This window comes from Chromohalobacter sarecensis (assembly GCF_023061135.1).
GTDB lineage: Bacteria > Pseudomonadota > Gammaproteobacteria > Pseudomonadales > Halomonadaceae > Chromohalobacter > Chromohalobacter sarecensis.
The window spans coordinates 113780-171450 of sequence record NZ_JAKGAN010000004.1 but is presented as its reverse complement, the minus strand read 5'-3'; the positions used below and the strand labels follow the sequence as shown (position 1 = coordinate 171450).

Below are 57671 nucleotides of genomic sequence, written 5' to 3'. Positions count from 1 at the left end.
TTGCCGTGAATACAGTAAAATCATTAGCTCCTTCCAGCAACGCTCATTGGGCTAGGACAAACCGAGCTTCTAACTCACGTAAAAACCGGAAGGTCTTAAGGCAGGGCACTTCGAATTGCTGGCAGATATTGGGCACTTTAACCTTACGGGTATTAACGGCAGCAACTGTTTCATGAGTCACCACGCTGGCGCCGATGGCTTTAGCTTTGGTAATAATCCACGGATCGGCTTTTGCCAGAAAGTTGTCGCGATTGCCGGGGTTGTAGTCGCCTGCCATAACGAACTGCACGATTTCAGCGAACAGTAATTGAGTTCGCTCGTCGTCGTTGTTGATGAAGTGGCCTGGCCGTTCGCGGGCCCAAGCGGCGAGCTCATCTTTGCCTTCTTTTAGTTCGCGGCCAATCATATCGACACTGGCAATGGTACCTAGTGCAAACTGCCTATCCAGCCAGTCCCAGTAAGCGGGGCAAATATCCATGCCGTAATACTGGTTTTTCGCTTCGATATAGGTATTTGCGTCCAGTAAATATCTCAAATGCCCAGCTCCTTAGCGAAGCGCTCCATCTTATTCGGTTTGACACCACCCAGCAGGGCACTTGCTTCACGTAACATCAACTGACCGCTCAGTGCTTCACTGACGACCGCTTTGGAGAAGCGTTGGCTGATTTGAGCCTTTTTGGTTTGGAAATAAGTGGGTGTACCACTACGCTCACGCATTTTATATAGCGCTTGCTGTTCAGCAATATAGCGACCGTACTGCGCTTGAGAGATAAAATTGAGCGTCAGCGCACGCCGCGCCAATGCCCAGGTACTGACGTGGAAGTGGGCTTCCAACATGGGTAGATTATCTTGCCAGTGGGCCAAATCGTGCTGCCAGAAGGAGCTGAACTCTCGTTTTGGTACTAAAAACTCTGCCGCGACAGCATTGCAAAGTACTTCTTGTTGGCGGTGAGTATTAGCGTTTCCGTCAGAAATGCCAGACTGACCAATCCAGATATGACAAAGCTCATGGATTAGGGTGAACAAGCGCGCACCTAGTGCATCGCCATGATTGACGAAAACGATCGGCGCGTAGTCATCCACAATGGCAAACCCGCGAAACTCCTCAACGCGCAAAGGGCGTGTGTGGTGTCCAAGATTGTTTTGACGCATCACCAGGACGCCCAGCGCTTCGATTCGCTGGGTCAAATCACGGTAATAGTCATCCCACTTACCGCGTTCAGGGTGATCCCCAACCCCTAACTGGGTGCGCATGTCGGCGACGATGTCAGCGGCAGAGAGGCGTCCAACATATGGGTTGGGCTCAGCAAAGTGCTGCTTTAAGTAGTCCCGGTACCATTCCTGACGCTGAAGCATCAGTTTGATCAGATCTAGAAGCTCTGCACTTGGCCGAGTGACACCTTGGCCTTCCACCGTTCTCAAGTCGGGGATGGGAAGCGTTTCTTCAGGTGGTTCCGTAAGAAACAGATAACCAAAGGGAACGTGAGCCTTTGCGGCAAACTGCATCGCCTGGCGAAAGGTGATGGGCAGCTCTCCAACCTCCCATGCCTGCAGCCTTTCTATAGTTACCCCACATTTGCGGGCAAATTCAGGCATCGGGATGCCAGAGCGCTCGCGCGCCCAGGTCAGCATCTGGATGTTGATATTTGCCTTGGTCATGTAACGCTGCCTATGAATTACTTTCAAAAATAGAAAATCTTGAACCGAGTCTAGCAGCGCCAAGCATGGCGCCCAATAGAGGCGCGCCTTGAATTGCTACTCAGTTCCTGACGCCAAAGCCTCCTTCGCCTCCAAGAAATACTTTTTGCTTCCCCAAATGCCGGTGCTACCCACGATATAGACCCGCTTTTTGGCCCTGTCAGCGCGACGTTGAGCAGGTTCGGCTTGCTAGAGGCCCACTCAGAAGCGCCCGGCGCATCTGTCGAAAGTCCCAGCACGAGGATGACACCTCCCTTAACAAGCCAAACACCGAATCAATCCAATCTCAATATTTCTTTTACTTCCTGAAGATCTCTGTGCGCACGCAAGTAAACAATCGCTGCACGGGAGAGCTTTTCAGTATCTCGCACCATGCGTCGAAGTTTCGATTTAGCCTCTTGAACATCAACATCATTTCTTATCTTACTTACTTGATTTTCCACCTCTATTCTAATTTTATTACGAGCTCTTGTGATGCGCCGCTCATCCAAGTGAAATATTTTTGTAGAGTTTACAACTTTTTCTTCCTGATCTGGTAGTGCCGCAGGGCTAGCTATGGGGAAACCATCGTTATCAAACCAGAGAAGCTTCTCATCATCCATATCGAATGGATCAAGAAAATTAGGGCGCTCGCCAAGCAGCCTGTCATTATCTTCAGGGGTAAAGGCTCGCTGATCAGGGTTTTTTAGTGGAAAACGACATGCTTTCCCTCCTTGACTTTCACTGAAAAGTCTACGGCTATTACAAAAGGTACATGCACACCGATAATTTTTCCAATCAAATGCTAGCCACCAATAACCATCATGGCGTTTGTCATCTTCAACCTTGTTTTTAGGCCTAAAGTGGTCAACCGGCATGTCTGACCGAATTTCTTCTGCTTCGCAATACCAGCATTTCCGCTTCAATGCTTCTGGCAACAGATCATAGAAATTGCGCCAAACATTTGAAGATGCAGATCTCCTTAATATAGCTTTTCTTTCTTCTTTATTTCGCGCTGCCATTAGATCCGCTTGGGCTTGAGAAGCCGCATCTCGCCATGCTTGTGTCAAGCACTCCTCAATTTCTTCTTTGCAGATCCAACGCATTATTAACTCCTCTCGTGTATGGGATAGTATTTATTATAAAGAAATTCGAGATAATCAGGATCATCCGTCGCCAAGTTAAACCCCAACTGATCAAGCTCAGAATTAAGCCTAGCAAGGTATTGCTCATCATCCTCCGCCAAAAGTCCTTCCTCACGAACAACTTTTTCTTTAGATAGCGTTTCTTTTGCTGCTAACGCATTTCTGGCGACTAGCTTCTGATTCGTATCATCATCAAGCGTTGTTTTAAGCCCAAACATATCACTACGTAAAATTAAATTAATACCCATACCTCTAGGGCTTTCTTCGGGCATGCTTGACTTAATATATCTTCTATCATCATGCTTCATAACTTGCACTTGCTGTTTTTTCAACTCTGCGATAGCCAGGGGATGATGAGTGACCATGAGCAAGTGACTTGTTTCGTGATTAGGCACAAAATCACGCAGAAATTTTAGATATTTAACTGCCCAAGATGGATTCAAATGGGTGTCAGGTTCGTCAAGCAAAAACAGCGAATCTTTTCCGCCAGTAAACTTAAGCAGGCCGAGCACCGTGAGCAATTGCTGTTCACCTTCGCTAAGTTCACGGAAGGTGAGAGGCTCTTCGCTACTAGAAACATCTACCCTGATACTTACTTCGGAAATGATTTCAGAAAGCAGCGTACTTTCTAGCATTTTGAACAACTCGTCCGCGGTAAGATCTTTCGCGAAATCTCGAAGTGCATCCACATTGGGTAAAAATAGATGAAAGAACTCGTTACGAATATTGTTTCCGGTTAACGATGTATCTTCAGGCCTAGTTACTTTTATCGGTGACAATGTGTATTTAATAAGTTCTTCTAGAAAACGACGCACAACTCCCCGAGCGCCCCAAAAAAGTTCTCCTTTTTTGGTGGCCCAACCAGGTTGACGCATCACGAAATGGATGCTATCCAGCCCCTTTATTCCTAAGTGTTCAAGTAGAAATGCTTTTTCTGCGTTATCTTGTTCTGACAAAAAAAAGGCCAACAGTACAAATTGGCTATGGTGAGGCTTGGCGTAGAACAGAGAGCGAATATCCCCTTTTAAATCCAACTCATCTTTTAACAAACGACGATAAAAATCCGTACGGTGTTTTTTGAAGTGGTTTTCTAGTCGGTCACTAGGTCCTGAATAGTAGGCAAATACATAATTAGGCAGGTAAAGTGCCTTACCAGTCTTATCACGTTTTATCTTTGAAAGGGGCACCGCTTTGCCTGTTGGCTTTTCTTTAATAAAATCAGTAGATTGTTCGTCTAACAAATCCCTTACTGTGACCTTATATTGCTTTGCCAATGTACTCCGTGAAGGGTCTGCATCAACTGTCACCTCCAGCCACCTGCCACTAGGCTTTTTTTGGGGCTCGCCAAGTCTATAAACTAATTCATAAGAAAACGGCGGCGCTTCTCCTAAATCGAGGTTGCGGAATATGACCACTAGGGCTTCCAGCACATTAGACTTACCCGAACCATTGCGGCCAACGACCACAGTCATCAGATGATCTTCATCAAAATCTACCATGACGTCTTCAAGGTTTTTAAAGCGTGAGCGAACATGAAGTTTATCGACTTTCAAAGGTTGCCCCCTATTAGCGTTTCGCTTTATTCATTGGTAGCATCTTCAGCCAAGGAAAACCAGTCTTGCCCATCCTCACTGCGCTCAAGTTTCACGATGGATTTATCGTGACTTAGGGCTTGCCGGATATCCAGAAAGAATTGTTCCAACTCTTCCGTTTTGCTGTTACTGGGGTAACCCGCCGCAGCTAAAAGCTGTTGTCCGCTCAGCGGGGTGCCTGCTTGCTTTAAGGCTTCAACCACTTTGATAACTTGTTTGCTCATGCTGCTACCTGTATTTTTTTTCCCCGCAGTGCGCTTGGGTTGTTTGGGCTGTCTTTTTATGGCTTCGCGCTCTGCCTTGATGCGCTCGAGCAGCGCCTCGGCGCTGTTCTCACCGCTGATCAGCTCAGGGTTGTCCTCGCGCCACTGGGCGGTCAGTTCGCCGCGAAACGCCTTGGCGAGGATGGACTGGGAGAGTTGATTGACGCGCTCAAGGGCGCTATTGACCTGCTGCTCGATGGTATCGGCGTAGGCGAAGAGCTGATCGACGCGGCGGACTATTTCGGTTTGTTCTTCTAGGCACGGAATATTTACATTTATAGTAGCCAAGTCTTTTTTATTAAACCCATTTTGGGCTGATCTTTGAAAATTGTTAACAGAAGAAAAAAAAGACGGCGAGGAGACCAAAATTTTTAAAAAAACCGAAGAAATATTTTCTAAAGAAATAATTTTTGCTAAAGCCACATTGTAAGCACCGGCTTTTCCTGAGCAAACTCTTCCTATGGAAGCTCCATATCTTCCCAGTAATACGTCGTCATCATCGCATTTCTTTAAACTGTTAGCATCAGGGACGTATGTAGGCACTTCTTTGTCACCAAAATCTCTTATTTGGAGAAGCCTAACATAGCCCTCTCTAGGCTCACTGATGAAAGAGGATTTGGGGGGCTGGGTCCCACCTTGGATATCAAAAAAATCCATGAATGAGCCAGCGACAGCTTCAGGAAGATAAGAGCTCCGTCGAAATTCCTCCGTCAACCGCCCACTCACCGCCGCCGCGAGCACGGATTGACGAAAGCGTTTGAGTATCTCGGGAATGCGCTCGAGCCGGGCTTTGGTGTTGCCCACCTGCGCCAGCAGGGTGTCTAACTTGTCGACGATGACCTTTTGTTCGGCGAGAGGAGCGAGGACCATTGGCGCTACAACACCGTCTTTAGTCCCCAGGCGAGGCATGTTAACGCCGTAGCTAACTCCAGTGACGTAACTCAGAAAGTCATGGGTCTTTAGCCAATAAAAGAGATAGCGATTCAGAACAAATGGCTCGGCATTCAGAGGGACAATTTCTGTCGTGCAGACGCCGGGAGCATCTGCAAGCACAACCTTGTTCAAATAGGGCCGCAACTTCCCATAAAGGACATCACCTTTCTCAAAAAGATTCTTTGTACTTTTGAACGGCCGCTCAGCAGCCGTTTTCCGAGCGAGAACCTTAGAGCTTTCTTTCTCTACGTCTTCCAGTTCCAGCACCCAAGTCTTGTCAGAGACATCGCTTAAAACGCATTTTTGCGTTTTGCCATAAGCAACGACATCGCCAAGCTGCGCGTAGGACCATTCAAGGGGCAATTCACGCTGAAACATCATTCGCTCCCACCCATCATCTCCTGCAATAACACTCGCTGCCCGTCGGCCTCTTCCTCGGCGCCCAGCTCTCGCATCAGCCCGTCCAGCTCGCCCAGCGCTTGTACCAGTTCGCTCATGGCTTCCCCGGCCAGCACTTCGGGCGCGGGCAGGTCGGCCGCATCCACGCTGTCCTTGTCCTTGAGCCAGCTGATATCCAGCGAGTCGCCCTTGGTGTCGCGAATCCACCCACGGCTGAAGCAGCGCCAGCGGGATTTGGCGAGGCGGTCGTCGTCGACGTTCTGGTTTTCCTCAGACGCCTCAGCATCGACGGCGATTTCTTCGGCGTTGAAGGACCACTCGCCTTCCTGTCGCGGGCTCTGGCCGTTGGGGTCGTCGCCATACACCGCCTCGAACGGTTTCAGGTGCTGCTCCCCGAACGGGGTGCGCTTGCCGAAGCTCGGCATATTGGTGCGCAGGTCGTAGACCCAGACGTTCTCGGTGCAGCCGGTATCCTGGTATTTGTCCTTGGCCGATCCTTTGGTAAAGAACAGCACATTGGTTTTGACGCCCTGGGCGTAGAAGATGCCGGTGGGCAGGCGCAGGAGGGTGTGCAGGTTGCACTTGTCCATAAGGTCGCGACGCACGTCGGTCCCCACGCCAGCCTCGAACAGCACGTTGTCCGGTAGCACCACGGCGGCGCGCGCACCGGGTTTGAGGTTGCGGTAGATATGCTGCAGAAAAGCGAGCTGCTTGTTGCTGGTTTTGAACGTCAGGTCGTCTCGGGTAATGCTCGCCTCGCCGCCCTTGGCAGTGCCGAAGGGCGGGTTAGCCAGAATCACGTCGGCCTTGGCCAAAGATTTACCGGCATCGCCCAAGGCGTTACCCAAGTGCACCACACCCTCGTTATCGCCTTCCATGCCGTGAAGCAGGCAGTTCATCAGCGCCAGCCGGCGCGTGCCGGGCACCAGCTCGATCCCAGTAAAGGCCTCGTGCTTCTGGAACGCCTGCTGTCGGGCCTCGAGATCGAACAGGTCGTCGGTCTGATCCTTGATGTAGCGATCCGCCGCGATCAGAAAGCCCGCCGTTCCGGCGGCAGGGTCCTGCACGGTTTCCCCAGCCTGCGGCTTCAAACAGCGCACCATGGAGTCGATCAGCCGACGCGGGGTGAAGTACTGCCCGGCACCGGACTTGGTCTCGTTGGCGTTCTTTTCCAGCAGGCCCTCGTAGAGATCACCCAGGCCATCCTGCTGGACGCTGAACCAGTCAATACCATCGAGCGCCTTGATCATCTGTTCCAGATGGCGCGGCTCGCGCAGGCGTGTTTGGGCGTCGGTGTAAATGGCGCTGATCAGCGGGTCGGTGTGTACCAAATGGCCGCTGCTGTTCCGGCCACTTGAGAGGCTCAGTAGGATGCGCTTGTAGTCATCCAGAAGGTTGATCCCGGACTTGCCGTTGAGATCGGTCCAGCGGCAGCCTTCCGGCAGCGGATGGCGCTCCAGTGTTCCGGCTTCGGTGTTTTCGTGAACCTCATGAACCATTTTGATGAAAAGCAGCAACACCAGCTCGGTGACGTAATCGGAGTAGTTGATGCCGTCGTCTCGCAGCACGTCACAGAGGTTCCAGAGCTTTTGAACAATGTCGTTGTTGGACATGGGGTCTCGCTAATTCGTGAATAAAGCCGCCGCTGTGGCGACGCACTAACTTTCAGGCAATATGGCTAGCCGTCGTCGCGCATCAGAGCCATGAGCGGGGCGTTGATGAAGAGTTTCTCTTTACCGGCTTGGCGCGCTTCCAATACACCGATACCTGACAACTGCTTGAGATAGACCGAGGCGGTCTGGCGTTTGGCGATATCGCGCTCGACGAGGTTGCCGATCCGGCAGTAGGGCTGCTCGAAGATCAAGTGCAGCAACTCGTGACTATAGAGTTTGGGTAGCGCCTGCTGAATGCGCTCGCGCGTCTCGCCCATCAGGCGCCGGATTGCGGTGATCTTGTCCGTGGTCCAACGCGCCGTCTGTTCGACCGCCGCCAGCATGAACAGAATCCATGGCTCCCAATCGTCGCGAGCGGATACGGCCAGTAGTAAGCGGTAGTAGTCGGCCTTGTGGCGGACGATATAGCGGCTCAGGTAGAGACTCGGCAGCGTCAGCAGGTTCCGCTCGATGAGGAACAAAATGTTGAGAATGCGCCCGGTGCGGCCATTGCCATCCAGAAACGGGTGGATCGCTTCGAACTGGTAGTGCGCGACGGCCATTCTCACCAAAGGATCCAGGTCATCCTCGGCGTGCAGGAATTGCTCCCAATTTCCGAGCAAGTCACGCAGCAGGGGTTCCCCCACCGGGGGCGTGTAGATCACCTCGCCGGTGAGCTGATTGCTGAGCGTCGTGCCTGGCACCTTGCGTATGCTCATCTCGACGCCTTTCAGCGTGCTGCAGATGGTCTCCGCCGTGCCAACGGTCAGCGGACGCGATTGAATCCCGCGAAAGCCCTCATAAAGCGCCGTGCGATAGCGCAGCGCTTCCTTGGTGGCAGGATCTGCAAGCGTGCCTTCCTCTGCAAACTGAAACAGCCTGTCGGTGGTGGTGACGATGTTCTCGATTTCAGAGCTGTCTCGCGCTTCGAGCATCGGCAGCAGGTTGATCAATAGCCCCTGATCCGGCAACAGTTCCCCTGCCTGCTTCAGTTCTGCCAGCGCCGCGCGAGCTTCGATACACGCTTTGAGAATGGCCGTCGTCTCGATATGCCCGTGCTCGGGTGGCAAGGGAGGTATAGCGTTGAAAGGCGTTGCAGGCTGCCAGGGCATGGGAAACTCGCGCAAGAAGCGTCAAAACAGATCCAGTCGATCCAATCGATATATAAACGATGTCATGTACGCCAATATCCAACAAATCGACATGAGAGAAATATCATGTCGATGGTATCGACATGTCGAGGCTTCGTATATAGAAAAACCCGAAATCTCGACACGAACGCCGCGACCTGCAAAAAAACCGCTTTAGTTATGCATGTCGTTCGGCCCATAAGGCGTCATTCATACTTTCCAGCACTGTATCGAGCTGGTCGTCCAACACCTTATCCAATCGGCGGGCACCGCCGGAGAATGCGGGCATGCGGTTAATGGCGTCACGGTCGAGAACGACTTCATGTGTCAGCTGTTTTGCCAGTCGCTCTAACCACCTGCGCTGAACGGGTGTCCAGGCATGCTGGCTATAAATACGCTCCATGGCCGTATTCACTCGCTGCTCAAACGGCACCAGTGCCTCCCCTAGTGCGGCACGACGGATATGGCCGATGATGCTGGCGGCGATATCCTGGTTGGTCTGGTTGCGCACGGCAGTCTGCAGACGCGCTTCCGAGTAGCCGTTCTGATCCAGCAGCAGCTTCACCTCTCTGAGTTGCTCACGGGTGAGGTCGACCGGTCGATTCACGACAACCGCCAGCGCCGATGACTCATTGACCTGTTCACGAATGAACTGGTTAAAGCTATCCAGATAGTCTTCTGGCCGATTGTGTACGCCGTAGCTTTGGGTGCGTTCACGAATTTCGTCTTCGTGTTCGGAGATCAGCGGCATGCGCTCGCTGCCCATTAACGCTTTCACATCCGCCAGTTGATGGAGCAATCCCGAATGCTGCTGGACGAACTCGGCGGCCTTGACCGGTCCCAGTTCGAGCAGATGCTTGTGCAGTGACTTGGGCGGCACTTCCCACAGTCCTTCCAGTTCATCGAGCTTCTGACGCACCGCCGGTTTGTGCTCGGCAGTGTTTTCCGCCTTGCGCAGCACGCGCATCAGCTTCTGGCTGAGCTGGCTGAGCACCACGTGGGCCTGACTTTCGTCCGGCTGCTCACCAGGTGTATTCAACGCCTGCTCGAGTCGATCGGGGTCCGTTAGCTCATCGGTCAGCTGCTCGAGTGTCACATTGGGATCTTTGACCAGCGGCTTCATGGTGCTGACCTCGGCCAGCGCGGCGTAGATATCCACCGGATCGTAAATGCGGAATACGGTCTTGCCGATCTCATCGCAGCGCCGCGTAGCGCGGCCGATCATCTGTTCATACAGAATGCGCGACTTCACCCGACGCATGAACACCAGATGGCAAATTGCGGGCACGTCGATACCTGTCGTCAGCAGATCGACGGTGATCGCGATATTGGGATAGCGCTCATTTTTATACCGACGAATCAGCTGATTGGCCTTGTCACTCTTGCCAGTGATTTTTTCCACCGCGGCCTGGGAGTAGTCAGTGTCGTAAACCGCCTTGAACGCCGTATCCAACTGGCGCTTGACCTCGTCGGCATGACGGTCGGAGGCGCAGAATATTAGTGCTTTCTCGTCGCCAAAGGGATCCAGCTCCTTGGCCAGTTCTTCGCAGATGACGCGATTGAAGTTCGGGTTGAGCACGCTGCGGTTGAAGGCATCGACCTCGAAGCTGAGCTCATCCTCCAGCTCGGCGGTTTCCAATTCGCCGGTCTGCGTGTTGATGGCGTGAACGGTTTCGCCCTTCTCGAAGGTGATCCCTTTCTGCGTCAGCAGCGTTTCATAACGCACGGGCGGCTCGTGGTCGATCAGCCAGTCATCGGCGACCGCTTCACGGTAGGAGTAGGTGTAGACCGGCTTGCCGAATATTTCGCTGGTATGCCGAGCGGGCGTTGCGGTCAGGGCGATCTTCACCGCATCGAAGTATTCGAGCACCCGCCGATAGCTGGAGAGATACTGACGCGCCTCACGTGTCGCCAGCTCGCCCTCGGTCATCTCCTGATCTAGCGTGTAGCCGCGGTGGGCTTCGTCGATGATGATGCAATCGAATTGATCCACCGGGGGTGGCGCGTCACTGGCAAAGATGCGTTTAACCATCGCCTGTACCGTGGCGACCTGAACGCGGGTTTCGGCTTCCGCCGCCATATCGCCTAGTTCAGCGACGTTGTAGATGGTCGAGAGTGTGTGGTTCTGCTCGAGTTTAGCCTCTTCGAAGGCACCCAGGGCCTGTTCACCCAGCGCAGTGCGATCCACCAGAAACAGAATCCGCTTGAAGCGCTCCGCCTTGAGGAACCGGTACATCAAGCCGATGACCGTGCGTGTCTTGCCAGTGCCAGTCGCCATGGCCAGCAGCGCCTGACGCACGCCCTGCGCCAGGCGGTTTTCCGTCGCGACGATGGCCTTTTCCTGATAGTTACGCAGCCCGAGGTAGCCAAAGGGCTCCTGCGCCAGCTGTTGCTCGGCCTCGGCTTTACTGCGCTTGAGTTGGTCTAGTAGGCCCTCGGGCGAATGAAAGGCCTGCAAGGCACGCTTGAGATTGCTGGGCTCGCGTACGTCGCGGAACCAGGTGCCGGACTGTTCCAACTGTTGGGGTACGTAAGGTCGGCCGTTGCAGGAGTAGACGAACGGTACCTTGTAATGCCCTTCGGCTTCATCTGCCCAGGCAATCGTCCGGCCCGCCAGTTCCCAGGCGCCGGTCAAAGGCGGGGTGATCGTTAGGCCTCGGCTGTAGCGTTCCGCCTGACCGATCTTGCCGGCGACGTTGATATTTTCTTTCTTGGCTTCCACGACTGCCAGAGGCGTCAAGCCATGGAACAGCACATAATCGGCTTTTTCATGGCCTTTAGTAGGCCATTCGGCAATGGCGCGATTGACGCCTTTTTCCGGTCTGATGCCCTTTTTATAGGTCAGCGTCTGCGTGTCGGCTTCCCAACCCGCTTCTACCAACTGTTGATCGATCAGAATTCGGGTCAGCTCCTCATTCAGCACGATCTGCTGGCTAGCGGCCTGCGTCTGCTGCGTGACCTGTTGACGCTGCGAAGACACCTTCGATGCATCCTGCTGCAACAACTGCTGCTGCAGCTTATGGATCTTCTGTTCGTAGGCTTTCTGCTGCGCTGCCAGGGCCTGCTCGTGGCCCTTTGCTTCCTGCGCCTTCTCGCGAGATTCTTCATCCATTGCCAACGCCAGCTCTTCGTACTCGGCTCTTTCCTTGGCTATTAATTCATTGAGCTGTTGGCTCGAATCGAGTTGCACGTTTGCCTGCTGCAGCTCGTGCTTGAGCATTTCGATATCGACCTGTAGCTGCCGTAGCTGGCCACTGGGATCTGCTGGTGGCACAAAGGGTCCGGCCTTGAATTGCGTGCCGGCTTTACCAAAAGATTGATGGAACCAGATCGCTAGGGAGCGAGCGATCTTCAGTCCATCCATCGCTTCCTTGTGCAAGGTCCTGAACTGATGGTTCGCCCTATTACCCTCAATGCGCAGGGTGTGAAACAGTTCACGTACAGCGGGTTCCAGCCGCAGTTCGCGGTTAAGCCGATAGAGCAAGTCTACCTGGGTGACCTGCTCGTCAAACTCGACCCCCGTGAGCGCCGCGATATGCTGCGCAATGGCCTCACCGAGCTGGCGCAACTTGATTAAGGTGGTATTTGGGTCGCTTGAGAATGCTCGCTCGGCCGCCGAGGCAAGCTGTAAGAACAGTGCATCATGCTCGGCCAGAAAATCGAAATTCGCCGAGTCTGGTAGCTCAGAGCCTCTCATCACCCCTCCGTTGCCTACTGCAGTCTCTGCTGTTTGTTACTTACTCATAATTACTTATGCTTTCAGCATATCTGAATCGTTAATCCGCTAACACGCCGAATCGCACTCCTAGAGTCAACCTTTTCGTTTTTGGCCCTCGCCGTCCGCAGCCGACGTACAGCGAGCAAAACACCACCACGGCCAACCGCCACCCATAGAGTCAAAATCACTATCCACCCTCGACTATGGGCGTAGAAGCGTCCCTGTTTGGGCCGTAATCGGCTACCCTTGCGTCCTCGGCTTTGCCGCCGTGACGCAATACCTTTCGATTTCCAAGGATGGTCCTCTTGTCGACTTCCGCGATGCCCCGCCGGGGCGTTCTGACTCTCGTCGCGCTGCTGCTGGTAGCGCTCAACCTACGCCCGGCACTGACCAGTGTTGCGCCGGTACTCGGCAGCATCGGTGAGGCGCTGGCGCTCTCATCCAGTTGGCAGGGCATTCTGACCACGCTGCCGGTGCTGTTTCTGGGGATCGCTGCGCCGCTGGCGCCACGCATGGTGCGACGCATCGGCCCGGAGCGCAGCGTGTTCGCCGCGCTGCTGGTATTGGCGGTGGCGTTGCTCGTGCGGCCCTATATCGGCACGGCGGGGCTGTTCCTGGGCACGGCGGTCGCCGGTGGTTGTATCGGGGTCGTCGGGGTGTTGCTGCCGGGCATCGTCAAACGGGATTTCCCCCGTCGCGTCAGCATCATGACCGGCCTCTATACCGTGGCGCTCAACCTCGGTGCTTCCGCTGCCGCGGGCACCACCGAGCCGCTGCGTCAGGCGTTGGGTGGGCTTTGGCAAGACGCTGCACAGAGTCCTTGGCAGGGTGCGCTGGCATTCTGGTTGCTGCCGGCGGTGATCGCCGCGTTGTTCTGGCTGCCACAGCTCAAGGGCACCAAACCCACTCGCGTTCCTGCGCGTCGCGGCGCGCGGCTGCGCCATGATTCGCTGGCGTGGCAGGTGTCGCTGTTCATGGGGCTGCAGTCGTCGCTGGCCTATATCGTGTTCGGCTGGCTGCCGACGATCCTGCAGGACCGCGGGTTGGCGGCAGTCACTGCGGGGCTGGCACTGTCGGTATCGATTCTGCTGCAGGTGACCACGGCGATCCTGGCGCCATGGATCGGCAGCCGCATGCGCGACCAGCGGGCGGTGCTGATCGGCGTAATGACACTTACTCTGACCGGGCTGCTGGGTTGCCTCTACGCCCCGATCGAAATCATCTGGCTGTGGATCGTGGTGCTGGGCTTGGGCCAAGGCGGTACGTTCAGCATGGCGCTGACGCTACTGGCGCTACGCGCGCCGGATGCCACCACCGCCGCCAGCCTCTCGGCGATGGCCCAGGGCATCGGCTACACCCTGGCGGCGATGGGGCCGCTGCTGGTCGGCGTGCTGCATGACTGGAGCGGGGGCTGGAACGTGGTGGGGTTTCTGGTGAGCGCGATTGCGCTGGGCGCGCTGGCCATGGCGCTGGGCGCCGGGCGTGATCGGCAGGTGGCGTCGACACAGGGCACGGAGTGATGGGGCGGCGAGACGGCCCCCGGCGCCGGAATCGGATACTCTAGGAGAGAGACCAACGACCCAGGAGACTCGCATGCCAGCCAGCATGCCATCAGCCTCGAGCAACAGCAGCGCCTGATCGAGCTCGCGCGCCCACTAGGAGCAGTTGCGCGAGAAGTTCGCGTTTCTGAACTGAACGCGAGACGCCTTGCGTCTCGGGCTTGACGCCAAACCCCCTTGCGACCAGCCTCCAGAATGCGATCATTGGCCCTTTATCGTCATTCCTTTCCATTTCCCCGATCTGGATCCGAACCCCATGAGCAAAGCCTTGATTATTGGCGCCGGTGGCGTCGGTGGTGTGGTGACTCACAAGTGCGCGCAGCACCCCGAGGTGTTCCACGAAATCTGTCTGGCCAGTCGCAACGAAGCGAAGTGCAAGGCGATCGCGGACCAACTGGATCGCCCCATCCAGACCGCCCAGGTCGACGCCGATGACGTCGAGGCGCTTATCGCGCTGATTGAGTCCTTCCAACCCGACGTGCTGATCCATGTGGCCCTGCCCTATCAGGACCTGACCATCATGGAAGCCTGCCTGCGCACCGGCGTGCCCTATCTGGACACCGCCAACTACGAGCATCCGGACGAGGCCAAGTTCGAGTACAAGGAGCAGTGGGCGTTCCAGGAGCGCTTCGCCAAGGCCGGCAACATGGCCACGCTGGGCTGCGGCTTCGACCCCGGCATGACCAACATCTACTGTGCCTACGGCCAGAAGAACCTGTTCGACGAAATCCATCGAATCGACATCCTGGATGCCAACGGCGGCGATCACGGCTACCCGTTCGCCACCAACTTCAACCCCGAGATCAACATTCGCGAGATCAGCGCGAATGGCCGCTACTGGGAGAAAGGCGAGTGGAAGGAGACCGCGCCGCTGGCCGAGAAGCGCACCTTCGACTTCGACGGCATCGGCGAGAAGGACATCTACCTGCTCTACCACGAGGAGCTGGAATCGCTGGCACAGAACATCAAGGGCATCGAGCGTATCCGCTTCTGGATGACCTTCTCCGAGAAATATCTGACGTATCTCAAGGTGCTGGAAAACGTCGGCATGACCAGCATCGAGCCGATTAACGTCAACGGCTGCGATATCTCGCCGCTGCAGTTCCTCAAGTCGGTGCTGCCCGATCCCGCGTCACTCGGCCCGCGCACCAAGGGCAAGACCAACATCGGCGTGATCCTCGACGGCATCAAGGACGGCAAGCGTCGCAAGGTCTACATCTACAACATCAGCGACCACGAGAAAAGCTACCAGGAGGTCAAGTCCCAGGCGATCTCCTACACCACCGGCGTACCCGCGGTGACCGGCGCAATGCTGATGCTCCAGGGGATCTGGAAGGGCGACGGCGTTTACAATGTCGAGCAGCTCGACCCCGATCCGTTCATGGAGCGCATCGGCGACATGGGCCTGCCGTGGCAGATGGTCGAGCTCGATCCCGACGACGATCCGCTGGCGGATTCGTGATGGCGGAAGCGACATACCCGTTCGACGCTTATCCGTTCGACATTGGGGCCTGCCCGTCGCCGGCCTACGTGGTCGACGACGCCCTGCTGCGGCGCAACCTGGAACTTCTCGAGGAGGTCCAGGCACGCAGTGGGGCGAAGATCCTGCTGGCGCTGAAGGGCTTCGCCATGTGGGACGCCTTTCCGCTGATAAGCCAGTACTTGGTGGGCACCACCTCCAGCGGGCAGGACGAAGCTCGCCTCGGCTTTGATCACTTCGGCGGCGAGGTCCACGTCTATTCGCCGGCGTTCACCGCGCCGGAGATGGACGTGGTGCTGCGCTACGCGGATCACCTGAGTTTCAACTCGCCGGGCCAGTGGCGGCGCTTTCGCGACATGGTCGCCTCAGCGCCGCGCAACATCTCGTGCGGGCTGCGGGTCAATCCCGAGCACTCGACCGGCGAGGTTGCCCTCTACGACCCCTGCGCGCCGGGATCGCGGCTCGGCACGCGCGCGGCCAACCTCGCGCCGGACGACCTCGATGGGCTGGAAGGCCTGCACTTCCATGCGCTGTGCGAGCAGAACAGCGATGCGCTGGAAGCCACGCTCGACGCCTTCGAGGCCCGATTCGGCCAATACCTTCCGCAACTGCGCTGGGTCAACTTCGGTGGCGGCCATCACATCACCCGCGGCGACTACGATGTGGAGCGGCTGGTGCGGCTGATTCGCGACTTCAAGGCACGCTACCCGCATCTCGAGGTCTACCTGGAACCGGGCGAAGCGATCGCACTGAACACGGGTTATCTCGTCTGCAGCGTGCTGGATATCGTCGACAACGATGGCCCGATCGCGATTCTGGACACGTCCGCCACGGCGCACATGCCGGACGTACTGGAGATGCCCTACCGACCCGAGGTCATCGGTGGTGCCAAGCCCGGTGAGAAGGCCTATACCTACCGTTTGGGCGGTACCACCTGCCTGGCCGGCGACGTGATCGGCGACTACGCGTTCGACCAGCCGCTCGCCATCGGCGACCGGCTGGTGTTCACCGACATGGCCCACTACACCATGGTCAAGAACACCACCTTCAACGGCATCCGCCTGCCGTCGATCTGCCGGGTCGACGAAACCAGCCGCGAAGTGCGCACGGTCAAGACCTTCGGTTACGTCGACTACATGCAGCGGCTGAGTTGAGGCGCTAACGAACGGAAGTACTCGGGCGAGAAGGCGTTACGGTTTCAGCGGGATCATGACGACGAAAACCGGCGCCGAGAAGACGCCGGTTTTCTGGCTTTCATCGACACAGACCTGCCGTCGATTAAGACCTGCAGCCGATCAAAAAATGATCGACGAGACCGGATCAGGGAATGATCTTCTCGGCACGCAGGCGCGCGAATAGATCCAAGAACGCTGCGCGCGTTTCCCGGAAGTGATCGAAACCGAAGTCGCGAGACTTGGTAGTGTCGTTGACGCACTCCTGATCGCGGCCCAGATCGGCATCGGTATGCCACCAGGACGCAAGCTTGCTGATATCCGGCTCGACCAGGTCGTGCTTCGCGGCGATCTCGCGCCAGGTCGATTCGATGCCTGCCATCTGCACTTCCAGCGGCTGCATCGTATCCGGGTCGTCCGAGGCTTCGGGACCCTGAACTTCAAGACCAAAGTACTCGCCGATCTCGCGCCACATCCGGCGCCAGCGGAAGACGTCGCCATTGACCGTATTGAACGCCTGGTTGGCGGCGCCCGGCGTGGTCGCGGCCCATTCCATCTGGCGCGCCAGCACCAGCGCATCGGTCATGTCGGTGAGCGCGTTCCACTGGGTCTGCGAGCCGGGGAACACGAACGGCTGGCCGGTTGCCTTGCAGATCGAGGCGTAGACAGCAATCGTCGTGCCCATGTTCATGGCGTTGCCGCGGGCATAGCCGATCACGGTGTGCGGACGATGCACGTTCCAGGCGAAGCCGTGGCGCTCGGCAGCTTCGAACAGCACGTCTTCCAGCGCATAGTAGAAGTTGTCGCCCGGCACGCGCGGCTCGGATTCACGGAATGGCGTCTCGGTGCGCCCGCTGCCATAGGCCTCGAACGAGCCCAGATACTGCTTGGTGCCAGTCACCAGCGAGGCGTGATCCAGCTTGTCGCTGTCGAGCGCGGCGAACAGGTTGCGCATCATCTGGCTGTTGGCTTCGACGTTGGCCTTCTCGTTGTCGCGACGAATCCAGGTGCAGTAGAAGACGTGAGTGATCGGCAGACCAGCCAGCGCCTGCTCGGTGCCCGGCTTGTCCAGCAGATCGGCGGTGACGGGAATCACGCCGCTCTGCTCGGTGGCGCGACGTGACAGACCGTAGACGGTCCAGCCGCTGGCCACTAGATAAGATGCCAGATTGCCGCCGGTGATCCCGGTGGCGCCTACAACCAATGCAGTGCCTTTACGCATGATCGATATCCTCCTCGAAAACGGACAGGGACTCGGCGCCGATGCCGAGTCGATGGGGAGAGTCTGGTAGGCTTCGATCATTGCTACAATCTAAAGCGTCGCAAATCTTTATTGCACGAGACGCAACTCGATGAATTTCAATTCAATGGATCGCAACACGATAGATCTCAATGCCCTGCGCGTGTTCGAGCGGGTCGCCGCCACCGGCAGCTTCACCGCCACTGCGCGACACTTTCACCGTGCGGTGTCATCGATATCCCGCCAGATCCGTGGGCTGGAAGAGTCGCTAGGGCAACCGCTGCTGTATCGACATACCCGCGCGGTCACGCTGACTGAGGCGGGTTGGCGCTACTACGAGGAAGTCCGCGAGATTCTGGAACGGCTCGATCTCGCCACCGAAGCGCTGGCGTATCCCGACACCGAGCCCAGCGGCGTGCTGCGGATCAACGCGCCGGTCGCCTTCGGTCAGCGCCAGATCGTGCCGCTACTGCATCGCTTCCAGCGCCGCCATGCCGGTATCACCGTCGAGCTGCAGCTGAGCGATCACGTCGTCGACCCGGTGCGCGAGGGCCACGACATCACCTTTCGCGTCGGCGATCTGGCCGACTCCTCGCTGGTGGCGCGGCGCCTGGCGCCGATGAACTACGTGGTCGCCGCAGCGCAGAGCTATCTCGACGCGCACGGCGCGCCGGAGACCCCCGAAGCGCTGGCTGATCACAACTGCCTGCTCTATCAGGGCGAGATGGGGCGCCAGCGCTGGTATTTCCAGGCGCCGGAGCAGAGCGGTTCGACCCCGTTCGAGGTCACCGGCAACCTCTACAGCAACGACGCCGAGAGCCTGCTGCGCGCCGCGCTGATGGGACAGGGGCTGGTGCTGTTTCCCACCTGGCTGATCAATGATGCGCTCTCGCGGGGCGAGCTGGTTCCCGTTCTGGAAGCGTGGCGCGGCGAGGTCATGCCCGGGCGCCGCGATATCCACGTGCTGACCACCGAACGCCGCCTGCGAACCCGCAAGGTGCGCGCGTTTCTCGATTATTTGCTTGAATCGCTGGAACCCCGGCCGGCCTGGGATCGGTGGCGTGAACGAATAGACGCTACCCGGGCAATATCGACGTGACGCTGAGCGTCGAGGTCTAACTATTGACCAGGCACTGGCTGCGACCGACGTTACCTTTGCGTCCCTTCCCAAGGCGTGATCTCGATGGCCCGAGGCATCGCAAGATGACTCGGGCCATTGCGTCTTGGGCCGAACCGACAATCGAATCGACACTCGGCCGGAGTCAGAGGCTCTTGAACCGCGAGTACTACTCCACCCCGTAGGCATCTACCCAATCGCCCGCCGCCACTTCCATGCATAGCGGCTGTCGATCGAGCCACTCGGCCAGCGCGAGGCGGTCGCTATCAGTAGCGTCAGCGTCTTTGCGCGGCAGGACGAAGACATCCAGCCGATCCGCGTCGACCCCACCGCCCATGATCATGCCGCGCGATTCGAGTTGTGCCTCCAGCGCATCGAGAAACCGCGACGCATCCTCATGTGACACTTCCTGCAGACGGCATGACAACGCAAACCCAAGCACCGCGAATTTACCCTTTTCTCGTACTACACCCCCATCTTCCATCCCCGACATAGCGCTTTCTCCACGACGTCCATTCTGGTGGTTTCACTGACTCAGCTCCGCGCAATATCACGAGCATGTTTACCTTACGATGCGGCTGAGTAACACATGCCCTAAAGGACCATCGGCAATCATAAGGAAAAACTTAAACTTTTCCATGCGATGGAACTCCGTGGAATCACCCCGCGCCGAGAATATCTTGGCGTTCAGTCATTTTTGTACATACAATAAAAACATGGACATAACCTTCGACGCCCACAAGCGTGCCAAGACTCTCCAGGCTAGAGGGATCGACTTCGCCGATGCCGCCGACGTGTTTGCCGGCCACCACTTCACCTTGCCAGACGACCGCAAGGATTACGGCGAAGACCGTTACATCACAGTGGGCACGTTAATGGGACGTATGGTGGTTATCGTATGGACACCACGCGACGAGGCTCATCGCATCATTTCCATGAGGAAAGCCAATGAACGCGAACAGGAAAGATACCGGCACCGACTGGATTGATCCGGATGACGCGCCGGAACTCGACGACACTTTCTTCGAAACCGCAGACGAGTACCGGGGTGATACCTTGGTCAAGCGCGGACGACCCAAGGCCAACAAGGTCAAGCAGCGTGTGACGATGCGCCTTGACCCCGAGGTCGTTGAATCCTTCAAAGCCGATGGCCCTGGCTGGCAAAGCCGCATCAATCAGGCACTCAAGGAATACATCCGTGAGCACAGTTGAGCACTACTCGCTCGCCATGGCGCACCGAAGGGCGATATAGCCGCTGGGGATGTATCGAAACACCCCAGCGCTTGTTGCCTTATGACGAGACGGCGGGCTGCTGCAATGCCTCGCGCTTTTCCAGCCAGCGGCCGGTGGCGAAGATCGCGATGCCCAGCAGGGCCAACGAGGTGCCGACCAGGCCGGTGGATGACCACGCCAGCCCCGCCTTGATGGTCACGCCGGCCAGCCAGGCGCCGAGCGCGTTGGCCATATTGAAGGCGGCGTGATTGAGCGAAGCGGCCATGGTCTGGGCGTCTTCGGCGACGTCCATCAACCGAGTCTGCATGGCGGGGGCGACGGCCATGCTGGTCCCGACCAGTGCCACGAACAAGAAGCCTGTCCACACCGAGTTGGCGGCGAAGTAGAAGCCGCCCTGCACACAGGCCACCCACAGCAGGATGATCGGAATGCCGCGCAGGAGGTTCCAGTCGGCGATACGCGCGCCGGCGAAATTACCCAGGATGGTGCCCACCCCGAAAATCGCCAGCACCAGCGGCCCCAGCGACTCAGCCATGCCGGCCTGCTCGGTGAGCGTGGGCATGACATAACTGAACACCGCGAACATCCCGCCGCATCCGAAACAGGCCACGCCCAGCGTGAACAGTACACGTGGTTTGATCATCGCGCCCAACTCGCGCTTGGGACTGGCCTGACGGTCGGCGGGCTGATACGGCACCCACAGACGCACCATCAGCGCCGTCAGCAGCGCGATGCCGCCCACGCCGGCGAAGGCCGCCTGCCAGCCGATCAAATTGCCCACCCAGGTGGCCAGCGGCGCGCCGATCAGAATCGCCACGGTCAGCCCGGTCATGACGCGCGCCACCGCCCGGGCGCGTTGATCGACGGGCACCGCCGCCGCGGCCACTAGCGCCGCAACACCGAAGTAGGCGCCGTGCGGCAAGCCGGCGATGAAACGTAGCCCGACGAAGGTGCCGAAATGCGGCGCCATGATGCTGGCGAAGTTGCCGAGGGCGAACAGCAGCATAAGCCCGATCAAAAGCGCCCGCTTGGGCAGTCGTGCCGCCAGGGCCGAAATGATCGGCGCGCCGACGACGACGCCGAGCGCGTAACTGCTGATGGCATAGCCAACATCGGGTACCGCCACCTGAAGATCGTCGGCGACACGGCCCATCAACCCCATGATGACGAATTCACCGGTACCGATACCGAAGCCGCCCAGCGCCAGGGCCAACTCCGCCAGGCGTGGGTGCGCGGCGCCACCGGAAGGCGTCGACGCGTCTGTGGATGCGCTCATGGGCATTTTCCTGTCTTGAGGTCCTGATCTTGAGGAACGTAGCGAGAAGGACGTGTCCGAAGACAACGTGTCGCGATCTATTCGCGACCTGTAGCCGAGATGATCTATTCTCTCAGTTTTAGACTTAAGTCTAAAACATAAGCACTCCATCATGCCGTTGATTAACGGCAATGACACGGCATACGCGCTCCGCCGCGTTTAGCCTGTTAGGATCGCAGCAGGATTTCTGTGGAGCCATCGCCATGCCCGAGCTGATTCGTCGTCCCTTCGTCTTTCTGCGCCATGGCCAGAGCACCAGCAACCTGAACCGTCGGATCGCCGGCCAGCGCGATGTTCCTCTCACCGCGCAAGGCGAACGAGAGGCCCGCCAGGCATCGGCGCTGCTCGGCGATGTCGCCTGGCCGTTGATCGTTGCCAGCCCGCTGGAGCGCGCCCGACGCACGGCCGAACTCGCCACTGGGCGTGCCCCGCACTGCCTGGTCGGTGGACTCAAGGAACGCCATTGGGGCGAGCACGAAGAACAGCTCATCCCCGAGACGATGCCTTACCTGCTCTCGCCCAAGGGCGGAGAAAGCTGGGCGGATTTCGTCACCCGCATCGTCGCCACACTCAATGCCCTGCTCGTCGAGCACGAGACGCCGCTGATTGTCGGTCATTCCGGTCTGATCCGGGTGATCCGCTATCTCGACAGCGGCTCGCCGGAAGGGCCGCGCACCGATAACGCCGTACCGCAATGGGTGGCGCCACACGGAACACGCGGCTGGGAGATCCGCCCACTGCGTGAGCCAGACATGGCGCACTTGCCACGCCTGTCGACGACGACCTGACGCGCGTCACTCGCGTCCGGCGTTGACCGACCACGCCAGCGTCTCGCCGGCCTTGAAGGGCATCAGCGTCTCACCCTGGCCGGCGATGCGCTCGGGCATCGTCCAGGGGCGACGCTCGAGCTCGATCTCCTCCTCGTTGAGCGCCAGGCCATAGAAACGCGGGCCGTTCTCCGAGCAGAATGCTGCGAAATGCTCGAGCGCACCTTCCTCTTCAAACACGTCGGCATAGACCGCCAGCGACGCCTGGGCGTTGAACACGCCGGCGCAGCCGCAGGCCGTTTCCTTGGCGGCGACCACGTGCGGCGCCGAGTCGGTGCCCAAAAAGAACCGGGGATGACCGCTGGCCACCGCCGCGCGCAACGCCCGCTGGTGCTCGGCCCGCTTGAGGATCGGCAGGCAATACAGATGCGGACGAATACCACCCACCAGCATGTCGTTGCGGTTGTGCGCCAGATGCTGCGGCGTCAGCGTTGCGGCCAGGTTGGCATCGCCCTCGAGGACATACTGCGCGGCGTCGCCGGTGGTGATGTGCTCGAACACCACCTTGAGTGCCGGAAAGCGCTGGCGCAGCGGGATCATCACCTCGTCGATGAAATACTTCTCGCGATCGAAGATATCGATCTCGCCACGCGTGACTTCGCCATGCACCAGCAGCGGCATGCCAATCCGCTGCATCACCTCGAGCAGCGGATAGATGTCCGCGACATGCTTGACGCCATGCTGCGAATTGGTGGTGGCATTCGCCGGGTAGAGCTTGGCCGCCGTTAGCAAGCCGCTGGCGTGTCCCGCCTCGAGGGTCTCGGCGGAGACGCTCTCGTTGAGGTAGCAGGTCATCAGTGGCGTGAAGTCATGACCCGCCGGCACCGCTTCGAGAATCCGCTCGCGGTAGGCCTCGGCCGCCGCCAGCGTGGTGATCGGTGGCATCAGGTTGGGCATCACGATGGCGCGTCCATAGACCCGGCTGGTGGCAGGCAGCACCAGGCGCATCACGTCGCCGTCGCGCAGGTGAAGGTGCCAGTCGTCGGGGCGGCGGAGACGAAGACGGGAGGGGGACTCGGACATTCTCAGGCTCCTGGACACTGGCGGAAAAGCTGACGGAAAGAACGCTTAGCGCACCGCCGTGGCGGCACGCTGACGCTGCAATGATAGCAAAGCGAGGCCCGCCAGCGCGGCCACGCCGATGGCGAATCCTACCCCGGTGGCTTGCAGGCCGACGAGTCGCGCCACCAGGCCGATGCCCACCACGGGAATCGAGATCGCCACATAGGCGATCACGAAGAAGGTCGAAGTCACTGCGCCGCGCTGATTCGGCGGACAAGCCACCGCCACGGCGCCCAGTCCGGCGCGAAAGGCAATGCCCTGGCCGAGGCCGACGATCAATGCCCCCAGCAGGAAGACCCACTGCGTCGCCAACGCCAATCCGGCCCCGACGATCAGTGCGCCGACGATCACCACGCCACATCCCAGCGGCAAGCGATGCGCCTCGGGCAAGCGCCCCTGCACGAGCTGGCCCAGCGTCGAGGCGAAGAACACGCAGCCAGCCACCAGACCGATCGCCAGCAGGTTCGAATGCCCCAGCACCTGGCTCATGAAGGCCGGCGCAGTGGCGGTGAAGAACCCCAGCACCGCGAAGCCGGCAAACCCGGCGATCACCGCCGGCACGAACACGCCGCGCACCTCGGCGGGCACCTTGAGACGCTGGATTTGCAGGCGAATCCGGGGCGGCCGCGTCACGGTTTCTGCCGCCAAGGCGACGCCCAGCACGGCAATCGCCAACAGCCCCAGATGCACGGCAAACGCCAGGTGCAACGGCCACACGGCGTATTCACCCAAGGCGCCCGCGACCACCGGCCCCAACCCCAGGCCACCCATATTGGCAGCGGTGGCGACGAAGGTCGCCGCACGCTTCCAGGCCTCGGGCGCCGACTCGACCACGGCCACCGTCGCCGTGCCAGTGAAAATACCGGCCGAGATCCCCGACAGCACACGCCCGGCCAGCAACGTGGAAAGACCATCAGCCGCAAGGAAGATGACATCGCTAAGCGCCGCCGCCGCCAACCCCGCAAACAGTAGCGGACGGCGCCCGAGTTGATCGGACCAGCGACCGGCCACCAGCAGCGCGGCGATCACGCCCACGGCATAGGCGGCGAAGATCACCGTGATGATGAGCTGAGAAAAATCGAAGGCCGCTTGATAGCCCGGATAGAGCGGCGTCGGCAGCGTCGTGCCCAGCATGGTCACGAGAAACGCAAAGGCGACCCCGGCAAAGCCCAGCCGTGTCGTCGAATCACTAGGGGACATGCAAAAGGTTCCTTGTTAGATGGTGCGCACCCTGCGCGATGTCGGCAGGACACAAAGTGTATGCGATAATGCTCGTTTCCCCAGAAGCGGCTCAATCGGACACGCCCTATGCCCACTCAGCTTCCGTCAAAAGGGACACTCTACATCGTCTCGGCGCCTTCCGGCGCGGGCAAGACCAGCCTGGTACGTGCTCTGCTCGAGCGCATCGCGGGCATCCAGGTCAGCGTCTCGCACACCACGCGCACCATGCGTCCCGGCGAGCACAACGGCGTCAACTACCACTTCGTCGACGTCACGACCTTCGAGCGCCTGATCGAAAGCGGCGATTTCATCGAGTATGCGCGGGTCTTCGACAACTACTACGGTACCTCGCGCGCCGCGGTACAGGCCCTGCTCGACGCCGGCCAGGACGTGATTCTGGAAATCGATTGGCAAGGCGCCCGCCAAGTGCGCGCGGCCTTCGACGAAGCGGTCTCGGTGTTCATCCTACCGCCTTCGCGGGAGGCGCTCCACGCGCGGCTTGCCGGACGCGGCACCGATGACGAGGCGACCATCGCTCGGCGCATGCGCGATGCGGTCGACGAGATGTCCCACTACGCCGAATACGAGCATGTCATCGTCAACGACACCTTCGCCCACGCGCTCGACGAGCTGAGTTGCCTGGTGCATGCCGAGCGCACCCGTGTGACGCGCGTTCAGGCCGCTCACGCACCGCTGCTGGCGGCGCTCTTGTCACGCGTGGAAGACGTCGAGTAGACTCGGGGGTCCTTCCGCAGGTCCGGCGCAAGCCGTTTTTATTTTTCGATCAGGGTTCACACTCATGGCACGCGTTACCGTAGAAGATTGCCTCGACAACGTCGATAACCGTTTTCAGTTGGTGATGATCGCCACACAGCGTTCACGTCAGCTCGCTCGCGGCTCGCGCGATGCCCAACTGGCGTGGGAAAACGACAAGCCCACGGTCATGGCGCTGCGCGAAATCGCGGCCGGCCTGGTCGATGTCAGCGTCCTCGACGAAGTCGTCGATCCGCCCGCTCCCAAACCGCGTCCCGAGCGAGAGTACAACGACTAAGTCCTCTCCATTCTCGAAGGCGCGCGCTATGTTCACCATCGACGATCTCGCGGACCGACTCGGCGGCTACCTACCCCCCGAGGAGATTCTGCACGTCAAGCGCGCCTTCTACTACGCCGAGCAGGCCCATGACGGCCAGCGGCGGCGCTCCGGCGAGCCCTACGTCACGCACCCGCTGGCGGTCGCCAATATCCTTGCCAACATGCACATGGACCATCAAAGCCTGATGGCCGCCATGCTGCACGATGTCATCGAAGATACCGGCGTGACCAAGGAGGCCTTGACCCAGCAGTTCGGCGCCCCCGTGGCCGAACTGGTCGACGGTGTCTCGAAGCTGACCCAGATCACCTTCGAGGACAAGGCGGTCGCCCAGGCGGAGAATTTCCAGAAGATGGTCCTGGCGATGTCCCAGGATATCCGCGTGATCATCGTCAAGCTCGCCGACCGTCTGCATAACATGCGCACCCTCGGGGCACTGCGTCCCGACAAGAAGCGCCGCATCGCCCGCGAGACGCTGGAAATCTACGCGCGTATCGCCGGACGCCTGGGTATCAATACCATCCGTGTCGAACTCGAGGACCTGTCCTTCCAGGCGATCCATCCGATGCGCGCCGAGCGCATCAAGCGCGCCGTCACCAAGGCGCGCGGCAATCGCCGCTCGATGATGCGCCAGATTCAGGACAGCCTGCAGAAGTGCCTCGATGACGACGCGCTGGGTGGCAGCGTGGTGGGCCGCCAGAAGCATTTATTGTCGATCTATCGCAAGATGCGCGACCAGCGCAAACCCTTCGCCGAAATCATGGACGTGTTCGGGTTTCGCATCATCACCGATGACGTCGACACCTGCTATCGCATCCTCGGCGCGGTGCACAATCTCTACAAGCCGGTACCGGGACGCTTCAAGGACTACATCGCGATTCCCAAGGCCAACGGCTACCAGAGTCTGCACACCACCCTGTTCGGCCCCAGCGGGATGCCCGTCGAGGTGCAGATTCGTACCCGCGAGATGGAGGCGATGGCCAACAACGGTATCGCCGCGCACTGGCTGTACAAGGCCGGTCAGACCGCGCGCCCCATCGGCGCCGGCAGCCATGCCCGGGCACGCGAATGGGTCCGCGGGCTGCTCGAGATGCAGCGTCATGCCGGCAACTCCCTAGAGTTCATCGAGCACGTCAAGAATGACCTTTTCCCCGACGATATCTACGTGTTCACGCCCAAGGGCGACATCATGGAGCTTCCCGGCGGCGCCACGGCAGTCGACTTCGCCTACAGCGTGCACACCGATATAGGCAACAGCTGCATCGCCTGCCGCATCGACCGCCACCTGGCACCGCTATCCTCGACCCTGGAAAGCGGCCAGACGCTGGAGATCATCACCGCACCCGGCGCCCGGCCCAACCTGGCTTGGCTCAACTTCGTGGTCACCGCCAAGGCGCGCTCGGCGATCCGTCACGCCCTCAAGCATCAGCAGCGCACCGAGTCCGTGCAGCTAGGGCGGCGCCTGCTCAATCGCGCGCTGAGCGCCTTCGAGACCAGCCTCGAGGAGCTGCCCGAGCATCGCTTGACGGCGGTACTCGAAGAACTCGATCTCAAGCACGAGGACGATCTGCTCGAATCGATCGGGCTCGGCACGCGCATGGCCTACGCCATCGCGCGCCGCCTGCTGGAATGCCACACGCCGGAAACCGCCGAGGAAGTCGCCACGGCGTCGCGTTCCGGAATGCCGATCGTGATCAACGGCGCCGAGGGCATGATCATCAGCTTCGCACGCTGTTGCTACCCGCTGCCCGGCGATCCCATCGTCGGCCATCTTTCGGTCGGCAAGGGAATCGTGGTGCACCGCCACGATTGTGGTAACCTGCAGGAACTGCGTGACGACCCCGACAAGCTTTTCGCTCTGGAGTGGTCGCAGCAGATCGATCAAGATTTCCCGGTGGCGTTGCGCCTGCATGTCGAGACGCGGCGCGGCCTGGTCGCCGAACTGGCCGGCCTGGTGACCGACGCCGATGCCAACATCGAACGCATCGGCATCGAGGAGCGCGATGCACGCCTGTCGATCGTCAACCTGACGCTGGCCGTCCACGACCGCGTGCATTTAGCAAGTATCATGAAACGACTGCGCAACCTGCCCCACGTCGGCAAACTCACTCGCGTTCGCAGTTGACACCATGGCGACCGACCCGCCGCTCCTGTTGGCGGCGGGTCGGTCGTTTCGTTTTCACGACGCCCGGCGCGCCCGTTCACGCGGACGCGGCGGTGTCGTTATTTTTGTCCATCGCAATGCGCACACCGCATAACGACAAGGAGCCATGCCATGAGTAACAAAGCCGTCATCAATACCGCGCAGGCGCCGGCCGCCATCGGCCCCTACTCGCAGGCCATCAAGGCCGGCAATACGGTATACATGTCCGGGCAGATTCCGCTCGACCCCAAGACCATGGAACTGATCTCCCAGGAGTTCGAAGCCCAGGCGCGCCAAGTCTTCACCAATCTACAGGCCGTCTGCCACGAAGCCGCCGGCTCGATGCAGGACATCGTCAAGCTCAACCTCTACCTGACCGACCTGAGCAACTTCGCTGTGGTCAACCAGATCATGGAAGAGTACTTCCAGGCACCGTATCCGGCACGCGCGGCGGTCGGCGTCAAGGAACTGCCCAAGGGTAGCCAGGTGGAAGCCGAAGCCGTCATGGTCATCGGTGACTGATATACGCGCATCGCGGCGTGTGTTCTTCGCCGCCTGGCCCGATGCCGCCCTGCGCGAGCGTCTGGCGTCACTGGCGTCGCGCCTCCAACACCATTGCGGGGGGCGCACGCCGGTTATCGATAACCTGCACCTAACGCTAGGGTTTCTAGGCAATGTGCCCACGGCGGAGATCGCGTCCCTGCAGACCTTGACCGAGCGCCTGACACTACCCACGGGCGAGTGGACGCTCGATCGCTACGGCTATTTCCACAAACCGCGCCTGGCATGGCTCGGCGGTCCGCCGACAGCCACGCTGACCCTGTGGCACGCGCGTCTTGGCGAGGCCTTGCAAGCCAGCGACCGGTCACTGCCGGCCTGGCATGACTTCCGGCCGCACGTCACGCTACTGCGCCACGCCGAGAAGGCGCCGCCGGCAACGCTCGCGGCACCCGAATGGACCTGGCCGTTGACGCGGCTGACGCTGGTGGAATCGATTCTCGACGGCACTCGGCCCATCTATCGGGTGCTGGCCGAGTGCCCGGCGACAGCGACGGCAAGTCGCCGGGACTAGGATCAGGCGGACTCGGATGCCTGGCGATGCGCCTTTATTACCTCGGTATAGCCTTCGCGAAAGGTGGGATATCGAAATTGGTAACCGGTACCCAGCAAGCGTGAATTGTCGCAGCGCTTGCTGGCGCGCCGCCGCAGCGGCGACTGAATGGTCTCGGTCAGCTCGACCTTGAGCTTGCCCGCCATCCACGTCATCACCTCATGCAAGGGCGTCGGCGCGCAGTCACTGGCCAGATAGAGCGCCTCCACCGGCTTGTCATCGAGGCTCAAGGCGATCAGATGCGCCAGTACACCGGCGCAGTCGTCACGGTGAATACGGTTGGAATACATCGGCGGGTTCGCCGCCGCGATGCGCCCTTCCTTGACCTGGCGGATCAGACCATCGCGCCCGGGGCCGTAGATGCCTGAAAAGCGCACCACGGTGCCAGGCAAAGGATGATCGAGCAGCGTTTGTTCGGCCTCGCGCATCAATAGCCCCGAGAATCCGGTGGGCACGGTCTCGGAGGTTTCATCGACCACTTCGCCCCCCTGCTGGGCGTAGACGCCGGTCGAGGAGACGAAGAACACGCGCTTGGGTTGCGTGGCACGCGTCTCGAGTTCGCCGAGCACGGCCTTGAGTCCCTTGGGATACGCTTCGGCATAGGCGTTTTCGTCGAAGCGCGCAGCGCTTAAGATATAGACGACGGTATCCGCGTCAGGCAAGCGAGCCAGCGCGGCGGGGTCCGTGACGTCCGCTGCCAGGCCCTCGATACCGGTTTCCGCGAGCGGCGCGATATGGCGGCGCACGCCGATCACCCGCTGGCCAGCGTCGATCAGACGCTTGCCTAGCTGGATACCAATGTCGCCACAGCCAATAATCAGAGTCGTTTTCTTCACCTTTCCCTAGCCTCTTGGTAAAAGTCCTTGGTAAAAAGTCCTTAGCAAAAAGTCCCTTGCATCGATACCTTAGTGAATCCATCGCGTCGCCCAGGAGGCCCGAAAAGGCCCAGATCATGACCCTAACAGAACTTCGTTATATCGTAACCTTGGCTCAAGAGCACCATTTCGGGCGCGCCGCCGAGCGCTGCTACGTCTCCCAGCCCACGCTCTCGGTAGCCGTCAAGAAGCTGGAAGACGAGCTAGGCATCGCCTTGTTCGAGCGTTCCAAATCCACCGTACAGGTCACGCCGCTGGGCGAGAAGATCGTCGCCCAGGCACAGCGTGTGCTGGAACAGGCCGGGCTCATCAAGGAAATGGCCACCGAAGGCAAGGACCAACTGGCGAGCCCACTGCGCATCGGGGCGATCTACACCATCGGCCCCTACCTGTTTCCGCACCTGATTCCCGAGCTGTCGCGTCATGCCCCGCAGATGCCACTGTACATCGAAGAAGGCCTGACGGGGGATCTACGCCGCAAACTGCGCAGCGGTGAACTAGACGCCGTGATCGTCGCCCTGCCGTTCAACGAGCCGGACGTGCTGACCAAGGCGATCTATGAAGAGCCTTTCGAAGTGCTGTTGCCCGCCGGCCATCCATGGACGCGCAAGACCGCCATCGCCAAGGAAGAGTTGCTCCAGGAAAAGCTGCTGCTGCTGGGTGAGGGACACTGCTTTCGTGACCAGATCCTCGAGGCCTGTCCCGCCATCAACAACCAGCTCAACAATCCGGGCAACACCTTGATCGCCGAGGGCGGCTCGCTGGAAACCATTCGCCACATGGTGGCCTCGGGGCTGGGCATCACGGTGCTGCCCAAGTCGGCCATCGGCACCAGCCATTACGAATCGGGGCAACTCGAAAGCCGGCCCTTCGCCAATAGTGTCCCCAGCCGTACGGTGGCCATCGCCTGGCGTGCCAGCTTCCCCCGGCCCAAGGCCATCGATGCCCTGACCGAGGCCATCGACGCCTGCCAGCAACAGCGTATCCAGGCGGCATGAGCAGCGCAATAAAGGCACTGGATGCGCCGGTCAGCGAACTCACCGGCGTGGGTGAGGCGCTGGCCGCCAAGCTCGCCCGGCTGGGTATCGCCAGCATTGCCGATATGCTCTTTCATCTGCCGTTGCGCTATCAGGACCGCACGCGCATCACGCCCATCGGCACGCTACGCGCCGGGACCGAAGCCGTGGTCGAGGGCGATATCGCCGCCGCCGATATCGTCAAGGGACGGCGGCGCAGCCTGCTGGTGCGTCTCAAGGACGGTTCGGGCATCCTCAGCCTGCGCTTCTTCCATTTCTCGCCTGCGCAACAACAGCAGTTCACGCGTGGCCTGCGCGTGCGTGCGTTCGGCGAGGCCCGCGCCGGCGCCACGGGCCTCGAGATCTATCATCCCGAGTACCGCTTGCTGCATCAGGAAGACGCGCCGGTCGAGGAACATCTGACGCCGATCTACCCCACCACCGAGGGCTTGAACCAGCCACGCCTGCGCAGCCTGATCCAGCAGGCACTCAAGCAACTCGACACCGCGCCCGACGCCTTGCCGGACTGGATTCCCGAGGCTCTACGTCAGCGCTTTCGCCTGCCAGGGCTGCTCGAGTCGCTGCGCTACCTGCACGAGCCACCCCCCGAGGCGCCGGTGGAGCGCCTCGCCGAAGGGCGCCATCCGGCCCAGCGACGTCTGGCACTGGAAGAACTGCTCGCCCATCAGCTCAGCCTGCGGCAGGTGCGCCTGCGCATCCAGACCGACAGCGCACCCGCGCTGGGCGGCGGGCGCAGCCTGCAGGCGCGCTTTTTAACTCAGTTGCCGTTCTCGCTGACCGGTGCACAGCGCCGGGTTCTCGACGAGATCGGCCACGACCTGGAACGCGCCACCCCCATGCTGCGCCTGGTCCAGGGCGACGTCGGCTCGGGCAAGACCGTGGTCGCCGCCATGGCGGCACTGGCAGCCATCGCCGGTGACTGTCAGGCAGCCATCATGGCGCCTACCGAAATCCTCGCCGAGCAGCATTATCGCAACTTCCGCGACTGGTTCGCGCCGCTGGGCATCGAGGTCGGCTGGCTGGCGGGCAAGCTCAAGGGCAAGGCACGCCTGGATACCAAGGCGGCGATCGCCGATGGTCGCGTTCAGGTCGCAGTGGGCACACACGCGCTGTTTCAGGACGACGTCCACTTTCACCGCCTGGGCCTGGCGATCATCGACGAACAGCACCGCTTCGGCGTTCACCAGCGCCTGGCGCTGCGCCAGAAAGGCGAAGCCGGTGGCCTCACGCCGCACCAGTTGATCATGACCGCCACGCCGATTCCGCGCACCCTGGCGATGAGCGCCTACGCCGATCTGGATCTATCGATGATCGACGAACTGCCGCCCGGACGCACGCCGGTCAAAACGGTAGCGGTGCCCGACGAGCGTCGCCCCGAGGTAGTCGAGCGCATTCGTCGCGCCTGCTCCGAGGGCCATCAGGCCTACTGGGTATGCACGCTCATCGAGGAATCCGAAGCCTTGACCTGCCAGGCCGCCGAGGCGACCCATGAGCACCTCGGCGAGGCACTGCCCGACCTGGCCATCGGCCTGGTGCACGGGCGCATGAAGGCGGCAGAAAAAGCCGAGGTCATGGAGGCCTTCAAGACGGGCGAGCTAGATCTTCTGATCGCCACCACGGTGATCGAGGTCGGCGTCGACGTGCCCAACGCCAGCTTGATGATCATCGAAAACCCCGAGCGCCTGGGGCTCTCGCAGTTGCATCAGCTACGTGGCCGCGTGGGACGCGGCGCCACCGAGAGCTTCTGCGTGCTGATGTATCATCCACCGCTGTCGCAGCATTCGCGGGAACGCCTGGGCGTGATGCGCGATACCACCGATGGCTTTCGTATCGCCGAGAAGGACCTGGAGCTGCGCGGCCCCGGCGAGGTACTCGGCACGCGCCAGACGGGCCTGGCGCAGATGAAGATCGCCGATCTGGAACGCGATCGTGATCTGCTCGATACCATCAGCCCCCTGGCGCGCGCGCTACTCGACGAGGCACCGGAGGCCGCCACGCCCTTGATCCGGCGTTGGCTGGGCGAAGACGCCGGACATTATGGGCATGTCTGACTCCTGGCAGGCACGCTTAGTGCCCCGGTCGTCATGACGACCCAGCGTCATCCTCGGCCTGGCTGGCCTGCCGCTCCCACTTGCCCGCCTTGGCCAGCGCCATGATGACTTCACGGGCAATGGCGCGCTGACTCGGCGGCAAGCCGGCGAAGGCTTCCAGGGTCTCGCGCTCGCGATAACTCAACCCCTCCCACAGATGATCGCTCTCGCGGACGCGGTGCTGCGTCGGTGTACCGAAGCGCAAGTCTGCCGGCGGCACTTTCAGCCACTCGGCGAGCACCACGAGCTTTTCCTGAGTGGGCAGTGTCTCGCCACGCAGCCACCGGCGTACACCGTGCAGCGTCACTGGACGCCCCGGATTGCGCAGGTTGAACTCACGCTCCAGGACAGCGGGCTTGGGCGCATAGCCGGCCTGTTGCATGGCCTCGCGCAGGCGTCGGGCGAATTGGGTTTTAGCGTCTTCCATGCCTGCACAGTAAGACGTCTCGCCCTCCAGCGACGTAACCATCTCGTTATTTTTTTGAAGATCGGACAATACTAACGGTTACGTAGCATAGCGTCGATTCTTCCCAGATAGCAGTAACTTACCTGTGACGCCGTCATTCACGCGAGGCCTGCGTCGACAAACGCCCCGCCGCCTCGCTCAACGCGACGAGCTGGCGACTGATCAACGCCAGTTGGCTCTGCAGCAAGCGGCGTTCATCACACGTTTCCTCGGCGGCGGACGCCTCCAGCAAGCCGGCATGCCGCGTCAGGGTGTCCTGGCAGGGTTCGACCGTTTCGCCCGCCGCGAGCTGGCGTGCCACGCGCGCCAGCGTTTCGGCCACGTCATCGGCCGCCGCCGTCACCGCGGTATTGTCGTCGCCTGCGGCGCCGGCCGTTCCCCGATGGGCCCCCAGCGCCGAGAGATAACTCAGCAGGGTGTGCGAATGCACCAGGAAACGCAGCCCGATATCGGCGTCCTTGCGAAAGTGGCCCGGCTCCAGCAGCACATTGCCCAGCGTCGTGGAAAGCGCCGCGTCGGCGTTATGGGCGTTGCGCCGTGCCAAGCGATAGGCGAGATCGTCGCGCTTGCCACGCGCGTACTGGTCGAGGATCGCGCGCAGATAGGCCGCGCTGGCTTCGAGTGTCGTCGCCGCCTGGCGATGCAGCCCGCGCCCTTGCCAATCGGGCAGGATCACTAGCACCGCCAGCCCCGCGATGGCAGCGCCCAGCAGGGTATCGAACAGACGCGGCCAGATCAGCCCGAAGCCGTCGCCGACCTGATTGAAGCAGCACAGCACCATCAGCGTGATGGCGGCCGTCGCCAGCGTGTAATGATGCGCCCGAGTGGCGAAGAAGGCGACGCCGGCAGCCACTGCGATCAAGGCCTGGACAGGCTCGGTGGGAAACAGCGTAATCAGCGCCCAGCCGGCAATCAGCCCCAGCACCGTGCCCTGGATGCGCTGACGCAGGAAGCGCCGCGTGGCCCCGAAATTGGGCCGGCACACGAACACGCTGGTGAGCAGGATCCAGTACCCCTGGGTGGGATGAATCCAGTGCAGCAAGCCATAGCCCACTACCAAGGTCACGCTCAAGCGCAGCGCATGGCGAAACACCGGCGACGCCAGGCTGAGGTGCGCCTGCAGGCGCTCAAAGACATCGCGCAGCCCGCGTGGCGAGCGATCGAACAGACTGCTGTCCTCGTGATCGGCTCGCGTGTCGGGATTGTCGGCACCGGCCAGCTTGTCTTCCAGCGTGGCGAGGTTATCGCCCAGCGCCGACAGCGAGCCCAGCAAGTCGCGCCACTCGTCGCGCCCCTGGGCATGCAGATTGTTAAGGGATGCGTTGAAATCCTCCAGTGCCTGAGCGCTGGGGCCGTGATCGAAGGGACGATCGAGCAGCAACGCACGGCTCAAGCTCTTGCAGGCACGCCCTTGCTGATCGAGTAGGCGCTGGGCGCGAAACAGGATGTCGTGATGGAAGAACGCCTCGGCCAGTGCGCCATACGGATAATGCGAGGAACTCGCTCGTTCGTGAATATCCTGGGCGATGAAGTAGAGCCGCAGGTAGCGATTGAGTTTACGCCCGCCCCGCTGGCCTTCGAGGCGCCGGAAAATCATCTCCTTGCTCTGGTTGAGCGCCGCCACCACGCGGCCATTCTGCTGGGCCAGCGCCAGACGCTGCTGCTCGATGTCCATCCCTCTCAGCGGCTCGAAAAGCGCCGACTTGAGGCGCAAGTAAACGCCCAGCTCGCGAAAGACGTGCGCCAGGCTCAACTTGAGCGGATGACGCGAGAACAAGGCGCACCACACCACCGAGATCGCCCCGTACCAGGCCGCGCCGGAGACCAGCAGCAACGGCTCGCGCCATAGCTCACCCAGCGCTACACCGCCGTGTTGCTCAAGACTGATCATGGTGTAGATGGCGAGAATCAGGGTTGCGGTGGCGATGGTCGCATAGCGCTGCCCCACCGCGCCGAGCATGGTCATGCCGAAACTCGACACCCCGAGGCCCACCGCGAAGATCGCCGGATGCGCGAACGTCAGCTCCACCGACACCGCGGCGACGGCGAAACACACCAGCGTCACCAGCAACGCCTGCAGTCGCCCTTGCCAGGTGTCGTCGGTCTCCGCCAGGGCACTGGCGATGATGCCCAGGAACAGCGGGATCAGCTTGCGCATGTCGTCGAGATACCAGCACAGCGCCATGACCCCGGCCAGAGCGATGAACACACGCAAGCTGTAGGCGAAGGACTCCAGGGTCCAGAGGCGTCTGAGCGGTTGGGTCAACGACGTCGGTAGCATATTTCTCGGTCGGACGGTAACAAGCCAGGGAGTCGCGTCATGCGCGACACTACGACGTTAGTATAACGAACCCGACCCAAGCGGGGCGACTTCCGTCGTGCTGCGAATGTTAGCGCAGATGCTTGAGCAGACCTTGCAGGCGTTCCAGGTCGCGCGAGTCGCCGACCAGACGCAGACGGCCACTTTGCAAGCCATCGAAGAATGCACGCGCCGTAGGGCGCTTGAGAAACGCCACACCGGCATGGGCATCGCGAAAGCGCAGTTCCAAATCGAGATCGATGGGTAAGCCCGACGCGTCATCGATGGCCTCGGGACGCATGCGATAATGACGCGCGAGGCTGAGATCCTCGGTGGCAACGCCCCAATCGAAGCGTTGCATATCCGACAAGGCTTGTTGAAAACGCGGGTTGCGACGTCGAGCACGCTTGAGCATGACACCCAACAGCCACAGCATCAGACGCAGTTTCATGCGCGCCTCGTCACATAGCAAAAGAAGGGAAAAGAGAAGAAAATGCACGGAGCGTCGGTAAATAGATGGCCCGAACACTCCGTGCCGTCACTCACTTCACGGCGTCCTTGAGCGCCTTACCGGGCTTGAACGCCACGGTCTTGCTCGCCGGAATGGTCAGCGGCTTACCCGTCTGCGGATTCTTGCCGGTACGCGCGGCACGCTCGCGTACGGTGAAGGCACCGAACCCGATCAGCGAGACATCCTGGCCCTTGGAGACGGTACCTGTGATCTCATCGAGAATGACATTAAGGACCTGACTGGCCTTGTCCTTGGAAAGATCGGCACGATCGGCGATCGCCGCGGCGAGTTCTGGCTTGCGCATAAAGCCCTCCTGGTTTGGCAACGAATGCGACACCTCTTTGATATCGCTTGTTGTTTTTCAATGAGCGAAACGAGCGCCACGCCCTCGACGCAGCGCTGACACTACCCACCTACTGCGCCAGACCGGTACCCACCGGCATGGCGACCTAAGCTAGGGTAGCAACGGCGGGGCGACCCGCGCCAGCTCGACTTTCCGACGTACGCACGCCCCTGTCAATGCGAATCCTTGCAAATGACCGTTTTCATCCTCGGCGAGCGCGCTGAGATCGTCGCCCTCGCCCTCGATCCGCCAGCGCGCCGGTGCCTGATGCGGCGGCAGGGCCACCACCGGGCATGACGGGGTCTTGACCAGCACCGGCCAGGCGCCGTAAGCGACCGGCGTCGGTGTCCCGGTCAAGGTTGCTGCCAACGCCTTGGCACTGGCCTGCAGCGGTTGCACGTACATGGCATTGAGCCCCGCCACGCAGGCGCAATCGCCCAGTGCATGAATGTCGGGCTGCGCGGTCGCCAGGTAACGATCCGTCTGGATACCGGCCTCGGAGACCGCGAGGCCAGCGGTGTCGGCCAGCGCGGTACGCGGCGAGAGGCCGGTGGCGATCAATACCAGATCGGCGGACAACACCTCGCCATCGTCGAGCACCAGCGAGACTGCCTCGTCGTCACGCCGGAGATGCGCGAGGCTACGTCCCAGGCGTAGATCGGCGCCCGCCTTGCCCAACGCGGTCCCCAGCACCTGGCCCAGCGGCGGTGGCAGAAGACGCGCCAACGGCGTTTGCTCGGGGGCGACGAGCGCCACACGATGCCCTCCGGCAAGCAGGTCATCGGCGAATTCGCAGCCCACCAGTCCGGCACCGACGATCGCCACGCGCGCGGCGGCGCCATGGCGCGACAGGGCAGCCTGGAAGCGCCGATAGTCGTCGAGATCGTTGATGGTGAAGACCCGGTCGCGGACCTCATCCGCCACCGTGAAAGGCGCGCTGGGTGCAGCCCCGGTGGCCAATACCAGGTCGCCGTAGGGCAGGTTTTCCGCGCCGATGGCAAGGGTCCGCGTGCGATGATCGATGGCATCGACCCGCGTGTGCGTACGCATAGTTATCTGGAGCGCCTCGGCCACGTCGATGGGGGAACGCATCGCCAAACGCTCGGGCGGCATGCCCTTGGCGAAGCCCGTCGACAACAGCGGTTTCGAATAGTCATCGCCGCTATCGGCGGTGATCAGGGTGATGGCACGCCGTGCATCGCGGGCACGCACCTGCCGGGCCAGGCCCAAGCCGGCCATGCCGCTGCCGACGATGATCAAAGGGTCGCTCATGGGCGCCTCGTGCTACGCATGACAGAAGGGTGATAACGCGGCGATACGACACGCGGACGCCGCAAGCGCATCGTACACGCATGATACACTCATGTACTTTAAGCCTGATTTTACGCATGACACACAACCGTTTCAGCGTTGGCCCACACTGGCTGCCGGCCGCAGCCCAGCGCCCCCACATGAGTCCCGTCTGGTGGCGCTGGGTGGCCTCGCGCGACTCGCTGACCGCCCGCTTGTGTACCGCCAGTACGCAACCCTTTAAAGTACGGCTGCTCGCTCAGGGAATCAGCCGCCCCCGGCGAGATGAGGCCCGAGCGCTGGGGCTCGACCCCCGAGCCCGTATCTGGCGGCGCGAGGTCATGCTGATGCTCGGCGAAACACCCTGGGTCGCGGCACGTTCGGTGGCCCCGCTGGCGTCACTTCATGGCGCGCGCCTGCAGTCGCTGGGAACACGTTCGCTGGGCAGTTGGCTGTTTCGCCAACCCGGCCTCGAACGCGGTCCTATCGAGATCATCCGGTCGCCGGCTCCCACGCTCGTCATGGCACACGGCCGCGCCGCGCCCTGGGGACGGCGCTCGATCCTGCGCCTGGGGCGTACGTCGATTCTCGTCCAGGAATTCTTTCTCGACGCCATGGCCGCTGACCTCGCGTTGCCATCGCGCTAAGCTGGCCGCTTACGTTTCCACAGGTACGTTGCTTTTTCACAGGCACGTTTTCATAGGAGAGCCCGATGTCCGCCGATTCATCCGAGGCCGCGCGCCCCACCGGCCTGGCCCGCGTGCCGGATTTCCTGCGCCTGACGCGCCTGGACCGGCCCATCGGCACCTGGCTTCTGATGTGGCCGACGTTGTGGGCACTGTGGCTGGCGGCCGAGGGCATTCCCGAACGCGGCACGCTGCTGATCTTCGTCGTCGGCGTATATGTGATGCGTGCCGCCGGCTGCGTGGTCAACGACTACGCGGATCGGCATTTCGATGGCCACGTCAAGCGTACGCGTGACCGGCCACTGGCTACCGGACGCATCTCCGAGAAGGAAGCCAAGGTCACTTTCGCGGTACTGGTAGCGATCGCCTTCGGCCTGGTCTGCCTGACCAACCTGCCCACCGTGCTGCTGTCATTCGCAGCACTGGCGCTGGCGGCCACTTACCCGTTCATGAAGCGCTATACGCACTTCCCCCAGGTGGTGCTGGGCGCGGCTTTCTCGTGGGGCATTCCCATGGCGTTCATGGCCATTCAACGCCAGGTACCGCTCGAGGCGTGGTTGCTGTTGGCCGCCAATGTCGTCTGGACGGTGGCCTACGACACCGAATACGCCATCGTCGACCGCGACGACGACCTCAAGGTGGGCATCAAGTCCACGGCGGTGCTGTTCGGCCGCGCCGATCGGCTGATCATCGGGCTGTTGCAGGCGCTGACCGTCGCGCTGCTCGCCTGGGTCGGCCTGCGTCTGGCGCTTGGCGGCTTCTTCTGGCTGGGGCTGGCCGCCATGGTGGCGATCTTCGTCTACCAGCACTATTTGATTCGCTATCGCGAGCGCGACCCGTGCTTCCGCGCCTTCCTCAACAATCATTGGGCCGGGCTGGTGGCCTTCGCAGGTATCGCCCTGTCGTTATGGCCTATGTGATGCTATGAGCTATAGGTAAAGGGCACGATTGTCACGAAGCTGTCACATTAGCGCGTTGTAATCGTCATGCCGATGTCATTCATGAGTGATTCGCTGCATCGCGATCCGCAAGAGGCCCACGCCCATGACCGCCAAGACCGTGCTCATCGTCGATGACGAGGCGTCCATCCGCGAAATGATCGCGGTGGCGCTGGAAATGGCCGACTACCGCGTGCTGGAAGCCGACAACGCCCAGACGGCGCATGCCATGGTAGTCGACGATCAACCCGACCTGGTGCTGCTGGACTGGATGATGCCCGGCACCAGCGGCATCGAACTGGCACGGCGTCTCAAGCGCGACACCGCCACCGCCGAGTTGCCGATCATCCTGCTCACCGCCAAGAGCGAGGAGGACAACAAGATCCAGGGGCTCGAAGCCGGTGCCGACGATTACATCACCAAGCCGTTCTCGCCGCGGGAATTGGTGGCACGCCTCAAGGCCGTGCTGCGACGCGCCACACCCACCGGCGTCGAGGACACGGTGGAAATCGACGGCTTGCGTCTCGACCCCGTCAGCCACCGGGTCAGCGCCAACGGCGAGGCGCTGGACGTGGGCCCCACCGAGTATCGGCTCCTGCAATTCTTCATGACCCATCAGGAGCGCGCCTACACCCGCAGCCAGTTGCTCGACCAAGTCTGGGGTGGCAATGTCTATGTCGAGGAGCGTACCGTCGACGTGCATATTCGCCGCCTGCGCAGGGCGCTCGGCGATGATCACCAACACCTCATTCAGACGGTACGCGGCACCGGTTATCGCTTCTCCACCAAGGAGTAGCGCACGTGTACTATTGGACCAATGAACTATGGCGTCTGGCGTATCTCGTCATCGGTCTGGGTGTCTTCGGGTGGCTCTTCGGCGCGCCTGGCTGGGGACTGGCCGCCGGTCTGGGTCTCTATGTCTACCTGCATCTGCGCCATTTACGCGCCCTGTATGTCTGGCTGACCCAGCATCCTAATGACACCCCGCCCGTGGGCGCCGGGGTCTGGGGCGACCTGTTCGACCGCCTCTACAAGTATCAGAAGACCCAGCGTCAATCGCAGGCCCGCCTGCGCGATATCATCCGCCGCGTACAGGACTCATGCGAGGCGATGCGCGATGCCGTGGTCATGCTCGACCGTCACGGCGACCTGGAATGGTGGAACAGCGCCGCAGGCCAGATGCTCGGCTTTCAAACGCCCCATGATCGCGGCCAGCACATCACCAACTTCCTGCGCGACCCGCGCTTCGTGGCCTATTTCAATGCCCGCGATTACCGCGAACCGCTGACCCTGGCCTCGCCGCTACGCGATGACGTGACGCTGCAATACCAGGTCACGCTGTTCGGCGACAACGAGCGCCTGGTCATGGCGCGCGACATCTCGCGGCTGCATCGCCTCGAGCAGATGCGGCGCGACTTCGTGGCCAATGTGTCGCATGAGCTGCGTACCCCGCTCACCGTATTGACCGGTTATCTCGAGACCTACCTCGATCAGGCCGACCAATTGCCGCCGCGCTGGCAGCGCGGCCTCGGCCAGATGCAGGAACAGACCCAACGCATGCAAAATCTGGTCGAGGATCTACTGCTATTGTCGAAGCTGGAAACCGACCAGACCCGCGACGACCCGGCCCCGCTGGACATGGCCACGCTGCTGGAAAACATTCGCGACGACGCCACCAATCTCTGCGCTGGCAGTCACGAGATAGCCCTGGACATCCACACCACCGACCGTCTGCTGGGTGACGCAGGCGAGATGCGCAGCGCCGTTTCCAACCTGGTCTTCAATGCCGTGCGTTACACCCCACCGGGGAGTACCGTCACATTGCGCTGGAAGGCCTGGAAGGAGGGTGCCGCAGTGGAGGTCGAGGACGACGGCGACGGTATCGACCCCGTGCACCTGCCACGCCTCACCGAACGCTTCTATCGCGTCGACAAGGGCCGCAGCGCCGCCAATGGCGGCACCGGGCTGGGGCTAGCCATCGTCAAGCATGTATTGCTGCGCCACGATGCGCATCTCGATATCGACAGCCACCCCGGCCAGGGCGCGCTTTTCCGCTGTGTTTTCCCCGCCACGCGCGTGCGCACCGCTCCCGAAGAACGGCGTGCCGTGGGTAGCGACTGAGCATTGTCAGAAAAACACCCACTCGACATATCAGCCGTTGACGACGCGCTGTGGCGGTTGGGTTTCGGCCTTCTCGCGACATGCCAACGGGCAGTTGCCGCAGTAGCCGAGTCCGGGGAGAAGATAGCGAATGCAGCAGATACGCCGGATGGACTCGATGTCGCCTGCGCTGCTTTCACGATAGCGAATGGGGCGAAACAACGGGTTGCGCTTGCCATCGGCCAATTCCCGCAAAGTCATCAGACGCCCGCCCGTATCGGCCCGCGCCAGGGCACCTGGCAAGGTGTAGAGCTGGGAGATGAGGTAGTCATAGTAATGGCCGAGGTTGCCCCACAGTGCGCGGGGCGCGATGCCGGTATGTTCGGCCATGCAGGCCATCGCCGGCCCCCAGGTGTCGCGTATCAGCGGCAGAAAGCGCTCCTCGGCCTGAGTGGCGACGAGCGGTGTGCCGGTGTCTTCGACGACCAGCGCCTCGACGAGCATATCCTCACCGAGTACCAACCCCAGACGCGACAGCTCGAGCGGTAATTGTCGCTCCGCCAACAAGTTATATGCCGCCCCCAGATAGGTGGTGAGCGCCAGGAAATACTTCGACCATAGCGAAATCACGGCGCGCGAATCGCCATGCTGATGCTCAGCGCCATAACGCTTGAGGATCTGCGTCATGCCGGGCTCTGAGAACACATCTCGCGCCGTCCAGGTCGTCGCGGGCGCCTGGTCCCAGGTGACCAGCTTGCGATCCATCCCTTTCAAGGGACCGGCATAGAACCGCTCGAGCAACACTGACATCGAAAGCTGTCCTGTGGCGAGGCCAAGTGGAAGGCGTGGGCCAGATACCCACGCCAGAAAGCGTAAATGAAAACCACTCGCGACTCAATCGTGCCAAGGTCTTGTCTGAAAAGTCGTCGAGCGATGGCTAGGCAAGGCAAAAATTGACGAAAAAACGGAGTTTACGAGCTGTAAATGAGTATTTTGATCGGACTCGCGCACGAGCCAATTTTTAACGCCGCATAGCCGAGTGCAGACACTTTCAGGCAGGGCCTAGAAGTCGTAGGTCAGACTCGCGCGCACATTCCGCTCCGCCCCGAAGTAGCAATATTCAAGCGAGTTGCATGACGCCACGTATTCCTTGTCGAGCACGTTGCCCACATTGAGCTGCACCTGCATGCCCGGCATCCCCATCTGACTCATGTCATAGCCCAGCATGGCATCGACCAGCGTGTAGTCGGGGACTTTCTCGGTGTTGGCGCGATCCGCTTGGATATCGGCGTAGTAACGCACGCCTAGACCTGCGTCTAATCCCGCGAGCGTATCGCCCTGGAAGGCATAATGGCCCCATAGACTCGCCTGGTGACGCGGCGCGTAAATGGCGTGACTGCCTTTCTCGCTATCCACTTCGCTCTTAGTGTAGGCGATATCGGTATAGCTGTAGGCGGCCTGCAGGCGAAGCGCGTCCGTCAACTGCGTGCGGGCTTCCAGCTCCAGTCCTTGCGATTCGATCTCGCCGATGGAGCGGTAAGGGTCAGTGGGTTGCTCCTTGGTGGCGACGTTTTCCTGCGTGATGCGGAACAGCGAGAGGCTATAGCGATCCTCAGTGCCCAGCGGCTGGTACTTGAGACCGGTTTCCCACTGCTCGCCTTCCATAGGCTCGAGGACATCACCGTCGATATCCACGAAACTGGTCGGCGTGAAGGCTGTGTTATAGCTGACGTAGGGCGCAACGCCATTGTCGAACAGGTACAAGAGCCCCGCGCGACCGCTGAAATAGGTCTCGTCGAGCGTATCTTCTCGATTGGCCAGTTTCTGCTCGTTGGTGATCGAGACCCAGTCGTAGCGGCCCCCGAGCGTCAGGCGCCAGCGATCGAACGCCATCTGATCCTGCAGATAGGCGCCCGTCTGGATCAATTCGTGGCGTTCGTCATTGGTTACCGCGATATCCCCCACCGGGTCGGCGCCATATTGCGGATCGAAGGCGTTGAGAGAGGGAAAGGTTCCCGAGGTCCAGACCACATCGTTCTGGCGATCCTGGTAATCGACGCCCACCAGCAGGGTATGGTCGATGAAGCCGCTGGAAAATTCGCCCTCGAGCTGGTTATCCACCGTCCAGGCCTCGAGCGATTCCCGCCCCCCGGAGTAATAGCGAACCAACTCGTTGGAATCGGGCGCTGTCCATCCGAAACCGTAGACCTGGTTCAAGGTGGTGTCCGAATTCAGGTAGCGCAGCTTCTGACGCGCGGTCCAGGCGTCATTGAACCGATGCTCGAGGCTGTAACCGAACATCCGCTGGGTGCGTTCGAACTTATCGTAAGCGTCTTCGCCATCGAAGAAGTTATTACTGATCTTGCGGCCATTATGGCTTTCCACCGCACCCTCATAGGGCACGCCGGAGTGGTAACCGCCTTCTGGATCCTTTTGCAGATAAGCCATGAACGACAGGGTCGTGTCGTCGGTGACATCCCATGTCACCGAGGGTGCGATGGCGTAGCGCTCTTCCTCGACCGAGTCGAACTGGGTGTCCGCGCCACTTGCCAGACCCACCACGCGATAGGCGGCACGCCGCTCATCATCCAGCGGTCCCGTGACATCGAACGCCGCGCTGCGCTGACTGTTATTGCCCACGCCAAAGCGCAGTTGCCGGTGTGTCTCGAATTGTGGCTGCTTGCTGGTCAGCGCCACTAGTCCCCCGGGAGACGAGCGCCCGTAAAGCACTGAGGCCGGCCCTTTGACGACCTCGACGTTTTCCAGGAAATAGGGATCGATCACCATCGAGCTGTAGCCATTGGTGTCTCCCATCACCTTCAGGCCATCGAGGTAGGTGTTGCTGAGGCTCCCATCAGAGAAGCCCCGCATGACCATGTAGTCGTAGCGATTGGAGGCGCCGACCTGGTTGGTGTAGACCCCCGGCGTATACTGAACGGCCTCCCTGAGCGTGCGGGTATCACGCTCATCCATCTCCGCGCGGTCGACGTTGGAAACGGACTGCGGCGTTTCGATGACCGGCGTCTGTGTCTTGGTGGCGGCCTCGCCCGACACTGTCACCGTGGACAAATCCACGGCACCGCTATCATCGCTTTCGGATTGCGCCCACGTCGTCGTGGGCATGAACAATACGCCCGCCAGGCACGCGCAGGAAAACCAGTGGGGATGCAATGTGCGACTCATGAAAACGGCTCCTCGCTCTCGTCCTCGGGTCGCGGTCGACCCGTTTCTTATGGAGAGTGAGAATTATTAACTTTTAAGAGTCGTTCTGCTTATGGTCAATGCCAAAAAACCTATGCGCGACGCTGTAAGCGATCTCGCGGAGGAATTTCTGTCATCATTAAAGAGTATTCACGACCCCAGCCGAGGGTAGACGCTGATGTAACGCACGCGGCGACATCCCGTAGCGCTGCTTGAAGGCGGTGGCGAAGTTGCTGGCATGCCGATACCCCACCCGTGTTGCAACGTACTGCACGCTATAGCCTTCCCGGAGCAGCGCGTGGGCCATCTCGAGGCGGCGTTGACGCAAGCATTCGAAGACCGACTGGCCATACGCCTGGCGAAACTTGTCACGCAATGCGCTGGGGCTCATGCAGGCCAGTTGCGCCAAGGATTCGATGCTATGCGACGCCTCAGGATGTTCGTGCAGGCATTCACGCACACGGGCCAGATGATGGCGGTCACGCACTCCCAAACGCCGGTCCTGCCGAAGAGACGTTCCCCGGGCCGCCAGGCCGTGAGCCATCAATTGCAGCGCCAGACCCTCGCCGAGCAAGGCATGCTGTGCCTCCTCCAGTGGCGCATTCAACCACTCCTCGAGCGACAGCCAGACGCCTTCGGGCAAGGACAAGCGCCACGCCCCACTGGCGGCGTTATCGAGCAATTCGGCGAGTGGCGCAGCCAAGCGCGTGTATGACGTACGTGCGGTATCCAGCAAGGTGAGATTGATCGCGCGCAGGCGCTGCCCACCGGCATGACGCGCACTCAACGTCTGATGACCGGCGTGCGTAAGCATTAGCGCTTCACGCGGTGCCAGGGCGAAATGCTGCCCACCGTGTAACAGTTCCGCGCTACCCTCGAGTATGACGATGATCGACACATGGGCCGGCGCGTCGGCCAAGGCGTGCGTTTCGTAGGTATGGTGGATCGTGAGGCGCGAACCGACGAGACTGACACCCATGGCGGGACGACATTCGTCGATCCAGCCCTCGGCCACCGGGGTGGACGCGGCGTCGTCGTGGTTCAAGGAGGGGAAGCGGTGATACAAACGATAACGGCGCTCGAAAGCGCCGAAATCTGCCATGGTCAGGCACTGGGCCGGCGCGGAGACATCGTTCATCATGCCTGTCGCCGGGCCCATGACATACTCCCGATAGGCTTACGCAGTGGCTTCGGCGTAACGACGCGCCACTTCGTCCCAATCGACGACCTCGAAGAAGGCCTTGATATACTCGGGACGCTTGTTCTGATACTTGAGGTAATAGGCGTGTTCCCACACGTCCAGCCCCAGAATCGGCGTATTGCCGTGCATCAGCGGGCTATCCTGGTTGAGCGTGTTTTCCACGACCAGACGCCCGGCAGGCGTGACGGACAGCCAAGCCCAGCCACTGCCGAAGCGCTTGACGGCGGCTTGCGTGAAGGCTTCACGGAACGCTTCGTCACCGCCCAGCTCGCTTTCGATGGCCGAGGCCAGGTCGCCCTTGGCCTTGCCTCCGCCCTGCGGCGACATGACCGTCCAGAACAGCGAATGGTTGGCGTGCCCGCCACCATTGTTGATCACTGCCTGGCGCTTGGCTTCCGGAACGCGCTCGATTTCACCCATCAGGGTTTCGACCGGCAGCGATTCGAGATCCGTGCCTTCAAGGGCAGCGTTCAGATTGTTGACGTAGGTCTGATGGTGACGGCTGTGATGGATCTCCATGGTAAGCGCATCGATATGCGGTTCCAGGGCATCATAAGCATAGGGTAACGTCGGTAGTTGATGCGCCACGACATACCTCCTTGTCAATCTATCGTCGAATGTCGAGCCTTGGTGCAACATGGCACCAACGGCACGTTGTACCTAACAATAATAGTTTTCATTGCAGGTTTGTCAATTACTTAGCGGCTTATGCAAGGGGTCAGAACACCTTGTCGAGCACGAACATCAGCATGAATCCTCCCAGCACTCCGAAGGTCGCATCGCCTTCGTGTCCCTTGCGATGTGACTCGGGAATGATCTCGTGGCTGATCACGAACAACATCGCACCGGCGGCAAAGGCCAGGCCAAAGGGCAGCAAGGCGTCCACGACATGCACCGCGAGAGCTCCGATGACCCCACCGATGGGCTCCACCAGGCCGCTCAATAACGCCGCACCCAATGCAGTGAGGCGCGAATAACCGATCGCCAGCAGCCCCAGGGAGACGATCAGCCCCTCGGGCAGATTCTGCAGGCCGATACCCAGCGTCAGCGCCACCCCGGCGGCCATATCGCCGCGTGCGTAACCTACGCCGACCGCCAATCCTTCGGGAAAGTTATGAATGGTGATGGCGAAGATGAACAGCCAGATACGCCGGATCTGCAAGGCATCCGCGCCGCCCTGCTTGCCCAGCGCGAAATGCTCATGGGGCACGAAACGATCCATGCCCCAGACCAGAATGCCGCCACACACGATGCCCCCGCAAACGATCGTCAGGGCCCAGCCGATGGTACCGGTGAGCGCCAGCGAGTCCTCGTAGGCTGGCATGGCCAGAGAGTAGGCCGTGGCCGCCAGCATCACACCGGCGCCGAAGCCCATCAAGGCATCTTCGAGACGCTGGCTGATGTGGCGCAACACCATGATCGGTAGCGCCCCTAGCGGCGTGAAAAGCCCGGCCACCAGACTCGCCAGCATGCCCGCCTGAAGCGTACTCAATGTGCTCAACCAATCGCGCATCTGGGCGCCCAGCCACCACACCAGGAACGCGCCCACGGCCGCCGCGATCAGGATGCCCAGCGCCCAGCGGCGTCGAATAAAGCCGCCGGGCGCTACGGAAGGCGCTGGCGAGGGCGCTTGCGTATCTTGCATGCGGAGTCTCCTGCCTCGTCGAGAGCGTTCAGCGTGTCACAGTCGGTAGATGGCGATAATACTGCCGCCAGAGTATCACTGCACCCGCCACGCCGCCCGGCAACAGCACTAGATTGAGCACCGGCACCCATGTCGCCAGCGACATACCGAAGCCAAAGGTCAGCGTCGGCCACAATCGTGTTCGCAATCGATGTCGCATATCGCGAAAACTCACCTGATTGTTATCCATCGGATAATCAAGGTACTGAATCGCCAGCATCCACGCCGAAAAGGCGGCCCACAAGAACGGCATGAAGATGTTCACGCCGGGCACGAAGCCGAACGCGAACAACAACGCCATGCGCGGCAGCATGTACCCCAGCTTGACGCATTCCCGGCCCAGCGCGTCGACCCCGGCACGGAAAAGCCCCCGCGTATCGCTGGGCGGCGCCCCGCTCAGGCGCCATTCCACCTTTTCGGCGAGAAAGCCATAAAACGGCGCGGCGATCAGGTTGGTCACCAACGTGAAGGAAAAGAACACTACCAACAGCAGGCTCACCACCAGCAGTGGCCAGACCAACCATTCAAGCCACTCGAGCCAGGACGGCACCTGGAGCATCCAGTAGTCGAGCCAGCCACCGAAATGGGTGAACAAATAGCCTAGCGTGGCGGCGTAAATCAGCAGATTGATCGCCACCGGCACAATGACGAAGCGCCGCATCCCCGGCGACAGAACCAGCCGTGTGCCCTGACCGATGGCGGTAAACGCATGCAGCATCGAGGTTTATTCCTTGATAGACGATAACGCGGGCCCTGCGCCACAGCATGCCACGCGGCGGCCCCAGCGCCCATCTCCCGCATTGGATGAGAAATTTAATACCAGTATGAGGTTCTCTCAGACTCCGTGCTCAGTAAAACGCATGACCCGCTCGGCCTTTCGGCGCAACTCGGCGAATAGCGGCCAAGCGCGGCACGTCAGTGTGCTAACGTGGCTACCACCGGGATGCCTGCACGGCAGCGTTAACGCGCCTCCCCGGCCTGTAGATGACGCGGCCCGGCATCGCGACAAGAGAACACCTCATGGCAAACGCCCCTGGGGTCGGCGCCCCCGATCATGGCGATGAAGCGCGCCGCCTCGACGAACTCCAACGTCTAGGCCTGATGGATACACCGCCCGAGAAGCGTTTCGACGACATCACCCGACTGGCCGCGCGGGTCTTCGACGTGCCCATTGTGCTGATCACGCTGATCGACCGCCACCGCCAGTGGTTCAAATCGCGTTTCGGCATCGATGCCTGCGAGATTTCCCGCGACGACGCCTTTTGCGCGCATGCCCTGCTCGAGCGCCAGATGCTGGTGATCGAGGACACCGCCAACGATCCCCACTTTCACGCTCATCCCCTGGTCACCGACACGCCCTACATCCGCTTTTACGCCGGCGCCGTCATTCGCATGGCCTCGGGCCTGCCACTGGGCACGCTGTGCGTGATCGACCGTCGCCCAAGGCGCTTCAACGCCCAGCAGCGCGAGATATTGCTCGACTTGGCACGCCTGGTGGAAAACGAGATCGGCGACGACGTCATCACACGCCTCGAACACGCGCGGGCCGAGATCGGCTCCCAATTCGACCCGCAAACTCGGCTGGCCACGCAACAGCGCTTTCAGCAACTCATCCAGGCGCGCCTGGCGGCATTGCCCAAAACTGAGACATTCTGTGGCGTCGCCGCCATCGATCTCTACGGCATGCGCGCGGTGCGTACGCGCTTCTCGCTACAGGCCAGCAACGAAGTGCTCATGCGCGGCATCGCGCGGGTTGAGAAAGCCCTCGACGGTTTCGTCTTCGACTTGGCACGCATCGACGATCAACGCCTCGGGGTGCTGCTCTACCAGGGGGATCCCGCGCGCATGGCCGACACCATGGCGACGCTGGCCGAGACCTTGCGGGCGCCCTATATCGCCGCCGGCAAGAGCGTCACCGCCCCCGCACGCGTGGTCTGGGCACAGGACGCCACTCAACTCGGCCATGCCGATGACATCCTCTCCGCCCTGCAGCATACCTGCCGGCGCCTCCACAACGAGCGCGGCGACACCCTGCTGCGACTCGATACGCCCGCGCTGCTGCCACGCCTGACGCGACGCAACTTGCTGCGCCGCCGCACGGCCTCGGCACTCGCCGAAGATCGCTTCCGGCTCCACTACCAGCCGCAGGTCGCCATACACGGCTACCAAGTAAAAGGATTCGAGGCCTTGCTGCGTTGGCATGACAACGAACTGGGGCAAGTCAGCCCCCAGGATATCGTCGATATCAGCGAAGAAATCGATCTCGGCGATCAACTGGATACCTGGGTTCTGCAAACCGTCACCCAGCAACTGGCCACGTGGCGCGACCGAGGCCACGCCCTGCTACCGGTGTCCGTCAACGTGTCTCAGGAGCAGCTCGCGCGGCCCGCCTTCGTCGACTTGATCGACTCACTGCTCACGCGCCACTGCCTACCCGGGCGATTGCTCAATCTGGAAGTGCTGGAGCGCTCGTTGATCGACGACCCCGAGGCCATCATCGACAGCATGCAGCGTCTCAAGCGCCGTGGCGTGGGGTTCGCCATTGATGATTTCGGCACCGGCTATTCGTCGCTTTCGTACCTGACGCGGATTCCGTTCGACACGCTCAAGATCGACAAGAGCTTCATCGACCGCATCTGCGACGATCCACGCGTAGCCTCGCTGGTGCACTCGATCGTCTCGCTGGGGCGCGATGCCGGCATGCAGGTCGTCGCCGAGGGCGTGGAAAGCGTCGCCCAGGTCACGCTACTGCGCGACTTTCACTGCCATAGCATTCAAGGCCATGTCTTCTCCATCGCCCTGACGCCAACGCATGCCGAAGCGTTGTTGACGGCCGTGGCCAGAAAGCGCGCTTACTCGCCGAGCGACTCGTCCAGTTCGCCGGGCGCGGTATGACGCACGTCGAGCCCCTTGACCAGATAAATGACGTGCTCGGCCAGATTGTCGGCATGATCGCCGACCCGCTCCAGGGCCCGCAGGATCGTCATCACGCTGAGAATGGACGTGATCGCGCGCGGATCTTCCATCATGAAGGTCACCAGCGAGCGCGTCGCCGTGGTGTATTCGTTGTCGACCGCCTCATCCTCGTGCAACACCTCCAGTGCCAGGCGCGTATCGAAGCGCGCGAACGAGGTCAGCGCGTCACGCAGCATCTTGCGCACGTGCTCGCTCAGATGGCGAATCTCGACCATGCCCCGCGATTGGCGGCTCGATTCGATGAGCGCCAACGCATTGCGGGCGATCTTGTTGGCCTCGTCGCCGATGCGTTCGAGATCGGAGGTAGCACGGATGACCGCCAATACCAGGCGCAGATCGGAGGCCGCCGGCTGCCGACGTGCCAGCACCCGGGTGCATTCCTCGTCGATCTGGATTTGCATGTCGTTGACGGCGGTATCGCTATCGCGGACGCGCTCGGCGGTGCGGCTATCGCCCTCGAGCAACGCCTCGACGGCATCCTGCACCTGCTTCTCGACCAGCCCGCCCATGGCCATCAACTGGGTCTTGAGCTGCTCCAGCTCCTGATTGAACTGACGGGAAATGTGCTGACTATGCGTCTCGTTGGTAATGTCCATGACACTGCTCCGCTTGTCGTAATCGCCGCGACTCAACCCACGCGGCCGGTGATGTAGTCTTCGGTGCGCCGTAAGCGCGGATTGGTGAACAACGTATCGGTCGGGGCGTACTCGACCAGCTCGCCAGCGTGCAGAAACGCGGTATAGTCGGACACCCGCGCCGCCTGCTGCATGTTGTGGGTGACCAGAACCAGCGTCAGTTGCGACTTCAGGCCACGGATCAGTTCCTCGATCTTGAGCGTCGAGATCGGGTCCAGCGCCGAGGCCGGCTCGTCGAGCAGTAACACGTCCGGGCGCACCGCCAGGGTGCGGGCGATGACCAAGCGCTGCTGCTGCCCGCCCGACAACGTCCACGCCGAGGCATGCAGGTCCGCCTTGACCTCCTCCCACAGCGCCGCCGACTGCAACGCCCACTCGACGATCTCATCCAGTTCGCGCTTGCGTTTGACGCCCTGCAGGCGCACCCCATAGGCGACGTTTTCATAGATCGACATGGGGAACGGATTTGGCGTCTGAAACACCATCCCCACCCGGCGGCGCAACTCGGCCACATCCACATCGCGGGCATGAATGTCCTGGCCCTCAAGGCGAATGCGCCCTTGCCGCGTGACCTGGTCGTTGAGGTCATGCAATCGATTGAGACCGCGCAGCAGCGTCGACTTGCCGCATCCCGAGGGCCCGATGAAAGCCGTCACGCGGTGACGCGGCACGCGCAGCGTCAAGTCGCGCAGTGCCGGCTTCCCCTCATAGGCGAGCGACAGGGCCTCAATGTCGAAACAACTCGACGTCGAGGGAAAATCGACCACTGCCGACGACAAGCGCTGGGGCTCGGCGGCGGAAAAAGACGCGGCGGACAAGAGTGACGAGCCTCCTACGAATGCTCCAGTGCACGGTGACGTGCCCTGAGATGATGGCGCAAGATTATTGCAGTTAGATTAAGCACCACGATGACGACGACCAACAACGTCGCCGTGGCGAACACCAGCGGCATCGCTGCCTCGGCATCACGACTGGCGAAGCCGAGATCGAACAAGTGATAGCCCAGATGCATGAACTTGCTGTCGAGATGCAAATACGGAAACTCCCCATTCACGGGGATTTCCGGCGCCAGCTTGGCCACGCCCACCAGCATCAGCGGCGCTACCTCGCCGGCGGCACGGGCCACGGCCAGAATCACCCCGGTCAGCATCGACGGCAGCGCCATGGGCATCACCACCCGACGCAGGGTCTCGAAACGCGTCGCGCCCAGCGCCAGCGAGCCTTCACGCAACGCTACGGGCACCCGTGCCAGGCCGTCCTCGGTGGCCACGATCACCACCGGCAGCGTCAACAGCGCCAAGGTCAGCGAAGCCCACAGTAACCCACCGGTACCGAAGGTCGGCGACGGCAGGCGCTCGGCGAAGAACCAGCTATCGAGGCGTCCTCCCAGCCCGTAGACGAACACACCCAGTCCGAAGACGCCGTAGACGATCGACGGCACCCCGGCCAGATTGCGCACCGCGATGCGTACCAGGCGCGTCAACGGTCCCTGGCGTGCCACCTCGTTGAGATACAACGCCGCCAGCACCCCGAACGGCGTGACCACCAGCGACATCAGCATCACCATCAACAGCGTACCGAAGATCGCCGGCCATACGCCGCCTGCGGTATTGCCATCGCTCGGCGCCTCGCTGAGAAAGCGCCACACGCCGTGTCCCCAGGCCGCAAGCTTGTCGCCGACATCCATGCGATTGGGCCAGGAAAGCGACGCCACCTGCGCGAAGGCAACCTCAGCCGCGCGCCCCTCGACGTTGCGCAGATACAGCGTCGTGATCTCGGCGTCCCCCACCAAGGCCTGACGCAGGTGACGTTGGGCCTCATCGCCTTGCAGGCGTTCACCGGCGGGCGTCTCCACCGCCGTCAGGCGCCCGATGAAGGGCCCCCAATCGCGACGCTCGGCATACAGCAAATCCGGTGGCGTCTCACGCGTCTCGATGGCCTGCGTCTCGATCCACCGCCATACCTGACCGTCGAGGTCGCGATTGGCGGTGAAATAGCGTTGTTCACCGGCCTCGCTGCCACGCGCGATACCGGCAATCCGCTGCCCATCGTCAAGGGTCAGCTGCTCGATATCGGCAGGCCAGAAATGCGCCAGCCCACGCGTCACGACCAGCGCCAAAAGCGCTACCACGGCCAATAGCGACAGCGCCACGCAGGCCCCGCTCAGCCAGCGCCAGACACCGTCACCGGCCAATCGCGGCATCCTCATGCATCACCCCCATAGCGTCGATACCGCCGCTTGAGTCGCCAGCGCACCATTTCCGCCAGGGTGTTGACGACGAAGGTGAACACGAACAGCAGCAACGCCCCGAGCAACAGCAGGCGATATTGCGTGCCGCCCACCGCCGCCTCGGGCAATTCAATGGCCAGGTTGGCGGCCAGCGAGCGTAGGCCCTCGAAGAGGCTCGGCGACATCAGCGGCGTATTGCCGGTGACCATCAGCACGATCATGGTTTCTCCCACCGCACGTCCCGCGCCGATCATGACGGCGGAGAGAATCCCCGGCGCGGCGGCGGGCAACTGCACCCGCCACAGCGTCTGCGCGCGTGTCGCGCCCAAGGCCAGGGAGCCTTCCGCCAGGGGGCGGGGCACGCCGGAAAGCGCTTCCTCGGCCAGTGAATACAACGTGGGAATGATCGCCAATCCCATGGCCATGCCGACGATCAGCGCATTGCGTTGCGCGTAATCCCAGCCCCACTGCTGGTGCATCCAGGCGCGCAGATCGCCGCCGAACCACCAGGCCTCGAGCCACGGCGAGAGACTCAGCGCCGCCCAACACAGTAGCGCCAGGGGCACTATCAGACCTACTCCGGCACTGATAGGGGGTAGACGCAGCTCCATACGCCGCGAAAACATCCGCCACAACCAGCCACACGCCACGCTGCCCAGCGGCACGCACACGAAAAGCGCCAGCGTACCGGCGAGATGGCGCTCGACGAAGGGCGCCACGAACAGCCCCGCGACGAAGCCGATGACCACGCCAGGCAACGCTTCCATCAACTCGATGGCGGGCTTGAGGCGTGCGCGCTGCCGCCGCGACATATAACACGCACTATGCATCGCCGCTCCCAGCGCCAGCGGCACGGCGAACACCATGGCCCAGGCCGCCGCCTTGAGCGTGCCCCAGGCCAGCGGCACCAGGCTGTACTGCGGCTCTTCATCGCCGGTGACGGCCGCCGCCCAACGCCACTCGGCATCGGCGTGGCCTTCATAGGTCTGCGGCATCCACAGCGTCGCCGGACTCACCGCGGCATGCGCTGCCTCGATCGCCAGCCGCTGGGGTGTGCCCGTCGCACCCAGCCACATGACCTGCGTGCCGTGCGCGTTGACCGACACGGCCGTCGGCGGCGTGGCCTCGGGGGCCTGACCGTGCCAACGCTGGCCACTCAGGGATTGATAAAGTCCCAGCCGACCGCTGTCGTCCAGCGCCAGCCACAAGCGCTGCCGAGGCAAGTCGATCACGCGTCGAATGGCGGTATCGCCCAGGGCCGTGTAAGACGTCTCGGCCGCTTGCCAGGCCGTGTCGTCGGGAGACAATCGCCAACGACGCAACCCACCTTGAGCATCGCCGACGATCAACGTGCGCCCGCCCTGCAGAAAGCTCAGCGCCGTCACCGGCGTCTGGGTGTCGGTGCGCGCCAGCGGTGTGCCGCCGCCGTCGGAAGACAGCTGCCATAGCGTCAATTGCGTGCCTTGGGTCATGGCCAGGCGGCCCGCGTGGCCCAGCGCGATATGTTCGGCCGCCTCCGGCACTGCAATACGTCGTGTGGTCTCAGCGGTATGCCACAGGGCCGCCACCTTGCCTTGTGTATCGCGCCCCGCCAGTACCCAGCCCTGGGCCGCATGATGGAGTGTCAGCGCCGCCACGCCGCGGGCCTCGAACAGGCGCAGGGTAGCGGCCTGAGTCCAACGCAATCGTCCTTGGTCATCACGGGGCACCAGGCGTACCTCGCCGTTGCTCAACCCCAGGGCCAGCGGCTGCGCCTGGCCCGCCTCGGCCACCGTCGTGACCGTGGCGCCTGCCGCCAGCGTCGCAATCTCGCCCTTGGCGTCGCGCAGTTGCCCTTCACGGGTCAACCAACGCGTGCCGTCATCGGCCAACCAGACGGCATGCATCGCACCGTCGTCGTCGGCAGCCGAGGGGGCGGTATCGACCTCCACTTCGGCGCCGTCGAAAAGCGGCAGCACGGCCAGCGTCAGATACACGCCGATGGCCAGCACCGCCACGACCACGCCGATACCGCTGGCGGCGATCACCCCGGTCGCCAGACGATCGAGACGCTGGCGCAGGCGGCGATTCGGGCGAGGCGGGTCAGTGGAAGGATCAGTCATCGGCGAGCCCGGCGGCGAAGCATTGCCTTGCAATGAAGTGAAATCATCAGATTACGTCAGTTTGATGACGAATGCGTGTCACCGGCAAGGGGCGGCAATCGCAATGCGCGTCTCGCCGCCGCCAGCCGAGCCTCGGGCAACGGCACGAACCCTTGGCGAGCCACCACTGCCTGTCCCTCGGGCGATAACACCAGATCGAAGAAGGCGCGTTCCAGGGCCGGCAAGCGTTCGTCCGGGGCCAGGTTGACGTACACAAGTAAGGGGCGGGTGAGCGGATAACGACCGCTGACGACGTTGGCCTGCGTGGGCAGGCGCGGCGTGCCCTCGTCGTCACGCAGCGCCAGCACCTTGACCATCGCGGTGGGGTAGCCTAAACCGGTGTAACCGATCGCCTTGCGGGAACGGCCGACCGCCGCCACCACCGCCGAGGAGCCCGGCAGTTCGTTGATGTCGCGGCGGAAATTGCCGCCGCACAAGGCTTCTCGCTTGAACAGCGCATGCGACCCGGAAGCGGTGTTGCGGCCGAAGCGGGCAATCGTCCGCTTGGCCCAGTCACCGTCGAGCCCTAGCGCACCCCAGCGCCGCAGGGTGGGCGCCTGGTCACAGAAGCGTGTGTCGGCGAACAGCGCCTCGACCTGCGCCAATGACAGCGAGGTGAGCGGATTGTCGCGATGCACGAATAGCGTCAGCGCGTCCAGTGCCACCGGCACCGCCACCGGCGGATAGCCCTGGCGAGCGATGAAGTCGGCGCGCTCGGCCTCGGTCATGGGGCGTGACATGGCACCGACACGCGTCGCCCCTTCGGCCAGTGCCGGCGGCGCAGTTCCCGAGCCAGAAGCCTGTACCTGCAAGCGCACCTGGGGATGGCGCGCGCTGAGCCGTTCGCCCCACTGCGTCATCAAACCACCCAGTGTATCCGAGCCGACCGAGCCCAGTGTGCCGCTCAACGGCGCCGCCATCGCCATCATCGGCAACAGCAACGCCCCCAGCGTCATCGCCACGCGCCATCGCCAGTTCACTGTGCCGCATCGGCCTGTTCGCCTATTCCTTATCAACGCTCTCGCCCCCGTGGCCACGCCTGCTGCGCCGCGATACGCCTTGCCGAGCGGCTGGTCGTCGAGGCCCAGCGGCGTTTACTATGAGATGGTTGCAACGGCGCGCTACTCTCAACCACAACAACGCTCGACAACCACAATGCTCGACAATAACAACCGGCAGGACCCACACCATGCATGAACTCGACGATATTCCCAGCCCGCAGGGCGAACTCACGCTCAAGCTCGTCACCCGGCGCCAGGATACCAACCTCTACGGCGACATCCCCGGCGGTTGGCTCATCGCGCAGATGGACCAGGCCGCCGAGCTCGCTGCGGGACGCCTGGCAAGCGGCCGGACCGCCACGGTCGCCACCGAGGGCATGGATTTTCTGTGCCCGGTGCGACTCGGCGCCGTGGTCAATATCTTCACCCAGGTCAGCGAGGTCGGGCGCAGCTCGATCAAGGTCGATGTCGAAGTGTGGATTCGCCCACCGCACGAGCGCAGTCCCGAAGAGCGCTACAAGGTCACCGAGGCGCGTTTCGTGATGGTGGCGCTGGACGACAACGGCCGCATACGCCCCGTACCCGAGGCATAAGGCGTCTATTGTCAGCCATCACGACGAGCCGTTGCCGCCACGCCGCACCAGCCAATAGCTCAGGCCCAGCGCCAGCACGGCGGCGGCCAGGGCCACGATTTTCATCGGCTCAATGGTTTCCATGTCCATGACCATGAACTTGCGGACCAGCGCCATGATCGCGATCAGCACCACGATCTCGACCTGAATGAAGCCGCCACGCCCTTCCATGGTGCGCACGATGGAGTTGTTGAACTCCATGGCGATCAGCACCGTCAGGATCATGTCGAACACCGCCTGAAAGACGCGATAATCG

51 protein-coding genes (1 of these 51 cut by a window edge) are annotated in these 57671 nt (G+C 61.3%); 20 read left to right on the top strand and 31 right to left on the bottom strand.

What is annotated here, in order from left to right:
* Positions 1–43: 43 nt before the first annotated feature.
* The 8 genes from L1071_RS08275 to hsdR all read right to left on the bottom strand — a co-directional run bounded on the left by L1071_RS08275 (position 44) and on the right by hsdR (position 12488).
* Entirely contained in the window at positions 44–535 is a 492-nt protein-coding gene (locus L1071_RS08275; RefSeq protein WP_246972138.1) for a DUF4411 family protein, read from the bottom strand.
* Positions 532–1722 carry a helix-turn-helix domain-containing protein gene (locus L1071_RS08270; RefSeq protein WP_246972136.1) on the bottom strand — a complete coding sequence of 397 codons (1191 nt, stop codon included), beginning with the start codon at positions 1720–1722 and terminating at the stop codon, positions 532–534. Before L1071_RS08270 ends, L1071_RS08275 begins: the two co-directional genes overlap by 4 nt.
* Positions 1723–1973: 251 nt before the next feature.
* Positions 1974–2783 (bottom strand): HNH endonuclease family protein, encoded by an 810-nt coding sequence (locus L1071_RS08265; protein WP_246972134.1) that lies wholly within the window; start codon positions 2781–2783, stop codon positions 1974–1976.
* Between the two features lie 2 nt (positions 2784–2785).
* Positions 2786–4375 (bottom strand): AAA family ATPase, encoded by a 1590-nt coding sequence (locus L1071_RS08260; protein WP_246972132.1) that lies wholly within the window; start codon positions 4373–4375, stop codon positions 2786–2788.
* Positions 4376–4401: 26 nt separating this feature from the next.
* Positions 4402–5988, bottom strand: coding sequence for a restriction endonuclease subunit S (locus tag L1071_RS08255; protein ID WP_246972130.1), 1587 nt, complete (start codon positions 5986–5988; stop codon positions 4402–4404).
* Positions 5988–7622, bottom strand: coding sequence for a class I SAM-dependent DNA methyltransferase (locus L1071_RS08250; protein WP_246972117.1), 1635 nt, complete (start codon positions 7620–7622; stop codon positions 5988–5990). Before L1071_RS08250 ends, L1071_RS08255 begins: the two co-directional genes overlap by 1 nt.
* A gap of 65 nt (positions 7623–7687) precedes the next feature.
* Positions 7688–8773, bottom strand: a complete 1086-nt coding sequence (gene fic / locus L1071_RS08245) for a protein adenylyltransferase Fic (protein ID WP_246972115.1) — start codon at positions 8771–8773, stop codon at positions 7688–7690.
* Between the two features lie 196 nt (positions 8774–8969).
* Positions 8970–12488, bottom strand: coding sequence for a type I restriction-modification system endonuclease (gene hsdR / locus L1071_RS08240; RefSeq protein WP_246972113.1), 3519 nt, complete (start codon positions 12486–12488; stop codon positions 8970–8972).
* A 317-nt stretch (positions 12489–12805) separates the two neighbouring features.
* Between hsdR and L1071_RS08235 the strand changes: the two genes are divergently transcribed.
* The 3 genes from L1071_RS08235 (at position 12806) to nspC (ending at position 16702) form a co-directional block, all read left to right on the top strand.
* The gene (locus L1071_RS08235; RefSeq protein WP_246972111.1) at positions 12806–14029 is read left to right on the top strand and encodes a CynX/NimT family MFS transporter; all 1224 of its coding nucleotides are present in this window, start codon (positions 12806–12808) and stop codon (positions 14027–14029) included.
* Between the two features lie 295 nt (positions 14030–14324).
* Positions 14325–15530, top strand: a complete 1206-nt coding sequence (locus tag L1071_RS08230) for a saccharopine dehydrogenase family protein (RefSeq protein ID WP_246972109.1) — start codon at positions 14325–14327, stop codon at positions 15528–15530.
* On the top strand, positions 15530–16702 hold the full coding sequence (nspC, locus tag L1071_RS08225; protein WP_246972107.1) for a carboxynorspermidine decarboxylase: 1173 nt from the start codon (positions 15530–15532) through the stop codon (positions 16700–16702). Before L1071_RS08230 ends, nspC begins: the two co-directional genes overlap by 1 nt.
* Before the next feature lie 166 nt (positions 16703–16868).
* Here nspC and L1071_RS08220 read toward each other — a convergent pair whose 3' ends face one another.
* The gene (locus L1071_RS08220) at positions 16869–17942 is read right to left on the bottom strand and encodes an SDR family oxidoreductase (RefSeq protein WP_246972095.1); all 1074 of its coding nucleotides are present in this window, start codon (positions 17940–17942) and stop codon (positions 16869–16871) included.
* A 160-nt stretch (positions 17943–18102) separates the two neighbouring features.
* Between L1071_RS08220 and L1071_RS08215 the strand changes: the two genes are divergently transcribed.
* On the top strand, positions 18103–19059 hold the full coding sequence (locus tag L1071_RS08215; protein WP_246973133.1) for a LysR family transcriptional regulator: 957 nt from the start codon (positions 18103–18105) through the stop codon (positions 19057–19059).
* Between the two features lie 187 nt (positions 19060–19246).
* Here L1071_RS08215 and L1071_RS08210 read toward each other — a convergent pair whose 3' ends face one another.
* Positions 19247–19570 (bottom strand): 50S ribosome-binding protein YggL, encoded by a 324-nt coding sequence (locus L1071_RS08210; protein WP_246972093.1) that lies wholly within the window; start codon positions 19568–19570, stop codon positions 19247–19249.
* A gap of 160 nt (positions 19571–19730) precedes the next feature.
* Here L1071_RS08210 and L1071_RS08205 point away from each other — a divergent pair, with 160 nt between their 5' ends.
* Together L1071_RS08205 and L1071_RS08200 are read left to right on the top strand one after the other, a co-directional pair.
* Positions 19731–20066 (top strand): BrnT family toxin, encoded by a 336-nt coding sequence (locus L1071_RS08205; protein WP_246972080.1) that lies wholly within the window; start codon positions 19731–19733, stop codon positions 20064–20066.
* Positions 20026–20289: a BrnA antitoxin family protein gene (locus tag L1071_RS08200; protein ID WP_246972076.1), complete on the top strand. Its 264-nt coding sequence runs from the start codon at positions 20026–20028 to the stop codon at positions 20287–20289. Before L1071_RS08205 ends, L1071_RS08200 begins: the two co-directional genes overlap by 41 nt.
* A 79-nt stretch (positions 20290–20368) precedes the next feature.
* Here the strand turns inward: L1071_RS08200 and L1071_RS08195 are convergent, their stop codons facing one another.
* Entirely contained in the window at positions 20369–21586 is a 1218-nt protein-coding gene (locus L1071_RS08195) for an MFS transporter (RefSeq protein WP_246972074.1), read from the bottom strand.
* Positions 21587–21828: 242 nt separating this feature from the next.
* Here L1071_RS08195 and L1071_RS08190 point away from each other — a divergent pair, with 242 nt between their 5' ends.
* Positions 21829–22413: a histidine phosphatase family protein gene (locus tag L1071_RS08190; RefSeq protein ID WP_246972071.1), complete on the top strand. Its 585-nt coding sequence runs from the start codon at positions 21829–21831 to the stop codon at positions 22411–22413.
* A gap of 6 nt (positions 22414–22419) precedes the next feature.
* Here L1071_RS08190 and pyrC read toward each other — a convergent pair whose 3' ends face one another.
* Both pyrC and L1071_RS08180 read right to left on the bottom strand, forming a co-directional pair.
* Positions 22420–23475, bottom strand: a complete 1056-nt coding sequence (pyrC, locus tag L1071_RS08185; protein WP_246972068.1) for a dihydroorotase — start codon at positions 23473–23475, stop codon at positions 22420–22422.
* Positions 23476–23520: 45 nt separating this feature from the next.
* Entirely contained in the window at positions 23521–24714 is a 1194-nt protein-coding gene (locus tag L1071_RS08180; RefSeq protein ID WP_246972065.1) for an MFS transporter, read from the bottom strand.
* Between the two features lie 108 nt (positions 24715–24822).
* Between L1071_RS08180 and gmk the strand changes: the two genes are divergently transcribed.
* From gmk to thpR, 5 genes are all read left to right on the top strand, one after another.
* On the top strand, positions 24823–25470 hold the full coding sequence (gene gmk / locus L1071_RS08175) for a guanylate kinase (protein WP_246972062.1): 648 nt from the start codon (positions 24823–24825) through the stop codon (positions 25468–25470).
* Positions 25471–25534: 64 nt separating this feature from the next.
* Entirely contained in the window at positions 25535–25786 is a 252-nt protein-coding gene (gene rpoZ / locus L1071_RS08170; RefSeq protein ID WP_246972053.1) for a DNA-directed RNA polymerase subunit omega, read from the top strand.
* Between the two features lie 28 nt (positions 25787–25814).
* The gene (gene spoT, locus L1071_RS08165; RefSeq protein ID WP_246972037.1) at positions 25815–27950 is read left to right on the top strand and encodes a bifunctional GTP diphosphokinase/guanosine-3',5'-bis pyrophosphate 3'-pyrophosphohydrolase; all 2136 of its coding nucleotides are present in this window, start codon (positions 25815–25817) and stop codon (positions 27948–27950) included.
* A gap of 150 nt (positions 27951–28100) precedes the next feature.
* On the top strand, positions 28101–28490 hold the full coding sequence (locus L1071_RS08160) for a RidA family protein (protein WP_246972035.1): 390 nt from the start codon (positions 28101–28103) through the stop codon (positions 28488–28490).
* Complete coding sequence (gene thpR / locus L1071_RS08155; protein WP_246972033.1) at positions 28483–29040, top strand: RNA 2',3'-cyclic phosphodiesterase; 558 nt, start codon at positions 28483–28485, stop codon at positions 29038–29040. The genes L1071_RS08160 and thpR overlap by 8 nt, the downstream gene beginning before the upstream one ends.
* Positions 29041–29042: 2 nt before the next feature.
* Here the strand turns inward: thpR and L1071_RS08150 are convergent, their stop codons facing one another.
* Positions 29043–29915, bottom strand: coding sequence for an SDR family oxidoreductase (locus L1071_RS08150; protein ID WP_246972017.1), 873 nt, complete (start codon positions 29913–29915; stop codon positions 29043–29045).
* 116 nt (positions 29916–30031) lie between these two features.
* On the opposite strand from L1071_RS08150, the gene L1071_RS08145 reads away from it, so the two are divergent.
* Entirely contained in the window at positions 30032–30952 is a 921-nt protein-coding gene (locus L1071_RS08145) for a hydrogen peroxide-inducible genes activator (protein WP_246972014.1), read from the top strand.
* Positions 30949–33042, top strand: coding sequence for an ATP-dependent DNA helicase RecG (gene recG, locus L1071_RS08140; protein ID WP_281504492.1), 2094 nt, complete (start codon positions 30949–30951; stop codon positions 33040–33042). The genes L1071_RS08145 and recG overlap by 4 nt, the downstream gene beginning before the upstream one ends.
* Before the next feature lie 31 nt (positions 33043–33073).
* Here the strand turns inward: recG and L1071_RS08135 are convergent, their stop codons facing one another.
* From L1071_RS08135 to L1071_RS08115, 5 genes are all read right to left on the bottom strand, one after another.
* Positions 33074–33508, bottom strand: a complete 435-nt coding sequence (locus tag L1071_RS08135; RefSeq protein ID WP_246972012.1) for an XRE family transcriptional regulator — start codon at positions 33506–33508, stop codon at positions 33074–33076.
* Positions 33509–33641: 133 nt separating this feature from the next.
* Positions 33642–35828, bottom strand: a complete 2187-nt coding sequence (gene yccS / locus L1071_RS08130) for a YccS family putative transporter (RefSeq protein ID WP_246972009.1) — start codon at positions 35826–35828, stop codon at positions 33642–33644.
* A gap of 109 nt (positions 35829–35937) precedes the next feature.
* Positions 35938–36297, bottom strand: coding sequence for a hypothetical protein (locus L1071_RS08125; RefSeq protein ID WP_246972006.1), 360 nt, complete (start codon positions 36295–36297; stop codon positions 35938–35940).
* Positions 36298–36388: 91 nt separating this feature from the next.
* Positions 36389–36682, bottom strand: coding sequence for an HU family DNA-binding protein (locus L1071_RS08120; protein WP_465251413.1), 294 nt, complete (start codon positions 36680–36682; stop codon positions 36389–36391).
* Between the two features lie 129 nt (positions 36683–36811).
* On the bottom strand, positions 36812–37972 hold the full coding sequence (locus tag L1071_RS08115; protein WP_246972003.1) for an FAD-dependent oxidoreductase: 1161 nt from the start codon (positions 37970–37972) through the stop codon (positions 36812–36814).
* Between the two features lie 116 nt (positions 37973–38088).
* Here L1071_RS08115 and L1071_RS08110 point away from each other — a divergent pair, with 116 nt between their 5' ends.
* The 4 genes from L1071_RS08110 to phoR all read left to right on the top strand — a co-directional run bounded on the left by L1071_RS08110 (position 38089) and on the right by phoR (position 41735).
* Positions 38089–38637: a chorismate--pyruvate lyase family protein gene (locus tag L1071_RS08110; RefSeq protein ID WP_246971991.1), complete on the top strand. Its 549-nt coding sequence runs from the start codon at positions 38089–38091 to the stop codon at positions 38635–38637.
* A 65-nt stretch (positions 38638–38702) separates the two neighbouring features.
* The gene (gene ubiA, locus L1071_RS08105) at positions 38703–39596 is read left to right on the top strand and encodes a 4-hydroxybenzoate octaprenyltransferase (protein WP_246971968.1); all 894 of its coding nucleotides are present in this window, start codon (positions 38703–38705) and stop codon (positions 39594–39596) included.
* Between the two features lie 124 nt (positions 39597–39720).
* Positions 39721–40410 carry a phosphate regulon transcriptional regulator PhoB gene (gene phoB / locus L1071_RS08100; RefSeq protein WP_246897679.1) on the top strand — a complete coding sequence of 230 codons (690 nt, stop codon included), beginning with the start codon at positions 39721–39723 and terminating at the stop codon, positions 40408–40410.
* A gap of 5 nt (positions 40411–40415) precedes the next feature.
* Positions 40416–41735 (top strand): phosphate regulon sensor histidine kinase PhoR, encoded by a 1320-nt coding sequence (phoR, locus tag L1071_RS08095; protein ID WP_246971951.1) that lies wholly within the window; start codon positions 40416–40418, stop codon positions 41733–41735.
* Positions 41736–41765: 30 nt separating this feature from the next.
* On the opposite strand, the gene fhuF is transcribed toward phoR, so the two are convergent.
* The 6 genes from fhuF to cysZ all read right to left on the bottom strand — a co-directional run bounded on the left by fhuF (position 41766) and on the right by cysZ (position 48518).
* Positions 41766–42524, bottom strand: coding sequence for a siderophore-iron reductase FhuF (fhuF, locus tag L1071_RS08090; protein WP_246971942.1), 759 nt, complete (start codon positions 42522–42524; stop codon positions 41766–41768).
* A gap of 252 nt (positions 42525–42776) precedes the next feature.
* A complete protein-coding gene (locus L1071_RS08085) occupies positions 42777–44897 on the bottom strand; it encodes a TonB-dependent siderophore receptor (protein WP_465251412.1) in 2121 nt (706 codons plus the stop codon).
* A 157-nt stretch (positions 44898–45054) separates the two neighbouring features.
* Positions 45055–46074, bottom strand: a complete 1020-nt coding sequence (locus tag L1071_RS08080) for a helix-turn-helix transcriptional regulator (protein ID WP_246971931.1) — start codon at positions 46072–46074, stop codon at positions 45055–45057.
* Positions 46075–46092: 18 nt separating this feature from the next.
* Positions 46093–46704 carry a superoxide dismutase gene (locus tag L1071_RS08075; protein WP_246971915.1) on the bottom strand — a complete coding sequence of 204 codons (612 nt, stop codon included), beginning with the start codon at positions 46702–46704 and terminating at the stop codon, positions 46093–46095.
* A gap of 130 nt (positions 46705–46834) precedes the next feature.
* Positions 46835–47761: a ZIP family metal transporter gene (locus L1071_RS08070; RefSeq protein WP_246971912.1), complete on the bottom strand. Its 927-nt coding sequence runs from the start codon at positions 47759–47761 to the stop codon at positions 46835–46837.
* Between the two features lie 28 nt (positions 47762–47789).
* Positions 47790–48518, bottom strand: coding sequence for a sulfate transporter CysZ (gene cysZ, locus L1071_RS08065; RefSeq protein WP_246971909.1), 729 nt, complete (start codon positions 48516–48518; stop codon positions 47790–47792).
* A 302-nt stretch (positions 48519–48820) separates the two neighbouring features.
* On the opposite strand from cysZ, the gene L1071_RS08060 reads away from it, so the two are divergent.
* A complete protein-coding gene (locus L1071_RS08060) occupies positions 48821–50695 on the top strand; it encodes a GGDEF and EAL domain-containing protein (protein WP_246971900.1) in 1875 nt (624 codons plus the stop codon).
* Here L1071_RS08060 and phoU read toward each other — a convergent pair.
* From phoU to L1071_RS08035, 5 genes are all read right to left on the bottom strand, one after another.
* Positions 50653–51372, bottom strand: coding sequence for a phosphate signaling complex protein PhoU (gene phoU, locus L1071_RS08055; protein ID WP_246971887.1), 720 nt, complete (start codon positions 51370–51372; stop codon positions 50653–50655). The two genes, L1071_RS08060 and phoU, sit on opposite strands and share 43 nt — an antisense overlap.
* A 32-nt stretch (positions 51373–51404) precedes the next feature.
* On the bottom strand, positions 51405–52178 hold the full coding sequence (gene pstB, locus L1071_RS08050) for a phosphate ABC transporter ATP-binding protein PstB (protein ID WP_246973105.1): 774 nt from the start codon (positions 52176–52178) through the stop codon (positions 51405–51407).
* 65 nt (positions 52179–52243) lie between these two features.
* Complete coding sequence (gene pstA, locus L1071_RS08045; protein WP_246971872.1) at positions 52244–53620, bottom strand: phosphate ABC transporter permease PstA; 1377 nt, start codon at positions 53618–53620, stop codon at positions 52244–52246.
* Complete coding sequence (locus L1071_RS08040; RefSeq protein ID WP_246971858.1) at positions 53617–55743, bottom strand: ABC transporter permease subunit; 2127 nt, start codon at positions 55741–55743, stop codon at positions 53617–53619. The genes pstA and L1071_RS08040 overlap by 4 nt, the downstream gene beginning before the upstream one ends.
* A gap of 56 nt (positions 55744–55799) precedes the next feature.
* Positions 55800–56762 carry a PstS family phosphate ABC transporter substrate-binding protein gene (locus L1071_RS08035; RefSeq protein ID WP_246971856.1) on the bottom strand — a complete coding sequence of 321 codons (963 nt, stop codon included), beginning with the start codon at positions 56760–56762 and terminating at the stop codon, positions 55800–55802.
* 209 nt (positions 56763–56971) lie between these two features.
* Between L1071_RS08035 and L1071_RS08030 the strand changes: the two genes are divergently transcribed.
* The gene (locus tag L1071_RS08030; RefSeq protein WP_246971853.1) at positions 56972–57376 is read left to right on the top strand and encodes an acyl-CoA thioesterase; all 405 of its coding nucleotides are present in this window, start codon (positions 56972–56974) and stop codon (positions 57374–57376) included.
* 18 nt (positions 57377–57394) lie between these two features.
* Here the strand turns inward: L1071_RS08030 and L1071_RS08025 are convergent, their stop codons facing one another.
* A protein-coding gene (locus L1071_RS08025; protein ID WP_246897699.1) for a phosphate-starvation-inducible PsiE family protein crosses the window boundary here: on the bottom strand, positions 57395–57671 show its 3' portion. Its footprint extends 179 nt past the window's final position; 277 of the gene's 456 nt are visible here — the last part of the coding sequence; its start codon lies off the right edge, out of view; it ends in the stop codon at positions 57395–57397.

Excerpts from the sequence above, each read along its gene's own strand:
- L1071_RS08265 (WP_246972134.1), bottom strand. The coding sequence starts at position 2,783 with ATGCGTTGGATCTGCAAAGAAGAAATTGAGGAGTGCTTGACACAAGCA.
- L1071_RS08255 (WP_246972130.1), bottom strand. The coding sequence starts at position 5,988 with ATGTTTCAGCGTGAATTGCCCCTTGAATGGTCCTACGCGCAGCTTGGC.
- L1071_RS08250 (WP_246972117.1), bottom strand. The coding sequence starts at position 7,622 with ATGTCCAACAACGACATTGTTCAAAAGCTCTGGAACCTCTGTGACGTG.
- fic (WP_246972115.1), bottom strand. The coding sequence starts at position 8,773 with ATGCCCTGGCAGCCTGCAACGCCTTTCAACGCTATACCTCCCTTGCCA.
- hsdR (WP_246972113.1), bottom strand. The coding sequence starts at position 12,488 with ATGAGAGGCTCTGAGCTACCAGACTCGGCGAATTTCGATTTTCTGGCC.
- L1071_RS08235 (WP_246972111.1), top strand. The coding sequence starts at position 12,806 with ATGGTCCTCTTGTCGACTTCCGCGATGCCCCGCCGGGGCGTTCTGACT.
- L1071_RS08230 (WP_246972109.1), top strand. The coding sequence starts at position 14,325 with ATGAGCAAAGCCTTGATTATTGGCGCCGGTGGCGTCGGTGGTGTGGTG.
- nspC (WP_246972107.1), top strand. The coding sequence starts at position 15,530 with ATGGCGGAAGCGACATACCCGTTCGACGCTTATCCGTTCGACATTGGG.
- L1071_RS08220 (WP_246972095.1), bottom strand. The coding sequence starts at position 17,942 with ATGCGTAAAGGCACTGCATTGGTTGTAGGCGCCACCGGGATCACCGGC.
- L1071_RS08210 (WP_246972093.1), bottom strand. The coding sequence starts at position 19,570 with ATGTCGGGGATGGAAGATGGGGGTGTAGTACGAGAAAAGGGTAAATTC.
- L1071_RS08200 (WP_246972076.1), top strand. The coding sequence starts at position 20,026 with ATGAACGCGAACAGGAAAGATACCGGCACCGACTGGATTGATCCGGAT.
- L1071_RS08195 (WP_246972074.1), bottom strand. The coding sequence starts at position 21,586 with ATGAGCGCATCCACAGACGCGTCGACGCCTTCCGGTGGCGCCGCGCAC.
- L1071_RS08190 (WP_246972071.1), top strand. The coding sequence starts at position 21,829 with ATGCCCGAGCTGATTCGTCGTCCCTTCGTCTTTCTGCGCCATGGCCAG.
- pyrC (WP_246972068.1), bottom strand. The coding sequence starts at position 23,475 with ATGTCCGAGTCCCCCTCCCGTCTTCGTCTCCGCCGCCCCGACGACTGG.
- L1071_RS08180 (WP_246972065.1), bottom strand. The coding sequence starts at position 24,714 with ATGTCCCCTAGTGATTCGACGACACGGCTGGGCTTTGCCGGGGTCGCC.
- gmk (WP_246972062.1), top strand. The coding sequence starts at position 24,823 with ATGCCCACTCAGCTTCCGTCAAAAGGGACACTCTACATCGTCTCGGCG.
- rpoZ (WP_246972053.1), top strand. The coding sequence starts at position 25,535 with ATGGCACGCGTTACCGTAGAAGATTGCCTCGACAACGTCGATAACCGT.
- spoT (WP_246972037.1), top strand. The coding sequence starts at position 25,815 with ATGTTCACCATCGACGATCTCGCGGACCGACTCGGCGGCTACCTACCC.
- L1071_RS08160 (WP_246972035.1), top strand. The coding sequence starts at position 28,101 with ATGAGTAACAAAGCCGTCATCAATACCGCGCAGGCGCCGGCCGCCATC.
- L1071_RS08145 (WP_246972014.1), top strand. The coding sequence starts at position 30,032 with ATGACCCTAACAGAACTTCGTTATATCGTAACCTTGGCTCAAGAGCAC.
- recG (WP_281504492.1), top strand. The coding sequence starts at position 30,949 with ATGAGCAGCGCAATAAAGGCACTGGATGCGCCGGTCAGCGAACTCACC.
- L1071_RS08135 (WP_246972012.1), bottom strand. The coding sequence starts at position 33,508 with ATGGAAGACGCTAAAACCCAATTCGCCCGACGCCTGCGCGAGGCCATG.
- yccS (WP_246972009.1), bottom strand. The coding sequence starts at position 35,828 with ATGCTACCGACGTCGTTGACCCAACCGCTCAGACGCCTCTGGACCCTG.
- L1071_RS08125 (WP_246972006.1), bottom strand. The coding sequence starts at position 36,297 with ATGAAACTGCGTCTGATGCTGTGGCTGTTGGGTGTCATGCTCAAGCGT.
- L1071_RS08115 (WP_246972003.1), bottom strand. The coding sequence starts at position 37,972 with ATGAGCGACCCTTTGATCATCGTCGGCAGCGGCATGGCCGGCTTGGGC.
- L1071_RS08110 (WP_246971991.1), top strand. The coding sequence starts at position 38,089 with ATGACACACAACCGTTTCAGCGTTGGCCCACACTGGCTGCCGGCCGCA.
- ubiA (WP_246971968.1), top strand. The coding sequence starts at position 38,703 with ATGTCCGCCGATTCATCCGAGGCCGCGCGCCCCACCGGCCTGGCCCGC.
- phoB (WP_246897679.1), top strand. The coding sequence starts at position 39,721 with ATGACCGCCAAGACCGTGCTCATCGTCGATGACGAGGCGTCCATCCGC.
- fhuF (WP_246971942.1), bottom strand. The coding sequence starts at position 42,524 with ATGTCAGTGTTGCTCGAGCGGTTCTATGCCGGTCCCTTGAAAGGGATG.
- L1071_RS08085 (WP_465251412.1), bottom strand. The coding sequence starts at position 44,897 with ATGAGTCGCACATTGCATCCCCACTGGTTTTCCTGCGCGTGCCTGGCG.
- L1071_RS08080 (WP_246971931.1), bottom strand. The coding sequence starts at position 46,074 with ATGGGCCCGGCGACAGGCATGATGAACGATGTCTCCGCGCCGGCCCAG.
- L1071_RS08070 (WP_246971912.1), bottom strand. The coding sequence starts at position 47,761 with ATGCAAGATACGCAAGCGCCCTCGCCAGCGCCTTCCGTAGCGCCCGGC.
- cysZ (WP_246971909.1), bottom strand. The coding sequence starts at position 48,518 with ATGCTGCATGCGTTTACCGCCATCGGTCAGGGCACACGGCTGGTTCTG.
- L1071_RS08060 (WP_246971900.1), top strand. The coding sequence starts at position 48,821 with ATGGCAAACGCCCCTGGGGTCGGCGCCCCCGATCATGGCGATGAAGCG.
- phoU (WP_246971887.1), bottom strand. The coding sequence starts at position 51,372 with ATGGACATTACCAACGAGACGCATAGTCAGCACATTTCCCGTCAGTTC.
- pstA (WP_246971872.1), bottom strand. The coding sequence starts at position 53,620 with ATGAGGATGCCGCGATTGGCCGGTGACGGTGTCTGGCGCTGGCTGAGC.
- L1071_RS08040 (WP_246971858.1), bottom strand. The coding sequence starts at position 55,743 with ATGACTGATCCTTCCACTGACCCGCCTCGCCCGAATCGCCGCCTGCGC.
- L1071_RS08030 (WP_246971853.1), top strand. The coding sequence starts at position 56,972 with ATGCATGAACTCGACGATATTCCCAGCCCGCAGGGCGAACTCACGCTC.